This window comes from Niallia endozanthoxylica (genome assembly GCF_008710145.1).
Taxonomy (GTDB): Bacteria; Bacillota; Bacilli; order Bacillales; family Cytobacillaceae; genus Bacillus_BD; species Bacillus_BD endozanthoxylica.
Map to the genome: position 1 here is coordinate 749,728 of NZ_VYKL01000015.1, position 57,671 is coordinate 807,398.

Annotated in this window: 58 protein-coding genes and 1 other RNA gene (1 of these 59 running past the window's edge); 7 read left to right on the forward strand and 52 right to left on the reverse strand. The window is 37.9% G+C overall.

Going from position 1 to position 57,671, the window contains the following annotated elements:
• Window positions 1-3: 3 nt before the first annotated feature.
• The 10 genes from prmA to gpr form a co-directional block, all read right to left on the reverse strand.
• Window positions 4-942, reverse strand: a complete 939-nt coding sequence (gene prmA, locus F4V44_RS10870) for a 50S ribosomal protein L11 methyltransferase (protein WP_150440007.1) — start codon at window positions 940-942, stop codon at window positions 4-6.
• A gap of 18 nt (window positions 943-960) precedes the next feature.
• Window positions 961-2,085, reverse strand: coding sequence for a molecular chaperone DnaJ (dnaJ, locus tag F4V44_RS10875; RefSeq protein ID WP_150440008.1), 1,125 nt, complete (start codon window positions 2,083-2,085; stop codon window positions 961-963).
• Window positions 2,086-2,282: 197 nt separating this feature from the next.
• Complete coding sequence (gene dnaK / locus F4V44_RS10880) at window positions 2,283-4,112, reverse strand: molecular chaperone DnaK (protein WP_150440009.1); 1,830 nt, start codon at window positions 4,110-4,112, stop codon at window positions 2,283-2,285.
• A 28-nt stretch (window positions 4,113-4,140) separates the two neighbouring features.
• Window positions 4,141-4,752: a nucleotide exchange factor GrpE gene (gene grpE / locus F4V44_RS10885; protein ID WP_150440010.1), complete on the reverse strand. Its 612-nt coding sequence runs from the start codon at window positions 4,750-4,752 to the stop codon at window positions 4,141-4,143.
• A 264-nt stretch (window positions 4,753-5,016) separates the two neighbouring features.
• The gene (gene hrcA, locus F4V44_RS10890; RefSeq protein WP_150440011.1) at window positions 5,017-6,048 is read right to left on the reverse strand and encodes a heat-inducible transcriptional repressor HrcA; all 1,032 of its coding nucleotides are present in this window, start codon (window positions 6,046-6,048) and stop codon (window positions 5,017-5,019) included.
• Between the two features lie 152 nt (window positions 6,049-6,200).
• Window positions 6,201-7,337 carry a radical SAM family heme chaperone HemW gene (gene hemW / locus F4V44_RS10895; RefSeq protein WP_150440012.1) on the reverse strand — a complete coding sequence of 379 codons (1,137 nt, stop codon included), beginning with the start codon at window positions 7,335-7,337 and terminating at the stop codon, window positions 6,201-6,203.
• Between the two features lie 314 nt (window positions 7,338-7,651).
• A complete protein-coding gene (lepA, locus tag F4V44_RS10900; protein WP_150440013.1) occupies window positions 7,652-9,490 on the reverse strand; it encodes a translation elongation factor 4 in 1,839 nt (612 codons plus the stop codon).
• A gap of 107 nt (window positions 9,491-9,597) precedes the next feature.
• Window positions 9,598-9,945, reverse strand: a complete 348-nt coding sequence (locus F4V44_RS10905) for a YqxA family protein (protein WP_150440014.1) — start codon at window positions 9,943-9,945, stop codon at window positions 9,598-9,600.
• A gap of 17 nt (window positions 9,946-9,962) precedes the next feature.
• The gene (gene spoIIP / locus F4V44_RS10910) at window positions 9,963-11,165 is read right to left on the reverse strand and encodes a stage II sporulation protein P (protein ID WP_150440015.1); all 1,203 of its coding nucleotides are present in this window, start codon (window positions 11,163-11,165) and stop codon (window positions 9,963-9,965) included.
• 148 nt (window positions 11,166-11,313) lie between these two features.
• On the reverse strand, window positions 11,314-12,432 hold the full coding sequence (gpr, locus tag F4V44_RS10915) for a GPR endopeptidase (RefSeq protein WP_150440016.1): 1,119 nt from the start codon (window positions 12,430-12,432) through the stop codon (window positions 11,314-11,316).
• A gap of 380 nt (window positions 12,433-12,812) precedes the next feature.
• Between gpr and rpsT the strand changes: the two genes are divergently transcribed.
• Entirely contained in the window at window positions 12,813-13,079 is a 267-nt protein-coding gene (rpsT, locus tag F4V44_RS10920) for a 30S ribosomal protein S20 (RefSeq protein ID WP_150440017.1), read from the forward strand.
• A 37-nt stretch (window positions 13,080-13,116) separates the two neighbouring features.
• Here the strand turns inward: rpsT and holA are convergent, their stop codons facing one another.
• The gene (gene holA / locus F4V44_RS10925; protein WP_150440121.1) at window positions 13,117-14,130 is read right to left on the reverse strand and encodes a DNA polymerase III subunit delta; all 1,014 of its coding nucleotides are present in this window, start codon (window positions 14,128-14,130) and stop codon (window positions 13,117-13,119) included.
• A 490-nt stretch (window positions 14,131-14,620) separates the two neighbouring features.
• Between holA and F4V44_RS10930 the strand changes: the two genes are divergently transcribed.
• Window positions 14,621-14,755: a YqzM family protein gene (locus tag F4V44_RS10930; RefSeq protein ID WP_150440018.1), complete on the forward strand. Its 135-nt coding sequence runs from the start codon at window positions 14,621-14,623 to the stop codon at window positions 14,753-14,755.
• Between the two features lie 222 nt (window positions 14,756-14,977).
• Here F4V44_RS10930 and F4V44_RS10935 read toward each other — a convergent pair whose 3' ends face one another.
• From F4V44_RS10935 to F4V44_RS10950, 4 genes are all read right to left on the reverse strand, one after another.
• Window positions 14,978-17,302, reverse strand: coding sequence for a DNA internalization-related competence protein ComEC/Rec2 (locus F4V44_RS10935; protein WP_191090622.1), 2,325 nt, complete (start codon window positions 17,300-17,302; stop codon window positions 14,978-14,980).
• A 181-nt stretch (window positions 17,303-17,483) separates the two neighbouring features.
• Window positions 17,484-17,912: a deoxycytidylate deaminase gene (locus tag F4V44_RS10940; RefSeq protein WP_223881852.1), complete on the reverse strand. Its 429-nt coding sequence runs from the start codon at window positions 17,910-17,912 to the stop codon at window positions 17,484-17,486.
• Window positions 17,913-18,079: 167 nt separating this feature from the next.
• Window positions 18,080-19,234: an RNA-guided endonuclease InsQ/TnpB family protein gene (locus F4V44_RS10945; protein ID WP_150440020.1), complete on the reverse strand. Its 1,155-nt coding sequence runs from the start codon at window positions 19,232-19,234 to the stop codon at window positions 18,080-18,082.
• 292 nt (window positions 19,235-19,526) lie between these two features.
• Window positions 19,527-20,186: a helix-hairpin-helix domain-containing protein gene (locus tag F4V44_RS10950; RefSeq protein ID WP_223881853.1), complete on the reverse strand. Its 660-nt coding sequence runs from the start codon at window positions 20,184-20,186 to the stop codon at window positions 19,527-19,529.
• Window positions 20,187-20,287: 101 nt separating this feature from the next.
• On the opposite strand from F4V44_RS10950, the gene comER reads away from it, so the two are divergent.
• On the forward strand, window positions 20,288-21,112 hold the full coding sequence (gene comER / locus F4V44_RS10955; RefSeq protein WP_150440021.1) for a late competence protein ComER: 825 nt from the start codon (window positions 20,288-20,290) through the stop codon (window positions 21,110-21,112).
• A 293-nt stretch (window positions 21,113-21,405) separates the two neighbouring features.
• Here comER and F4V44_RS10960 read toward each other — a convergent pair whose 3' ends face one another.
• From F4V44_RS10960 to F4V44_RS10995, 8 genes are all read right to left on the reverse strand, one after another.
• Window positions 21,406-22,164, reverse strand: a complete 759-nt coding sequence (locus F4V44_RS10960) for a class I SAM-dependent DNA methyltransferase (protein WP_150440022.1) — start codon at window positions 22,162-22,164, stop codon at window positions 21,406-21,408.
• Entirely contained in the window at window positions 22,161-22,517 is a 357-nt protein-coding gene (rsfS, locus tag F4V44_RS10965) for a ribosome silencing factor (protein WP_150440023.1), read from the reverse strand. Before rsfS ends, F4V44_RS10960 begins: the two co-directional genes overlap by 4 nt.
• 4 nt (window positions 22,518-22,521) lie before the next feature.
• Window positions 22,522-23,085, reverse strand: a complete 564-nt coding sequence (yqeK, locus tag F4V44_RS10970; RefSeq protein WP_150440024.1) for a bis(5'-nucleosyl)-tetraphosphatase (symmetrical) YqeK — start codon at window positions 23,083-23,085, stop codon at window positions 22,522-22,524.
• On the reverse strand, window positions 23,075-23,641 hold the full coding sequence (locus tag F4V44_RS10975; RefSeq protein WP_150440025.1) for a nicotinate-nucleotide adenylyltransferase: 567 nt from the start codon (window positions 23,639-23,641) through the stop codon (window positions 23,075-23,077). Before F4V44_RS10975 ends, yqeK begins: the two co-directional genes overlap by 11 nt.
• 161 nt (window positions 23,642-23,802) lie before the next feature.
• The gene (gene yhbY, locus F4V44_RS10980) at window positions 23,803-24,093 is read right to left on the reverse strand and encodes a ribosome assembly RNA-binding protein YhbY (protein WP_150440026.1); all 291 of its coding nucleotides are present in this window, start codon (window positions 24,091-24,093) and stop codon (window positions 23,803-23,805) included.
• The gene (gene aroE, locus F4V44_RS10985) at window positions 24,087-24,926 is read right to left on the reverse strand and encodes a shikimate dehydrogenase (RefSeq protein WP_150440027.1); all 840 of its coding nucleotides are present in this window, start codon (window positions 24,924-24,926) and stop codon (window positions 24,087-24,089) included. Before aroE ends, yhbY begins: the two co-directional genes overlap by 7 nt.
• A gap of 35 nt (window positions 24,927-24,961) precedes the next feature.
• Window positions 24,962-26,065 (reverse strand): ribosome biogenesis GTPase YqeH, encoded by a 1,104-nt coding sequence (gene yqeH / locus F4V44_RS10990; RefSeq protein ID WP_223881854.1) that lies wholly within the window; start codon window positions 26,063-26,065, stop codon window positions 24,962-24,964.
• Window positions 26,066-26,070: 5 nt separating this feature from the next.
• Complete coding sequence (locus tag F4V44_RS10995; protein WP_150440029.1) at window positions 26,071-26,586, reverse strand: YqeG family HAD IIIA-type phosphatase; 516 nt, start codon at window positions 26,584-26,586, stop codon at window positions 26,071-26,073.
• Between the two features lie 488 nt (window positions 26,587-27,074).
• On the opposite strand from F4V44_RS10995, the gene sda reads away from it, so the two are divergent.
• Complete coding sequence (sda, locus tag F4V44_RS11000; protein WP_150440030.1) at window positions 27,075-27,215, forward strand: sporulation histidine kinase inhibitor Sda; 141 nt, start codon at window positions 27,075-27,077, stop codon at window positions 27,213-27,215.
• A 44-nt stretch (window positions 27,216-27,259) separates the two neighbouring features.
• Here the strand turns inward: sda and F4V44_RS11005 are convergent, their stop codons facing one another.
• Entirely contained in the window at window positions 27,260-28,054 is a 795-nt protein-coding gene (locus F4V44_RS11005; protein ID WP_150440031.1) for a phosphatidylserine decarboxylase, read from the reverse strand.
• Window positions 28,055-28,166: 112 nt separating this feature from the next.
• Between F4V44_RS11005 and pssA the strand changes: the two genes are divergently transcribed.
• Both pssA and sigK read left to right on the forward strand, forming a co-directional pair.
• Window positions 28,167-28,706: a CDP-diacylglycerol--serine O-phosphatidyltransferase gene (gene pssA, locus F4V44_RS11010; protein ID WP_150440032.1), complete on the forward strand. Its 540-nt coding sequence runs from the start codon at window positions 28,167-28,169 to the stop codon at window positions 28,704-28,706.
• Between the two features lie 183 nt (window positions 28,707-28,889).
• Window positions 28,890-29,609: an RNA polymerase sporulation sigma factor SigK gene (gene sigK / locus F4V44_RS11015; RefSeq protein WP_150440033.1), complete on the forward strand. Its 720-nt coding sequence runs from the start codon at window positions 28,890-28,892 to the stop codon at window positions 29,607-29,609.
• Between the two features lie 44 nt (window positions 29,610-29,653).
• Here the strand turns inward: sigK and F4V44_RS11020 are convergent, their stop codons facing one another.
• Window positions 29,654-29,908, reverse strand: a complete 255-nt coding sequence (locus F4V44_RS11020) for a YrhC family protein (protein ID WP_150440034.1) — start codon at window positions 29,906-29,908, stop codon at window positions 29,654-29,656.
• A gap of 245 nt (window positions 29,909-30,153) precedes the next feature.
• Window positions 30,154-30,855 carry a 5'-methylthioadenosine/S-adenosylhomocysteine nucleosidase gene (mtnN, locus tag F4V44_RS11025; protein ID WP_150440035.1) on the reverse strand — a complete coding sequence of 234 codons (702 nt, stop codon included), beginning with the start codon at window positions 30,853-30,855 and terminating at the stop codon, window positions 30,154-30,156.
• 202 nt (window positions 30,856-31,057) lie between these two features.
• Here mtnN and F4V44_RS11030 point away from each other — a divergent pair, with 202 nt between their 5' ends.
• The gene (locus F4V44_RS11030; RefSeq protein WP_150440036.1) at window positions 31,058-31,261 is read left to right on the forward strand and encodes a YrzA family protein; all 204 of its coding nucleotides are present in this window, start codon (window positions 31,058-31,060) and stop codon (window positions 31,259-31,261) included.
• A gap of 65 nt (window positions 31,262-31,326) precedes the next feature.
• On the opposite strand, the gene F4V44_RS11035 is transcribed toward F4V44_RS11030, so the two are convergent.
• From F4V44_RS11035 to aspS, 26 genes are all read right to left on the reverse strand, one after another.
• The gene (locus F4V44_RS11035; RefSeq protein ID WP_150440037.1) at window positions 31,327-32,058 is read right to left on the reverse strand and encodes a YrrS family protein; all 732 of its coding nucleotides are present in this window, start codon (window positions 32,056-32,058) and stop codon (window positions 31,327-31,329) included.
• Between the two features lie 137 nt (window positions 32,059-32,195).
• The gene (locus F4V44_RS11040) at window positions 32,196-33,959 is read right to left on the reverse strand and encodes a peptidoglycan D,D-transpeptidase FtsI family protein (protein ID WP_150440038.1); all 1,764 of its coding nucleotides are present in this window, start codon (window positions 33,957-33,959) and stop codon (window positions 32,196-32,198) included.
• A gap of 63 nt (window positions 33,960-34,022) precedes the next feature.
• A complete protein-coding gene (gene greA / locus F4V44_RS11045) occupies window positions 34,023-34,499 on the reverse strand; it encodes a transcription elongation factor GreA (protein WP_150440039.1) in 477 nt (158 codons plus the stop codon).
• Window positions 34,500-34,725: 226 nt separating this feature from the next.
• Window positions 34,726-35,994: a peptidase U32 family protein gene (locus F4V44_RS11050; RefSeq protein ID WP_150440040.1), complete on the reverse strand. Its 1,269-nt coding sequence runs from the start codon at window positions 35,992-35,994 to the stop codon at window positions 34,726-34,728.
• Window positions 35,995-36,176: 182 nt separating this feature from the next.
• Complete coding sequence (locus tag F4V44_RS11055; protein WP_150440041.1) at window positions 36,177-37,106, reverse strand: peptidase U32 family protein; 930 nt, start codon at window positions 37,104-37,106, stop codon at window positions 36,177-36,179.
• Window positions 37,107-37,111: 5 nt separating this feature from the next.
• The gene (locus F4V44_RS11060) at window positions 37,112-37,750 is read right to left on the reverse strand and encodes an O-methyltransferase (protein WP_150440042.1); all 639 of its coding nucleotides are present in this window, start codon (window positions 37,748-37,750) and stop codon (window positions 37,112-37,114) included.
• 221 nt (window positions 37,751-37,971) lie between these two features.
• Window positions 37,972-39,099 (reverse strand): endolytic transglycosylase MltG, encoded by a 1,128-nt coding sequence (mltG, locus tag F4V44_RS11065; RefSeq protein WP_150440043.1) that lies wholly within the window; start codon window positions 39,097-39,099, stop codon window positions 37,972-37,974.
• Between the two features lie 176 nt (window positions 39,100-39,275).
• Window positions 39,276-39,563 (reverse strand): DUF1292 domain-containing protein, encoded by a 288-nt coding sequence (locus F4V44_RS11070; RefSeq protein WP_150440044.1) that lies wholly within the window; start codon window positions 39,561-39,563, stop codon window positions 39,276-39,278.
• Between the two features lie 13 nt (window positions 39,564-39,576).
• Window positions 39,577-39,993 (reverse strand): Holliday junction resolvase RuvX, encoded by a 417-nt coding sequence (gene ruvX / locus F4V44_RS11075; protein ID WP_150440045.1) that lies wholly within the window; start codon window positions 39,991-39,993, stop codon window positions 39,577-39,579.
• A gap of 224 nt (window positions 39,994-40,217) precedes the next feature.
• Window positions 40,218-40,481 carry an IreB family regulatory phosphoprotein gene (locus F4V44_RS11080; protein WP_071395860.1) on the reverse strand — a complete coding sequence of 88 codons (264 nt, stop codon included), beginning with the start codon at window positions 40,479-40,481 and terminating at the stop codon, window positions 40,218-40,220.
• A 102-nt stretch (window positions 40,482-40,583) separates the two neighbouring features.
• A complete protein-coding gene (gene alaS / locus F4V44_RS11085; RefSeq protein WP_150440046.1) occupies window positions 40,584-43,217 on the reverse strand; it encodes an alanine--tRNA ligase in 2,634 nt (877 codons plus the stop codon).
• Window positions 43,218-43,616: 399 nt separating this feature from the next.
• Window positions 43,617-44,720: an AI-2E family transporter gene (locus F4V44_RS11090; RefSeq protein WP_150440047.1), complete on the reverse strand. Its 1,104-nt coding sequence runs from the start codon at window positions 44,718-44,720 to the stop codon at window positions 43,617-43,619.
• Between the two features lie 133 nt (window positions 44,721-44,853).
• Window positions 44,854-44,985 (reverse strand): YrzQ family protein, encoded by a 132-nt coding sequence (locus F4V44_RS11095; protein ID WP_150440048.1) that lies wholly within the window; start codon window positions 44,983-44,985, stop codon window positions 44,854-44,856.
• 20 nt (window positions 44,986-45,005) lie between these two features.
• Entirely contained in the window at window positions 45,006-45,197 is a 192-nt protein-coding gene (locus F4V44_RS11100; protein WP_150440049.1) for a hypothetical protein, read from the reverse strand.
• Between the two features lie 15 nt (window positions 45,198-45,212).
• Window positions 45,213-45,683, reverse strand: coding sequence for a PRC-barrel domain-containing protein (locus F4V44_RS11105; RefSeq protein ID WP_150440050.1), 471 nt, complete (start codon window positions 45,681-45,683; stop codon window positions 45,213-45,215).
• A gap of 127 nt (window positions 45,684-45,810) precedes the next feature.
• On the reverse strand, window positions 45,811-48,231 hold the full coding sequence (gene recD2, locus F4V44_RS11110) for an SF1B family DNA helicase RecD2 (protein ID WP_150440051.1): 2,421 nt from the start codon (window positions 48,229-48,231) through the stop codon (window positions 45,811-45,813).
• Between the two features lie 44 nt (window positions 48,232-48,275).
• Window positions 48,276-48,932, reverse strand: a complete 657-nt coding sequence (locus F4V44_RS11115; RefSeq protein ID WP_150440052.1) for a tetratricopeptide repeat protein — start codon at window positions 48,930-48,932, stop codon at window positions 48,276-48,278.
• A 140-nt stretch (window positions 48,933-49,072) separates the two neighbouring features.
• Window positions 49,073-50,188, reverse strand: a complete 1,116-nt coding sequence (gene mnmA, locus F4V44_RS11120; RefSeq protein ID WP_150440053.1) for a tRNA 2-thiouridine(34) synthase MnmA — start codon at window positions 50,186-50,188, stop codon at window positions 49,073-49,075.
• A gap of 16 nt (window positions 50,189-50,204) precedes the next feature.
• On the reverse strand, window positions 50,205-51,350 hold the full coding sequence (locus F4V44_RS11125) for a cysteine desulfurase family protein (protein ID WP_150440054.1): 1,146 nt from the start codon (window positions 51,348-51,350) through the stop codon (window positions 50,205-50,207).
• 175 nt (window positions 51,351-51,525) lie between these two features.
• The gene (cymR, locus tag F4V44_RS11130) at window positions 51,526-51,945 is read right to left on the reverse strand and encodes a cysteine metabolism transcriptional regulator CymR (RefSeq protein WP_150440055.1); all 420 of its coding nucleotides are present in this window, start codon (window positions 51,943-51,945) and stop codon (window positions 51,526-51,528) included.
• Between the two features lie 201 nt (window positions 51,946-52,146).
• The gene (locus tag F4V44_RS11135; RefSeq protein ID WP_150440056.1) at window positions 52,147-53,433 is read right to left on the reverse strand and encodes a replication-associated recombination protein A; all 1,287 of its coding nucleotides are present in this window, start codon (window positions 53,431-53,433) and stop codon (window positions 52,147-52,149) included.
• A gap of 183 nt (window positions 53,434-53,616) precedes the next feature.
• Complete coding sequence (locus F4V44_RS11140; protein ID WP_150440057.1) at window positions 53,617-54,576, reverse strand: ABC transporter permease; 960 nt, start codon at window positions 54,574-54,576, stop codon at window positions 53,617-53,619.
• Window positions 54,569-55,495 (reverse strand): ABC transporter ATP-binding protein, encoded by a 927-nt coding sequence (locus F4V44_RS11145; protein WP_150440058.1) that lies wholly within the window; start codon window positions 55,493-55,495, stop codon window positions 54,569-54,571. Before F4V44_RS11145 ends, F4V44_RS11140 begins: the two co-directional genes overlap by 8 nt.
• 71 nt (window positions 55,496-55,566) lie before the next feature.
• Window positions 55,567-56,331, reverse strand: coding sequence for a tRNA threonylcarbamoyladenosine dehydratase (locus tag F4V44_RS11150; RefSeq protein WP_150440059.1), 765 nt, complete (start codon window positions 56,329-56,331; stop codon window positions 55,567-55,569).
• Between the two features lie 157 nt (window positions 56,332-56,488).
• Window positions 56,489-56,699, reverse strand: a non-coding RNA gene (gene ssrS, locus F4V44_RS11155) — 6S RNA.
• A gap of 70 nt (window positions 56,700-56,769) precedes the next feature.
• On the reverse strand, window positions 56,770-57,671 hold the 3' portion of the coding sequence (gene aspS / locus F4V44_RS11160) for an aspartate--tRNA ligase (RefSeq protein WP_150440060.1). The gene runs 868 nt beyond the window's last position; the window shows 902 of its 1,770 coding nt (coding positions 869-1,770); the start codon falls outside the window, past its right edge — the gene reads right to left on this strand; the stop codon is at window positions 56,770-56,772.

Consider the following 57,671-nt stretch of genomic DNA (forward strand, 5'->3'; position numbering starts at 1 on the left):
GATTTATTTTCTTTTTGCAATAAAGGCTACCCAGTCCTCCATATTAAGCGTTTCTTCTATTTCAAAACCTGCCGCTTCAATGGAATCTCTCACCTGATCCTTCTTTTGTTTGATAATCCCGGCAGTAATGAAATAGCCGCCCTGTTTCACGCAATTTGCAGCATCTTCTGTAAAGCGCAAAATAACTTCTGCAAGAATATTGGCCACAACTACATCTGCTTTTGTGTCAATTCCTTCAAGTAAATTGTTTTGAAGAACCTCGACCGACTCGTGCACTTTATTCAGCTTTAAGTTAAGTCTGGCTGATTGAACCGCTACTTCATCTAAGTCTAAAGCAGTCACCTTATTTGCACCTAACATAGCTGCTGCAATGCTTAATACACCAGATCCAGTTCCTACATCAATGACCGTATCGCCTTTTTTTACAGTCCTCTCCAGCGCTTGTATGCTCATGACTGTCGTTGGGTGCGTCCCTGTACCAAACGCCATTCCCGGGTCTAATTCTATAATTAATTCATCGCTGTTTACCGGTGTGTATTCTTCCCAAGTCGGAACAATGGTAAAGCGCTGGGAAATTTTCACCGGATGATAATATTTTTTCCATGCAGTTGCCCATTCTTCTTCATGAACCTCTGTGAGAGAAACACTGTTTTTTCCAATATCAATATTGTGGATAATCAAGTTATTGATAGCCTCTTTGATTTCATCAACAGTTTCTCCTAAAAAGCTGTTAATCGGCAAATAAGCCTTAATAATAACGCCTTCTTCAGGGTAATCTTTCGGATTAAGTTGGTAGATTTCGCCGAAACGATCTTCCCTTTCTTTCACAAGTTCTACCGGGTCTTCTATGACCACACCGCTCGCCCCTGCTTCGTGCAGAATATTGGAAATCGGTTCAATTGCTTCATTTGTTGTGTGAATACTAATTTCTGACCATTTCAACGCTACCAGCTCCTAATCTTATTCACCCTTGAATGCTCTTCTTACTTTATCAAAAAAGCCTTCCTCATGTTCATCCTTTTGATCAGCTCCGCTGATTTCAGCAAATTCCTGTAGTAATTGCTTTTGTTTTTCCGTTAACTTCGTTGGCGTAATAACTTTTACAATAATATGCTGATCTCCAATACCGCGTCCGCGGACATTCGGAATTCCTTTTCCTCTTAAGCGGAATTTTGTACCTGTCTGTGTCCCGCTCGGCACCTTAAGCTTCACTTTTCCATGCAGGGTAGGGACTTCGATTTCATCGCCTAGAGCAGCCTGTGCAAAGGTAATCGGCATCTCACAGTATACATCATCACCGTCACGTTCAAAAAATTCATGTGAACGAATATGGAAGACAACATATAAATCTCCTGCCGGGCCGCCGTTAGTACCTGGTTCACCTTGCCCGGTTACCCGTAATTGCTGGCCATCGTCAATACCAGCAGGAATTTTGACCGCTATTTTCCGGCGTTTCTTTACTTTCCCAGTTCCGCCGCAAGTTGAACATTTATGCTTAATTTCTTTACCAGTACCATGACAATAATTACATACACGACGATTGACAATTCGGCCAAAAGGAGTATTTTGTTCAATGTTTAACTGACCGCTTCCATGACAATGTGAACATGTTTCAGGCTGCGTCCCTTTTTTAGCACCAGTCCCATCACATGTTTCACAGTTTTCCTCGCGTGGAATTTCAATTTCCGTTTCTTTTCCAAAAACTGCATCTTCGAAATTTAACGTCATTGTGTATTGTAAATCAGCGCCCTGCCTTGGTGCATTTGGGTCACGGCGTCTACCGCCGCCGCCGCCAAAGAAGGTGCTGAAAATATCCTCAAAACCGCCAAAGCCGCCGAAATCTCCACCGCCGCCAAAGCCTTGATTTGGATCGGTATGACCAAATTGATCATAGTGGGAGCGTTTTTGATCATCACTTAATACTTCATACGCTTCTTTCACTTCTTTAAACTTCTCATCTGCATCAGGCTCTTTATTAATGTCAGGATGGTATTTTTTTGAAAGCTTTCGATATGCCTTTTTAATTTCGTCCTTTGATGCACTTTTACTTACACCAAGTACCTCATAGTAATCCCTTTTATCCATTATTGCCACTCCCCGAGTTTTCACATAAAAATTATTGTAGCATTTCTATATAGGTTATCGCAATTCATTTTAGAGTAAAATAAAAGTCAAAGCCAAGTAAGACCTGACTTTGACTTTTATTTCATCATATTAGAAAAATATCTTTTTGTTATAAATTCTTTTTCCAACCACACAAAGCGGCTGAACTATTTTTCTAATTATTTATCGTCTTTTACTTCTTCGAATTCCGCATCTACTACATTATCGTCTTTAGGAGCACTTGCACCTTCAGCTCCCTGTGCAGCCTGCGCTTGTTTTGCAGCTTCTTCGTAAAGCTTCACAGAAAGGTTTTGCACCACTTCCTGCAGCGCATCCTTCTTCGCACGCATCTCATCAAGATCATTTTTCTCGATAGCAGCTTTAAGTTCATCTTTAGCTGTATTAGCTTTTTGAACTTCTGTCTCGTCTACTTTGCCTTCAAGATCTTTTAATGTTTTTTCCGTTTGGAAAACAAGCTGATCTGCTTCATTACGAAGTTCTACTTCCTCTTTACGCTTCTTATCCGCTTCAGCGTTCAATTCAGCTTCTTTAACCATTTTTTCGATTTCTTCATCTGATAAACCTGTAGAAGATTTAATTGTAATGGTTTGTTCCTTATTTGTTCCAAGATCCTTCGCACGTACATTAACAATTCCGTTTTTATCAATATCAAATGATACTTCGATTTGTGGAATTCCTCTTGGAGCCGGCGGAATATCACTTAATTGGAAGCGTCCAAGTGTTTTGTTATCTGAAGCCATTGGACGTTCACCCTGTAATACGTGGATATCAACAGCTGTTTGATTATCAGCAGCAGTAGAGAACACTTGAGATTTTGAAGTAGGAATCGTTGTATTACGATCAATCAGTTTTGTGAACACACCGCCCATTGTTTCAATACCAAGCGAAAGTGGTGTTACGTCTAAAAGAACAACATCTTTCACATCACCAGTGATAACACCGCCCTGAACAGCAGCACCCATTGCCACTACTTCATCAGGGTTTACACCTTTATGAGGTTCTTTCCCTGTTGCTTTCTTAATTGCTTCTTGAACAGCAGGGATACGAGTTGAGCCTCCGACAAGGATAACTTTGTCAATTTCTGACGTTGAAAGGCCTGCATCACTTAATGCCTGACGAGTTGGTCCCATTGTACGTTCTACCAGATTTGCAGAAAGCTCTTCAAATTTAGCACGAGTTAAAGTTACTTCTAAATGTAGCGGGCCAGCTTCACCAGCTGTAATGAATGGTAAGGAAATTTGTGTGCTTGTTACACCAGATAAATCTTTTTTCGCCTTTTCTGCAGCATCTTTCAAACGCTGTACAGCCATTTTATCTTTTGAAAGGTCAATTCCGTTTTCTTTACGGAATTGGTCAACTAAATAATCAATGATTACTTGGTCGAAATCATCTCCACCAAGACGATTGTCACCGGCAGTCGCTTTTACTTCGAATACGCCGTCACCTAGCTCAAGGATGGATACGTCAAACGTACCGCCGCCTAAGTCAAAAACAAGGATTGTTTGATCTTCATCTGTCTTATCTAGACCATAGGCTAGCGCTGCAGCAGTAGGCTCATTGATAATACGTTCAACTTCAAGACCGGCAATTTTACCAGCATCTTTCGTTGCTTGACGTTCCGCATCATTAAAATAAGCAGGAACAGTAATAACCGCTTTTGTTACTTCTTCACCAAGATAAGCTTCTGCTGTCGCTTTTAGATTTTGCAGGATAATAGCCGAAATTTCCTGTGGACTATACTCTTTGCCTTCCACTTCTTCTTTGTGGCTTGTTCCCATATGACGTTTAATTGAAATAATTGTATTTGGGTTTGTAATTGCCTGACGTTTGGCTACTTCCCCCACTTGGCGTTCGCCATTTTTAAATGCCACAACAGATGGCGTTGTCCGGTTTCCTTCTGGATTAGGAATAACTTTTGGTTCTCCACCCTCCATGACGGCAACACAGGAGTTTGTTGTTCCTAAGTCAATACCAATGATTTTGCTCATTTTCCTTTCCTCCCAATCAATATGTAGATTACTGATTTACTTTAACCATCGCAGGACGAATAACTCGATCCTTTAAAATATAGCCTTTTTGAAACTCTTCCACTACAACGTTTGAACCAAAATTTTCATCTTCTACTTGCATAATTGCTTGATGAATATGAGGGTCAAACTCTTTTCCAACAGCTTCAATTTGCTCTGCACCTGCATTTTTAAGTGCATCTAACAAACTTCTGTAAACCATTTCTACTCCTTGTAGTAATGATTTAGCTTGCTCATTATCTGCTTCCATAGCAAGAGCTCTTTCGAAATTATCAATAGCAGGCAATAAATCAGAGATCAAGCTTTGTGCTTTATATTTTTCACTCGCTTCAAGATCAAGTCTTGCACGACGTCGAGCATTTTCAAAGTCTGCTTGAACACGAAGAATACGATTCTCCGCTTCATCAAGTTTCGTTTGTAATTCAGCATTTTGCTTTTTTAACTCTTCTATTTCTGTTTGCAAAAGCTGCTCACTCTTTTCCTCTTCTTTTGGAGGTTCTTCAGCAAAGACCTCTTCAACCACTTCAACTTCTTCGGCTTCAGCTGTATTTTCAGCAGTCTTTACAGTTGATTTTTCTTCATTCAATTCTTTTTCTGACATTATTGTCACCTCCCTTAAATGAAATGCGGAGACGCCTTGCTCAGTCGCGACAAGCTTAAGATGGGACGGGGAGAAGGTTGTTCTTTAACCTTCTCATCGTCACAGCTTAAGACCTCGAGAGTCTAGCCGCTGCAGCTGGACAATCTGAAATGCGGAGATGCCTTGCTCAGTCGCGACAAGCGGCACTTATTTTAAGATTTATTTGCGAAAACATATTGAAAGGGATGGAAATGGTTTCTTCCACCCTTAACAATATTTCCACGTCTATTTCATTTGATACAACTTAGTTAAGACAGCAGATAAGTCATGGGATAATAATTGCATTAAACTAATAACCCTAGAATATTCCATCCTTGTGGGTCCAAGAATAGCTATGGAACCCAGCTGTTCGTTTCCAATTGAATAGGAAGCTGTAATAAAACTACAATCTTCCAAAGCGGAGTTTACATTTTCACGACCAATCTTCACATGAATTCCACTTGGATTTTTACGAATAATATCATAGAAATCTTTTTCCTGCTCAATTAAGTCAAGCAAATTACGGACTTTCTCAATATTATGAAACTCTGGCTGGTTTAACATATTTGTTTTTCCACTGAAAAATAGTTTGTCATTTGGAGAAACCTTGAGTGAATCACCAATGATATTTAGCATGATATCATAGTTTTCAATATGCTGCCGCAGTAATTCAGCGATTTCCATGAACAATTTATTATTTAAGCTGTCAAGCGGCACTCCTGACAAACGCTCATTTAAAATATTAACAAACTTTTCAAGATCACTTGCATTCATCGCTTCAGGCAAATGGAATATTTTGTTTTCCACATGTCCTGTATCTGTTACAATAATGGCCACAGCTGTTTCCTGATTCAATGGAACGATTTGAATTCTACGCAGTTTATTTTCCCTTACAGCCGGACCGAGTACAATAGCAGTGTAATTTGTTAGGTCAGATAAGATCTTTGCTGATTTTTGCACAATTTTTTCCATTTCATAAATGCGTTCAGCAAAAATTGACTTTACTTTATGGATATCTTGAAAATTAAGTTTCTGCGGTGAAAGTAAATGATCGACATAATATCGATATCCTTTTTCAGAAGGTATCCGACCGGAAGATGTATGTGTTTTTTCGATAAAACCCAATTCTTCTAAATCTGCCATTTCATTACGGATTGTGGCAGAACTGAACGATATCTCATCCTTTTTTGCCAAGCTTCTAGATCCAACCGGTTGGGCGTATTGGATGAAATCATCAACGATCACTTGCAGAATAAGCAGCTGTCGATCCGTTAACATATTCATCACCTCTGTTAGCACTCATTACTTGCGAGTGCTAAATCTAATATTAAAATATCAAATGTAATGGCAAAATGTCAATATAAATACAACTACTTCATTCGAAAAGCGAAAGCTCCTGCTATGCCTGTTGTTAGGATAGAGCTTCCTTCCTAATTTAATAAAAATGCTTGAAATACCTCATTTCCTAAAAATAAGCCTTTTTTTGTTAAGGAAATACATCCATCTCTTACATGAATTAAATCTTTATTAACCAATTGATTTATTACATCTTCAAAAATTACCAGCGGGCTATTTCCAAATTTCCCAATAAAATGATTAATGGAAACCCCTTTTATCTTTCTTAAGCCCAGAAACATTTCTTCTTCCCACATTTCCTTTTCACTTAATATAATCTCATCCATTATAGGTAGTTGATTGTTTTCAATTGGGGTCATATATTTTTTTAATGGTCCGTAGTTTGAACGGCGTACTCCATTTATATAACTATGAGCACCTGCACCAAAACCATAATAATAGTCATTATCCCAATAAGTTAAATTATGACGGCTTTCAAATCCTTTTTTTGAGAAATTACTGATTTCATATTGATGATACCCATGCTTTTCCATTTGATTCATCAGTGTTTCATACATGGCCGCTTCCTCATCCTCATCAGGCAGCTGCAACACCCCTTTATGGTGCAATTGATAAAAAATGGTTTTTGGTTCAATGATGAGCGAGTATCCTGAAAAGTGAGTGGTTCCCAATGAAAATGAAGTATCTAATGTTTGATTAAAATCCTCTAATGTTTGACCTGGTAAGCTATAGATTAAATCGATGCTAATATTATGAAAACCAACCTTTTTTGCAGCTTCTACTGAACGGAACACATCTTCAGCCTTATGAGTTCTACCTATTTTTTTTAGAAGCTCATCATTAAAAGACTGGACACCAAAGCTTAGGCGATTCACACCTGAATCAAAAAGAACCTTTAGCTTATCCGCTGTTAAATCACCCGGATTCGCTTCAAAAGTATATTCCAGACCATTATTAAATGGTAAATGGTCCTGAATGATTTTACATAACCTTTCTAGTTGCTTTACGCTCAAGGCTGTCGGCGTTCCCCCGCCAACAAAGATAGAGTTCAATCCTTTTGTCGGTGTTTTTGCCATTGTGATTTTCATTTCCGCTTCAAGCGCTGTGAGATATTCATCCACTGGCTGTCCTTTTAAAAATACCTTATTAAAATCACAATAATGACAGATATGCTCACAAAAAGGAATATGGATATAAGCTGCTTGTGTCATTATAATTCCTCCTTGTTATATGAAAAGCTTTGTTTTTTAACATTGTTGATTTTTGACTCATCTACAGTTGTATGGTTAGGAAGTGACAGGAGAAAATTCATTTTCTCCTGTCACTTCCTAACCATACAACTACCTTTCAGCACAGCTGAAAGGCGTGAGAAATGGACATTTCTCACGGATGAGTCAAAAATCTGATGAATCAACATAATTTGTTAGCAAGTCATATGAAAAAGAGGCTAAGCTGCTCTAATAGATAGAGAAGAACAGCTAACCTCTTTATGCGTATATGCTGTTTGGTTTTCCTTAATCAGCAATTATTTCTTTGAATTGTTGTTATCATCCATTTTTAGTACAGCCATAAAAGCTTCCTGCGGCACTTCAACAGATCCAACCTGCTTCATACGTTTTTTCCCTTCTTTTTGCTTTTCTAACAGCTTACGTTTCCGGGAAATGTCTCCGCCATAACATTTTGCTAAGACGTTTTTACCAATTGACTTTATGTTTGTTCTTGCAATAATTTTCTGTCCGACTGCTGCTTGGACAGGCACTTCAAACTGCTGTCGAGGAATTAATTCCTTCAGTTTCTCAACAATAACCTTTCCACGATCATACGCAAAATCTTTATGTACGATAAAGCTTAATGCATCGACCTTTTCACCATTTAGCAGGATATCCATTTTTACAAGTTTGGACGGCTTATAGCCTATTAATTCATAATCAAAGGAAGCATATCCCTTTGTACTTGATTTTAACTGATCAAAGAAATCATATACAATTTCAGAAAGAGGAATTTCATAAATGATACTTACACGGGATTCATCCATATATTCCATATTCATAAAATTACCGCGTTTACCTTGACAAAGTTCCATAATCGTACCAACATAATCATTTGGCGCCATCATCGTGGCTTTTACATAAGGCTCTTCAATGCGGTCAATTTTTTGCGGATCCGGCATTTCAGAAGGATTACTAACCTGAATCGTTGTGCCGTCAGTCATAATCACTTCATAAATAACACTTGGAGCAGTTGTAATTAAATCAATTTTAAATTCACGTTCAATCCGCTCTTGGATAATTTCCATATGAAGAAGGCCTAAAAATCCACAGCGGAAACCAAAGCCAAGTGCTTGAGATGTTTCCGGTTCAAATTGAAGCGATGAATCATTTAATTGAAGCTTTTCCAATGCTTCGCGCAAATCATTAAAACGCGCGTTATCAATAGGATATAAACCACAATATACCATTGGGTTTAGTTTTCTGTACCCAGGCAATGACTCACTTGCCCCATTTTTGGCATTGGTAATCGTATCACCAACACGAGTGTCGCCCACATTCTTAATTGAGGCTGCCAAATAACCAACATCTCCCACAGTTAATTCATTAACCGCACATGCTCTTGGATTGTATACTCCAACCTCTGTTACCTCAAACTCTTTGTTTGTTGCCATCATTCTGATTTTATCGCCAACTTTTACAGTACCGTCAACCACACGAATATAAACAACTACACCACGATACGCATCATATAAGGAATCAAAAATAAGTGCCTTTAGGGGAGCCTCTGGATCACCGCTAGGTGCAGGTACTTTTTCCACTATTTGTTCAAGTATTTCTTCAATACCAATACCTGCCTTTGCAGACGCAAGCACAGCTTCTGAAGCATCCAAACCGATTACATCCTCAACTTCCTGTCTGACCCTCTCTGGATCAGCACTAGGTAAATCAATTTTATTTATGACAGGGACAATCTCTAAATCATTATCTAGTGCTAAATAAACGTTTGCTAATGTCTGTGCTTCAATTCCCTGGGCTGCATCAACTACAAGAATAGCTCCTTCACATGCTGCAAGACTGCGGGACACTTCATAAGTGAAGTCTACGTGTCCAGGAGTATCAATTAAATGGAAGGTATATGTTTCTCCATCCTTTGCAGTATATTTTAACTGGACGGAATTGAGTTTAATTGTAATCCCTCTTTCTCTTTCCAAATCCATTGAATCGAGAAGCTGGTCTTTCATTTCACGTTGTGTTAATGCATTCGTTTTTTCTAAAATCCGATCAGCTAATGTCGATTTTCCATGGTCGATATGAGCGATGATGGAGAAATTACGAATTTTTTTTTGTCTATTGAGTCTTTCTTCTGTGTTCATATCGTTCACTCCTACTAAACTTCCACTTTTACACTATTTTTGATTATAACAGCAGGATAACGAAGATTCAATCATGGTCTTTCACTGTTAACTATGACTTGTGTTAATTAGCTTTCACCTTTAATAAGACCGGTTATTAATTGTATTATTTTTTCCGTTACATGCGAAACTGCATTTGCCAGGTTTTTCCCTAATGAGGAGAAGAAATTAAAAGCCTTCATTTCTTCCAGTTCCTTTTTTTTCTGCTCAAGGTCATGGCTAGAGACATCATTACCAAGAATAGATGCCTCTAATTGCCCTTCACCGCTTTCCTGAAGTGTAAAAGCTCCTTTGAACTGGTCCTCAGAATAACCCTTCATTTTTTGGATTCCATTATTAGCCTGTTCCATTCCAAATAAAACAGAAACAAACATCAGAGCTGCTATCAGCATTGATTTAAGCATAAACATCTTCATAACCGGTCACTCTCTTTCTAGCTTTCGTTTGCTGGACTCGGATGCGTTCCATCCACTTTTTCTGCCTGCCAGTAATATTCACTAATGACATCAGCCAAAACCACAGCTGAATTGTTTAATTCCTCGAAGGTATTATCCACACCGCCAAATTCTACGAGAATAGCCTTTTCAGATAGATCTTGGTTAAATTTACCGTTTGTTCCTGCGCCTTTTTTAGTAAATACACCCCTGCTAAAACCTTTATATTTTTGATCGAGCATGCCTTGAAGTTCATTAGCAAAAGCTAGATTCTTTTCATAATTAGCATGTTCTCCTCCGACAATGAAAGCTAGTTTCGCATAAGGCTTTCCATTCATTTCTATTGTCGTATCCTTTTTTCTGCGGGAATCACGGTGAATATCAATTAAATAAGTTAAATCACGATTTCCTGAAACAGCTGCCTCCACAACGTTCCTAGATTCCTGATAAGACTGTGCATAGGTTAATCCTTTACTAGATAAGTTTGCCTGAACATCTGTTTTATCAACAACGGTTCCAATTCCTCTTGCCTCCAGTTCTTCTTTAAGCTTGTCCCCGATATTCGTCACATTTAATTGAGAATGGAAAGCCAAATTCGGATCCGTCACCCCTTTTAAATGCGGCAAAAAGGATTCACGATTATGCGTAAAATACACATAGACTACTTTTCGCTCTCCGGTTGTATTAGGCGGTGTATCCTTTTCAACATCATCTTGTTCGCCAATTCCTTCTGTATTCTGCAAAGCAGCTTCCTTCTCTGCTTGTAATACTTCAAGTGGCGGTGCTGATTCAATCGGCATATTAGTATAGTTGGTCCCTTCCCCGGCAACTAATATTTCCGTATCAAACAGAGAATAAGCTGGAAGTTCTCTTCCTAATAAACTGCGCGGGTCATCCAGGCTTACATTGGTTGAGAGCCTGAATAAGTATTGAGTCAGCTCAGGCGTCGGACTTGACTCCGGTAATCCTTGCAAAAAGTAATGGTTTTCCCATCCTAGTAAATGATAGAGCATCTCTCCAGTTATATTCGTTGTAGCCGAATGAACGGATGATGATGCCGGCCGGTATTCTGGCTTTAAAACCGTTAACAATCCGCTAATTAAAAAAATCAATAGAAGAAAGCCTGCAAAGCCTATAATTACTTTAAGTAAACTAGACCCTTTAACAGCAACAATCATCTGGTCCGATTTAACAAATTTCACTTGTTCCACCTCTTCCAAGCAAGTCTACTAAATTTATATGTACTTGCTAGAAAAGGTAGAACAACTTAATTGTATAGGTCTGCAGCTTACCGACTAAAAACCGCCACATTTTGCGGCGGTTAATTCATACAGCTAACTGAAAATCCTTTTATCTAGTATAGAAGCCGGCGTTTTCCTGGTCGATTGAGCTGTGTAAACTAGCATTCAGTCCATTTGCTAATAAATTAGCCATATCCTCTATAAACACATCCACTTCTTTTGGTGTCACCATTAGATTATGACCCAACGGTGCTAGTACTTCATATATCAGCTTCCGCTTTTCTTCATCTTCTAATGTACCAACCATCCCTAAAAAGGTTTTCCGATGATGCTCCTCAGGCAAATCCTCTTCTGTCAGCTTTTTACGTTTTCCAAACGTCATTCCTGCCGGTATTAAAGAACGTGATGGCCTGTCTCCTTCACGAAGCTCTTTCCCGAAATGCTTGAGTATAAAATCGATTGTATCGCTTGTAATGGAAACAGCGTCGACTACAGTCGGAACGCCAATGGCAAAAGTCGGAATCCCTAACGTTTCTTTGCTAAGCTCCTTGCGTTTATTCCCCACCCCTGAACCGGGATGGATACCTGTATCTGAAATCTGAATAGTAGAATTAACTCTTTCAATAGACCTTGATGCTAATGCATCAATCGCAATGACAAAATCAGGCTTCGTTTTTTCCACTACACCAAAAATAATATCGCTTGTTTCAATACCAGTTAGCCCCATAACTCCTGGTGCAAGTGCACTAACAGGGCGAAATCCCTCTTCCACACTTTCTGGTTGAAGCTGATAAAGATGTCTTGTTACTAGAATATTTTCACATACCTGCGGACCTAAAGCGTCTGGTGTCACATTCCAGTTCCCAAGCCCAACAACTAAACAGGAGGCATCCTCCTTAATACCGCTTTGTTTTAAAAAATGAGAGAATTCTCTAGCAAAAACTTCTTCTACCTTTTTTTGCAGCTCTGTATCACTTTGTCGAATCCCAACCACTTCAATAGTTAAATACTTTCCTTCTTTTTTACCAATTACCTTCTCTCCTTCCTTTGTTACTTCGACAAAAGAAATTTTTATATCATTTTCTTCCTTTTCTTTGATAATGACGCCTTCTATGTGTGAAAGATTTTCCTGTTCATTTATATTTTTTTCACTAAGGACCATCTCCTTAGCTTCAATGGCAAGATCTGTGCGAACAGAATATTGACTTAAATCAATGGATTCATTCAAAACAATCCCCCCTAATTATTTATTCATTATCTTTGCCGAAAAAATGGAAATCATTCAGATACATCGTACTTTTGAATAAATAGGCTTTATTAATTAGCATTGTTAATTTTTTACTTATCTAAAGCTGCATGGCTAAGAAGTGAGAAATGTCCATTTCTCATGGATAAGTCAAAAATCAGCCATATCATTGTCCGCTAGTCAAGATTAAGTATAAAGATGGTGGATAACATTATTTAGCAGGAAAGAATCTGTCTTAAAATACATTAGGAGTATTGCAATCTTGACCTGTATTTGATAAAATATCTTTTGTTGCAATTGGGTTATTGAATGTAAAATCGAGTTCATATAATCTCGATGCTTTTCTGTAGGAGGTGAACCAAATGCCAAATATTAAATCTGCAATTAAACGTGTTAAAACAACTGAAAAAAGAAATGCGCAAAACTCTATGATTAAATCTGATATGCGTACTGCTGTGAAAAAAGTTGAAGCAGCAGTTGTGAATAACGATTCTACTGCAGCAACAAGCACTTATGCAGAAGCTGCACGTAAGTTAGACAAAGCAGCTGCAAAAGGTCTTATCCATAAAAATGCTGCTGCGAGAAAGAAATCTCGTCTAATGAAAAAAATGAATTCTTTAAATGCATAATTAAAATAAAAAGGCTGTTCCTTAGGGAACAGCCTTTTTATTTTAATTTAAGCAAGAACAATTCTATCAATAATACTTTATTCATTTTTCCTGTTTTCATTTGGTAATCGGCCTCAGCTAATTGCTTCATGATATGGGTCAGTTCTTCTTCAGTAAATTTCTGCGCCTGTCCTGCTGCCAATTTCACACGAAAGGGATGAATTTTTATATGTGTGGCAATCTGTTTTTGCCCGTAACCGCGTTTTGCCAGTTCCTTCACTTGATAGATTAAGCGAAACTGATTCGTTATGACAGCTAAAACTTTGATTGGTTCTTCATTTAGTTTTAATAGATCATAATAAATCCTTAAAGCATCTTCAATTTTTCGTGAAACGATTTTATCAACCAATGTAAAGATATTCTGCTCTAACGAACGTGAAACAAGATGGTCAACTGTCTTTGTATCAATGGTTAACCCTTTCCCAATGTATAATGCAATCTTATCCACTTCACTTGTAAGCATAAATAAATTTGGCCCTACTAGTGTTAACATCAATTCTACTGCTTCTGGCTCAATTGTCACTCCATTGTATTCAGCTCTAGAGCGGATCCAATTTTTTAATTCAGCCTCAGATAGTTTATTGGCTTCAAAGGTAATCGCACTCTTCTTTAATGCTTTCGTCAGCTTCTTTCTTTCATCCAATTTTTCATAAGGAGCCACAAATACAAGCGTTGAATAGGGAGCAGGCTCTTTTATATAGGCCTCCAGTCTTGCTAAATTATGGTCAACCTTCTCCTTTGTTTTCTCAGCTGTTAAAAAATGCGGATTATGTAAAAAAAGCAGCTTTCGTTCACCCATAAAGGGAAATGTTTCAGCATCTTCAAGCGCTAACTCAATCGGCGTTTCACTAAGGTCATAGGTAGATAAATTAAACTCAACCTCATCGTCATGAAGCACTTGGCTAATAAGCAGTTGCTTTGTTTCATTTATGAGAAATGACTCTTTTCCATATAATAAATAAACAAGAGCAAACTCTTTTCTTTTTATTGACTTCCATAATTCAAAAATCATCATCCTCGCTCCGATCCATTGCATCTATCTAATCAAATTCGCCCGCCGAATTTGCGTCCGGATTTTTATCGAGCTCGGTCGATAAATTACCCTAAAAAATCGCAAGACTCGCCGGAGGCTTAACTTCATTCAGCAGGGCTTTGAACCCCACTAAATCAAATAACCTTTTGCATTCATCCCCCACTTATGAAAGTGGAGAACTTCTGCTGAATGAAGTTAATTCTATGGTAAAGAAGCAAAGGAGATTTGACAAGCAATCAAAAGGAATTGGTACCCTTGACAGCACCAATTCCTAATCTATATTGAACGCCACCCATTTTAGTCCTAGGAAACAAAAATGTTTGACGGTATCACGATATCTATATTTTGACCTAATGAATTTCATATATTAATGACAACTGTTGTCAGTTGAGGAAGTGCATGTTCTGAGGAGTAGATTTTTTCTTTTTAATCGCTTATACTATTATCAGAATATTAGGGGGGGAAAATTGTGAACGAATTTGAACAAAATGTACAAAGTAAACGTAATGATGCAATTGATTCCGGGGTAGGTTTTATTGTTTCGTTTGGATTTTTCGCAACATTGTTTATTATCGCAACTGTCGTTCAATTTATTGGATCCTAATATTACATAGCTTCCAATTATGAGACTACATCAAGTAGTCTCTTTTCAATTAAGTAAGAAAGTGTATCTTTTTAAACTTTGATAGTGGTCTAGCTCCAGCGCCTAGCCCCTCGAGGTCATAAGCCACTCCTGAATTGAAGGCAAAGAACGCCTTCTATTCAGGAGCGACTTATGCTTGTCGGGGCTGAGCAAGGCGCTTGCGCTTTTCATATTTGTTATATCCTATGGGTGATGAACTGAAAAGGTGCCTGACTCTTTATTAAATGTGAATGTAATGGCCCCAGTTATATCTGTTCTTAGAATATTTATTTTCTTTCTTTCTAATCGTTCAATTACCTCAGGATGCGGATGCCCAAAGGAGTTATTTTTACCTGCAGAAATAACAGCCATTTTAGGTGCGATTTGTTCAAGGAATAGCTCTGTTGTTGATGAATGACTTCCATGGTGACCAACCTTTAAAACATCTGCAGATAGTTGAGGATATTTTTGCATCAGAACTAACTCCCCCTCCTTCTCTAAATCTCCCGTAAAGAGCCAGGAAGTCTTCCCTAGAACTGTGTACAGAACAATAGATGCATTATTGCTTGTTAACGTACTATTCTCTTTAGGAGACAATATATAAAAACGATTTTCATCAACCTGCCAGCTTTCACCTTCATGAACATACCTGATTGCCGTTTGTTTTTGCTGCCCCAATTGAATCAATTCAGCTTCTAAACTGCTTCTATTCTTTATATCCGGTAATACGATTTCACGAACCTTTAACTCTCTCATAACAGCTTTTGCACCGCCCACATGGTCTGCATCCCCATGTGTCAGTATCAGCTTATCAATCGTAGTGACTCCCTTACTTTTTAAAAATGGAACGACCGTATCCTCTCCTACTTCATATCCATCATTTACTTGTTGCCAGGGCTTTTTTTCAAATGAGATAGTTCCGCCTGTATCAATTAAATAATGCCCCTTACCATAGGGAAGTCTTATATAAATACTATCACCCTGTCCAACATCCAAAAAGGTAACTTCTCCTTGAGAGGAAAAGTTTGTCACAGCCCATTGTCCAATACAGAGAGTACATGGCAGCAAAAAAAGCAGAAGTTTCCTTACTCCAGATACGCCCTTCTCCCACAAAACAAAAAATAAAAAAATCCCCCAACAGTATAAGAAAACTAGCGGCAGTGACGGCCTGCCTAGGATTACCGTATTCCATGGCAGCATGGAGATTTTCTCCGTTACTTGATTTGTGAAAATAATTAGTAAATCTAAAGGTTTTAGCAAAGGATTTACGATGCTTCCAAATAATAAATGAAACAGAAAACCAAATAATACATATGGAAGTAAAATAACATTAAAGAGTGGAATATAAAGCAGATTGACAAGGAGAGAAATAATAGAGAACTCAAAAAAGAAATATAAAAGCAGCGGAGCCGTAATAATCATAGATAGGAATGAAGTTACCAGCAAAAGCGAAATGGGATGTTCGTTCCTCTTTAAAATATAAAATGATGAAATAAGCAAGGCGAAGGTTACTAAAAAGGATAACTGAAAACCAATATTGAATATGGCTAATGGTGACACGAACAAGTAAAGAAGAAACGTCAAGCTAATAGCATCAAGAGGCGTAAGCTTACCATTCTTCCCCCATCTTTTCCCAATAAGCAAAAGCATCGTCATTAATACAGAACGATTAACCGAAGGAGAGGCACCAGTTAATATGCAGTAAACCGGCAAACAAACAATAAGCATCACAAAGCTTTTTTCCCTCGTTATTCCCATACGCAGAAGAAGAAAATTTACTATCGCTACAATAATTGCAATGTGAAGACCGGAAATGGCTAATAAATGAACAAGGCCAAGATTTCGATAATCATCCATTGTATCAGATGAAAGTAAATCACTTGTACCGAAAAGCAATGCGGCAGCTAATGGTACGGTTTCCTTTGGGAAATATGCTTGTAAATAATGAATACCATCAGCACGAATTTTTCTTAATATCGTTAAAAAACTAGGCTTTGGCCTGCATGTATCCATGTCCAATTGTTCAGGTTTAAGTATCCAATAGATGTGATTTTGTTGGAGATATTTTTTATAATCGAAGGCATTTTCATTAGTGGATGAGGAAGGCTCTTCAAGCTTTCCTTTTACGCGGCAGACTATCCCAGGGGAAAGTTTTTTCTGAAGTATTTGTTTCTCTTTTGCTGAACGAATTCGATATCTTACTATGAGAGTCTCTGATGTTACCCGATCAAAGGCCTTTATCGTAAGCCGATCTCCTTCTATTTTTCCAATTTCATTAAAATGGAGTTCAAACCATTGTTCATTTCCTGTCAAATGTGTTTTGTTATTAGCAATCTCAACTTCAGATCTTACAAAAAAGACAACGAAAAAAAGGATAGTAGCTATTACCTGAATTAACCGATACTTCTTATTTTTTATTAGAAAGATGAGATATAAACAAAAGATAATAAAATGTACTATGAAATTTTGAAATGAAGCCATTATCCCTAGAAAGGCAGCAGCTGCATAAAATACGCCCATATTATTCATATATTTCTTCTCCTCTGACATATGGAATGCTTTAGGAGTTGTCCCATAAGGTGTCTGGCATTTACTATTTATCTATGTCCAGTGCGATTTTACGCAACGTGATACCCGAATACTTTATGGTGGTGCCTGACACCTTTGCTTTTGGGACATTCCCTTTTCTCCCTGCATAACAAAGAAAAACCTACGATTCCTTGCTAGGCAGATGAACCACTTCAATATCTTTTAAAAAGAAATCATTCCATTTGTTTGGATAAGCATCCCGATAAACAATTCTAGCAATTCCAGACTGAGCAAGAGTTTTGGCACACTTCTCACATGGTTCATGTGTTACATAAGCTGTAGCACCTTTTAACAGACCTCGATCAGCATGAAGGACAGCATTCTCTTCAGCGTGAAGAGTTCGGATACACCGGCCTTGCTCGTTAATTAAACACCCAACATCTTCACAATGATCATGACCATGAATAGAGCCATTATAACCTGTTGATGCAATGTGTTTATCCTTCACAATAACACATCCTACATGTAGTCTTGGACAGGTAGAACGTGTCCCAACCTCTTCTGCAATGTCTAAAAAATAATCATCCCAGCTTTTTCTTGTCATTGTCATGATTATTCTCTGCTACTAAAAACATAGACAAAAGTATTTATTCATCTACGCTAGACAAATTCCTGCTTCTACGTGTCCCGTCCCGCCGCTTGCCCGCTACTACGGTTGATATAACACTCCACAGGCGTCAATTCCGATCTAGCCGACCGTACATATACACAGATTAGTTAAGTTAAAACTGTGTATTCTTTTGCGTACTTCAGATTTAAAGAGGCATTAAAATCTCGATCCAATTCAGTATCACAAGTATCACATGTAAAATTTCGTTCAGATAAGCTTAACTTCACTTTCTTATGCTCACAATAAGAACAAAGCTTAGAAGATGGATAGAATCGGTCGACTTGTCTAAGCTCAATTCCGTACTGCTTACATTTAGAAGTAAGCCATTCTTTAAAATAGTAGAAGCGTTGCCCCGCGACCGCTTTGGATACATGTCGATTTTTCATCAGGCCTTTCACATTTAAATCCTCAATCGTGATATAAGCCGGCTTGGTTTTCACCAGCTGATTGACCACCAATCGAACATATTCTTTTCGAATATTGGCTAGTCTAGCGTGCAGTTTTTGAACTTTTATCAGTTGCTGTTGCCTGTTTTTAGCGCAGAATTCACCTCTCTTTCGATTTTTATTTAGTTCATAACTACGACTCATTTTCCTTTGCTGCCTTTTTAAATTCTTTTCCAGTTTCTTGACCTTCTGTGTTTGATTGATATTCTTAAACGTCTGATGATGACTGCATATAGCAAAATCCGTAATCCCTAAATCAACCCCGATTCCATCATGAACCGGAATCTGACTCTCTTGTTTTTGTTCCACCTCACACAAAACAGAGAGATAGTACCGATTGGCCTTTTGTGACACAGTACAACTGGAAACCTTTGCGTTAGAAGGAATATAACCATATTCCTTTAATTGAACCCATCCAAGTGTAGGAATCTTGATGCGATGACGCTCCACTAACAAATCGGTCGGATTATTCTTTGGAAAATAGGTTTTCACCTCTTGATGTTTCTTTTTCTTTACCTTAGGCAACTGAGCTATTCCTTTGAAAAAGTTTTTAAAGGCTTGATCTCCATTCATAATGGACTTCTTCACCGCTTTACTGGATACGTCTTTAATCCAAAAATCCGTTTGTTTCGTGTGAACGTGATTCAACCACTTGGAAAAATCATAGCCTGACAAGTGCTTACCTGTGTCTTTATAATGTTTTTGCGCAGTAGTAAGATAGAGATTGTAAACATACCGACAAACACCGATGGTTTGATGGACTTTTTGCTGCTGTTTTTCATTTAAAAGAATTTCTGTCCTATAGGCTTTTTTCATGATTATCCCCCCTTTATGCTTACCTATTTTATAGTTCTATTTTACTATAAAATACAAGAGAGATGATGGAATATTTATCATAAAAGGACCTAAATAGAAAGGTTATATGGATGGATTCCTAAACGATAAAGCAGGATTATAAATGAAAGAAAGAATCAAACAAATTATTATAAAGTATATTTGATTACTTTTATATCTATTTGTATACATTTTTAACTACTGTTTCACAACTTCTTCTATTCCTAAACAATTTCTCCCGATATTGTATCATGACTATTCTACTTGTACTATCCTAGTTCACGCTGATATGCTCCTTTAGTTTCTCAAATGTCTTCTCTCCAATCCCGCTAATCTCCATTAACTCTTCAATGTTTTGAAAACGGCCATTCGTTTCACGATACTCCATAATAGCAGCTGCCTTTGATGGTCCTACTCCAGGCAATGTTTCTAATTCTGATTCAGAAGCTGTATTAAGATTGACCAGAGCCTTCCCCTGAACTGCATCAGCCGCTGGAATACTTCCCTGACCCCCCGCTGTCACTTGACTATCTTCTCCTATCATTGGAATATACAAAACCATTTCATCAACAACCTTCATTGCAAAATTAATTTTTTGTTGATCGGCTGTTTCGAGCAGTCCCCCTGCTTGATTAATAAGATTCTGAACACGATCTCCAGATAAGGCCTCATATACCCCAGGAGCCGCAACGGCTCCTTTCACATCAATCAATATCCTTTCCTTCTCTTCCGTTATCCCTTCTATTTCCGTTTCTTCCTGTTCATCCTCAAGAAGCCCTTTATCTTCAATTTCCATCCAATCACTATTAACTGCCTTATTAGAAAGATTTTTCTCTGAAGGAACAAGAAAATAAATGACAATCGTTAAAACAACCAAAGTTGCAATCAATAGGTACATTTTATTGCCTTTTAGCCAATCTATCACATCAAACATTCCTTTCCACTTAAAATATAGGGTTCTTTTGAATAAGCATAAATCCAAAAATTTTCACATAGCATGTTATGAGAGTGGGTCTGTAAAGGAGGGATGGAACAATGGATGTCGGGATCATCGGAACAGGGAATATGGGGAGAATCTTAACAGAAGCATTAGTGGATGGAAAGGCCGTTTCCCCTTCCTCCATGATGATTACAAATAGAACCATTTCAAAGGCTTTTTCCATTAAACAACAATATCCGGAAATACAGCTAACGAAGAACATAGAGAAAATTGGTAAAATTTGTGATTTGATTTTTATTTGCGTAAAGCCACATGATGTGTATCCAGTAACGAAGAAGCTTCAACCTTATTTAACAAAAGAAAAATGTGTTATTTCCATTACGAGCCCAATTAACGTAGATCAGTTGGAATCTGTACTCCCTTGTTCAGTTGCAAGAGTGATTCCAAGTATTACAAACAGGGCTCTCGCTGGGGTAACATTAGTTTCATTCGGGCAAAAATGTTCACAATTGTGGAAGGATTCGGTTGTTAACCTTTTTAATCATATTTCCACACCAGTTGAAATTTCCGAAGATATTACAAGGGTTGCTTCTGATATTGTTAGCTGTGGGCCAGCTTTTTTCAGCTATTTAACACAGCGTTTTATTCAGGCAGCCGTAAATGAAACAAAAATTGACCAAGAAAAAGCAACTATTTTAGCAAGTGAGATGTTAATCGGTTTAGGAGAGTTACTTCGGCAGGGGCATTACACACTGCCTACACTGCAAGAAAAGGTTTGCGTAAAAGGAGGCATTACAGGAGAAGGAATTAAAGTCTTAGAAAATGAACTAGGGGATGTGTTTGAACACGTTTTTCAGGCAACACATTTGAAATTTGAAGATGATTTGGCAGAATTAAGGAGTCAGTATACCATTAAATAATTCGCTAGAGAAAGCGCAATTCCTTCTAATCTTATCATTTTAGTTGTTAGAAATTTTTAATCATTATTAAGGCACCTGCGAGATATGTTAACGAATAATATTGCTAGGTCGGATTTTTGACTCATCCGTGAGAAATGGATATTTCTCACGCCTTTCAGCTGTGCTGAAAGGTTGCTGTATGGTTAGGAAGCGACAAGGGAAAATGCATTTTCTCCAGTCACTTCCTAACCATACAGCTTTAGATGAGTCAAAAATAAACCCCGTAAATAAACAAAGCTATTTAAAAAAACTAATTATACTGTTTTATTCTGTTTCCGGGCTGTAAAGAAAATTCTTTCCGACTTTTCATTTGGCTTTGAACCTAGAAAATCTGCTGAAACATCGAGAAGTTCAAAACCTGTTTCCCACAGCCATTGTTCATATTGCCGGGCAGAGAAAGTTCGTTGCAGATGAAGCTCATCATAACGATGATATTGATTTGTCTGATTGTCAAGCTGAAAAAAAGTCAATTCATGTTCAACACTATTCGGGTGCTCACCTTCAAAGCATTGCCAAATATAGCTTACATCCTCACCATTATATGCGTACGTTTGGTCAATAAATAAAGTATTTATTTTGTTAATCGAATGAACATCAAACAGGAATAATCCTTCCGGCTTTATATGTTGACATACTCTTTCAAACGTTTGGACAACTTCTCTTTCTGTTTGCAAATAATTAAGGGAATCGCAGAAAATGCCTATAATATCAAATTGATCCAATCCTTCAAGCTCTGACATATCTTGCTCAACAAAAAACAGAGAATATCCTTTTTTTTCGGCCTTTTCTTTTGCTACTGCCAGCATATCTGCAGAAAGGTCAACACCAGTCACATGATACCCTTCTTCAGCTAATTGAATGGATAATTCACCTGTCCCGCAAGCTAAATCTAATAAGTTCTTTCCTGTAACTCCATAAGAAGAAGCTTGTCTATTAATAAATCGAAGCCATTCTTGATAAGGCACATCCCTCATTAATTCATCATAAAGATAAGCGAACCTGCCATATGTCATTGATTAAGCTCACTTTGGATGTTTTCAATCGGAGCATCTCCCCATAGACGTTCAAGGTTATAATAGCTTCTCTCATCCTTATGAAAAACATGTGCAACCACATCACCAAGGTCAACAAGAATCCATTTCGCTTCGTCGAAACCTTCCATACGTTTAATGGAAAACCCATTCTCTTCTACTTTTTCCTTCATTTCTCTGGCGATTGCCTGAACTTGCTTGTCAGAATTCCCATGACAGATAACAAAATAATCAGCCACAAGTGAAATACCTTTCATATTTAAAACTACAATTTCCTCTGCTCTTTTATCATCCGCTGCTTTCACAGCTACCTCTAATAATTGCCGTTCATTCATGTAATCAATCCTCCTTTTTGACTAAATCATTATACGTAAGAAATGTGAGAGGAAAAATACGCTGATTTTTCTTCAGCAAGAAAACAATAGTATTTTTAACTGCTTGTATTAGCGCTTGATTTAAATCATGATTAGCCATTTCCCTGACTTCCTCTACGCCTGGAAAATGTCTTCCCGGTTCAATGTAATCAGCTAGATAAATAATTTTTTCTAGTATTGTCATATTTGGCCGGCCTGATGTATGGTAGCGAATGGCATCAAGTACTTCAGAGTCTGTGATACCCGCCTCTTTTTCCGTCAAAAAGGCACCAACTGGCGCATGCCAAAGCTCACCATTATACTCAAGCAATTCTTTATCCATTTTTTGTTCGATGATGATTGATTTCATTTCTGTTTTATCGCGGAACTTTGCATAATCATGAAAGATTGCTGCAAGCTCTGCCCTTTTTTCATCTGCTCCATATTTTCTAGCTAAAGTGACCGCTGTCTCCATTACTCCCAAGGTGTGTTGATATCGATGCTCTGTGAGCTGTTTTTTAACTATCTCAAGTGCTTCTTCACGTTTCATATAATCGATTCTCCTCAATATATTCCCTAACCGATTCCGGAACAAGGTAAAAGATACTTTTCCCTTCTTTTAAGCGATCTCTAATCATTAAAGAGGAGATTTCAACATTTGGTACATCGACATAAGTGATTGGATAATCTGATTCTTTGTTATATTCAGGTCTATTGACACCGACAAACGTTACAACTTTCACCAATTCATCAATTTTATACCAATTCGGCAAATACTCAATCATATCCGCACCAATAATGAAATAAAAGCGATAATTATACTTCTTCGTTAAAAGCATCATCGTATCATATGTATAGGACCTGCCCGGACGTTCAAGCTCAATTGATTGCAGCTTAAACTTTGGATTACTGGCAATGGCCCTCTGAACCATCTCTGACCGATGATGACCGCTCACCCCGTTTAACGTCTCCTTATGAGGCGGTTCCTGATTCGGCATAAACCATATTTCATCGAAATTCAATTTTACTTGCACTTCATTAGCAATAATTAGATGTCCTATATGAGGCGGGTTAAATGTCCCCCCTAAAATACCAATTCTTTTCAGAGAAAATCATCTCCTATCCAAAAAAGCGTAAGGCACCTGCTTAAGTAGCATGCAGAGTACAATCACCGCTTCCTATGACAGCATCTGCATGACCGCATCCTGCGGAACTTAAGCAAAGACCGTTGATGGCGCCCGAAGCTCGGACATCACTGGAATGGTCCTTACGGCAATACGAGCTGCTTATTTTCACTGGATTCTTTGTATAATACAATCGTATTTCCAATGATTTGAACGAGTTCAGCTTCTGCTCCTTTTGCTATGGCTTCAGCTACCTCATCTCTATCTTCATCACAATTTTGCAGAACACTTACTTTTAGCAGCTCACGAGCTTCTAAAGCCTCACGAATCTGCTTAGTCATATTCTCATTCACGCCTCCCTTTCCTACTTGAAAGATAGGGTTTAAATGATGAGCTTTAGATCGCAAAAATCTTTTCTGTTTACCTGTTAACATGATTTTCCTCCCAGTTGTTTCAATACAATCGACTGCATTTTCTCCGTATCCGGCAGTATTCCAGTCCATTTTTGAAATGCCAGCGCACCTTGATAGACAAACATCGAAACTCCATTTTGCGTTTGAGCTCCATTTTGTTTTGCCTGCTGCAAAAACTTCGTTTCAAGCGGTGTATAGATAATATCACTGACAAAGGCATCTTTTTTTAATCGATCAAGGCGAATAGGTGAACGGTCAACATCTGGATGCATGCCAATAGATGTTGTCTGTACAATAAAATCATATTTGGACAAATTTTCTTCTGCATCTTCTATCCCTAATACTGTAGAATTTACAGGATAAGGACAATTTTGTACGAGATAGTCTGCTTTATCCAGTGTCCGATTCGCAATATCGATAGACTGAATACCCGCATGTGCCATTGTAAAATAAATAGCCCGCGCTGCTCCGCCAGCACCGATTAACAGCATATTTTTGTTTTTAAAAGATGGAATCTCTTTCTTAAGGCCTTCTAAAAAACCACTTCCATCTGTATTATATCCAATAAATCTACCTTCATCGTTCACAACCGTATTGACCGCACCAATGGCTTGTGCAAGAGGATCAATTTCATCTAAAAACGGCATAATCGCTGTTTTATGCGGCACTGTTACATTAAAGCCAGCTAAATTAATCGCCTTAAACCCCTTGACCGCATCTTGCAAAAATTCATTCTTTATATGAAAAGCAAAGTACTCTGCATCGATATCATAGCGCTGAAATGAATCATTAAGCATAATTGGTGACATCGAGTGCGCAATCGGATCACCAATGACCCCAAATATTTTTTTCACAAAAACCTCTCCCTGTCCCTAAACAATTTCTATTTCTATATTAAAGCTTTTCTTATGAGCGCATGAACCCCTTTTGGAACGTATGCTGCGACAACAGCTCCCGGTTCGTGAACGGTAACCCAGCCAAGACCGGAAAACACAATATCTGTCTTCCCTTCCTTTACCGTGAACTCATGTCTAACTAACTCAGGAAATGTCTCCAATTCATCCATTTTCGGCGGTGTTAACAATTCCCCTGCTTGCCTATTGTATAAATCATCAGCATTTTCCAGCTTTGTCCGATGAATCATTAATTCATTTGAAAAATGACAGGAAAATGATTTACGCCCGCCTTTAATATAATCGAATCGGCCCAGCCCGCCAAAAAATAGCGTTTGACCTTCATTTAACTGGTATACTCTCGGTTTTATCTCTTTTTTAGGTGTTATTACTTTTAAATCACTTTTATCCACATAGTGGGCCATTTGATGATGGTTGATAATTCCAGGTGTGTCAACTAAAGCTTGTCCATCTGAAAGCGGAATCTCGATAATATCAAGGGTTGTTCCAGGGAAATGCGAAGTCGTAATGACGTCACCCTCACCTGTCACTTCTTTAATAATCCGATTAATGAAGGTGGATTTGCCAACATTTGTACATCCGACAATATAGACATCCTTGCCTTCTCTATATTCATCAATAGCTGCAGCAACCTCTTTCATAAAAAGTCCTTTTGCAGCACTTACAAGAAACACCTCTGCCGGCTTTAAACCGAGCTGTTTTGCTTCTTGTTTCATCCAATTAATTAATTTATTAGGCTTCACTGACTTTGGAATCAAATCCACTTTATTTCCAATCAGCAACACTTTATTTTTGCCTGTAAAACGATGAAGCCCTGGCAGCCAGCTGCCGTTAAAATCAAAAATATCAACAATTTTTACAATCAAGGCATCACTTTTGCCTATTTCATTTAAAATCCGTAAAAAATCATCATCCGTCAAACTTACATCCTGTATTTCGTTATAATGCTTTAATCGAAAGCATCGTTGACATATAATTGGTTCCTTTTCTAAAGCAGATGCCGGAGTATAACCTAATTCCACAGGATTTTCTGTTTGAATTTGCACTCCGCATCCAACACATGAATACTGTTCACTCAAATGATTTATTCCTCCCATTGCAGCATGCCTTTTTTTCTAAACCAGTTCAAGATTTGTCTTTCCACTAATCGATTAAATTTCGTTGCTAATCCATCTGTTTGAGCAACAGGTATTACTAAGATGGTATGAAAACCACCCCTATTCCCTCCTAGAACATCTGTTAAAAGCTGATCACCTATCACAACAGTCTCTTCCTTTTTTACATTCATTGATTCTGCAGCTTTATGAAAGGCTTTTGCCAGAGGCTTTTTGGCGCGGAAAATAAACTTTACATTAAGCGGGTCTGAAAACGCCTTAACCCGTGATTCATTATTATTCGAAACAATGGTTACTTTAATCTCATGCCTCTTCATATCTTCAAACCATTTAATAACGTGCGGCGTCGCCTGCGGCCGATCCCATTCAACAAGAGTGTTGTCAAGGTCGGTAATAATTGCTTTTATTCCTCGAGCTTTTAAGTCTTCCGGACGAATATCCAGAATACTTTTTACATGCTGATTAGGCAAGAATTGCTTTAACACGAATTTACACCCCATTATCAATAACCCGTTAACGATCATTCTTTATATATTATTTGTATTAATGCTGTCTTTTTTCCACTTTTTCACCGTAACCATCATAACCAATTTTAAACATTTGTTCAAAATAAAATCTCTAAATCTTTTTCATGTAATGAATAGTTATGCGAAGAATCGTTCGACACCTTTCAACAGCACGTGATTATGTGGATAACTTTATGCACACTTCTAACAGTATCTAAGATTATACTTTTACTATTTATTAACAAATTAATAACAAGTTATCCACCGCTTCATGTGGATAAGAGAACGATTGTTCTTGATGTAAAATTCTGTTAGAGTATGTATACAAGCTATTTAACTTATATTATATGACTTATAAAGGAGCAAATAGAATTACTTCATTTAATTAATGATTTATTACTATCCTGAAATTCTTGCCGATTCGGATTATTTTTTTCTTTTGCAAGAAAATGGAGGTGAATTCTGACATGTTTAAATTATCAAATGAGCTGCTGCTTGAATCCTACCGTAAAGCCATAGAATTAAACTTAAGTCCAGATTTTATCCGCTTAATTGAAGCGGAAATTCACCGACGCTCCCTCAACTACAAAACTAAGATAACTTCGTAAGTTATATCCGCCCCTTTTTTAGGGGTTTTATTTTTTTAACCGGCTTATACATGATTTGATGTTTCCTTAAGATAACCAATACATTCACCTACATGGATTGTACATGGCAGACTTTTCAAAGCTGTTGTAAAAGTACCTGGCTCAAATAACAGAACCACTGTTGAGCCAAAGGAAAAATAGGCAACTTCTGACCCTTTCTCTACTTCATCATGACTGTGTAATATTTCAATCGAATTGATAAACATAGCTCCCACTTTAACCATTGCCATCGATACACCATTATAATACATTTCGGTAATGATTCGATAATTTTTCGAAAGCGGTCTTTTTCCGTATTTTATACCATACTTATTAACAGGATAAGATTTTGTTCCAATCGTTTTTTGCCCGATTACTTTTCCTGAAATAGGGCTGTGTATGCGATGATAATTACTAGGACTTAAATAAAAAATAATATATGTGCCATTAATATATTTCTGCGCTTCAGCCTCGCCGCCCAGCATCTCTGATACTGAATATTTTTTCCCTTTCACAGAGATACTGTGATCTAATGATATTTCACCTAAATCCTCAATTGTTGCATCAACAGGGCTAATAACAGACAATGGATTTTGGCTAATCTTCCGCGCATCCGGTTTTAATTTTCTTGTAAAAAACTCATGTAGTGATTGATATTGATGAATCGATTTTTCCATCTCCAGTTGATTAATTTTATAAACTCTTGAAAAGGAAGGAATTAAAAACTTACTCATTTTCGACCGTGAAAATTTAGCCAATAAAAGAGATGTAGTCTTACGATTCGTTAATTCAATAAATAAGCGATAAATCATTTGAATCAATATCTTTACCTCCAAAAGGGACACATTTGCCTTTACTAACAGACATAAACAAATTACAATTATATAATAGACTTAAGGAGTTATTCCCATTCTAATGAAAGGAGTGAGGAGAATGTTCTTATCACACGTCTTTGATCAGACGATAAAAAAACTAAAAGCCCAAACAGCCAATATTTTAACATTGGGCAATTTAACACTGGGCGGTTTCGCCATTATTTCTACTATAAGAGGCGAATTACATCTAAGTCTTCTGTTAATTTTTATCGCTGCCCTTTTGGACCGTTTTGATGGAATGACAGCCAGAAAATTAAATATTGAGTCGGAGCTGGGTGAACAGTTAGATTCTATGAGTGATATTATATCATTTGGCGTTGCTCCCGCACTACTTTTGTATCAAGGCATATTATATGAATTCGGTGCACCTGGAACTTTCTTTACTGTATTCTATATTGCCTGTGGTGCATTCAGGCTTGCTCGTTTCAACATATCCCATAATCACAGCTACTTTACCGGATTGCCGATTACTGCTGCAGGATGCTTGGCAACATTTAGCTTTTTAGCCCTCCCATATTTACCACCACAATTTTTTCTATTTTTAATTATTGTTCTTTCATTTCTGATGGTTAGTACTTTTCGCTTAAGAAAGATATAACCGTCAATACTCCAATTATAAAATAAGATAAAATGTGCAATAATCAATAGGCTCGTACTTAAACGTATGAGCTTATTTTTATAATCTAAAAATATTTTAGCTGGACAGACAAATTAATCTTCTCATTCACATAAGTATTGGTTACAGGCATCAGTCTCATACTTTAAAAGCGGAGGTGGCGCCATGTCTGGGATTATGTCGGCAATTGCTTACTTAATAAAGGAAATTGTCTTTCTCGTCTCTTATGTTAAAAATAACGCCTTTCCTCAACCACTGTCTGCGGCTGATGAAAGAAAATATCTGCAATTAATGGCAGAAGGCGATTCAAATGCCCGCAATATCCTAATAGAACATAACCTGCGATTAGTTGCCCATATAGTCAAGAAATTTGAAAATACAGGTGAAGATGCTGAAGATTTAATTTCAATCGGTACAATTGGTTTAATCAAAGCCATTGAAAGCTATTCAGATGGGAAAGGCACAAAGCTTGCGACCTATGCTGCAAGATGTATTGAAAATGAAATTCTTATGCATCTACGGGCGTTAAAGAAAACAAAAAAAGATGTCTCTCTCCATGATCCTATTGGACAGGATAAGGAAGGGAATGAAATTTCCCTAATTGATGTTCTGAAATCAGAGTCTGAAGATGTGATAGATACCATTCAATTAAATATGGAGCTTGAAAAAGTAAAAGAATATATTGATGTGTTAGATGAGCGTGAAAAGGAAGTCATTGTCGGCCGCTTTGGCCTTGATTTACAAAAGGAAAAAACCCAGCGGGAAATTGCTAAAGAACTTGGTATATCGCGAAGCTATGTTTCTCGAATTGAAAAAAGAGCTCTCATGAAAATGTTCCACGAATTTTACCGTGCAGAAAAGGAAAAGCGTAAAAAAATGGAATAGGCGTTAACCCTGTTTGGTTAATGCCTATTCCATTTAATCCCCACTCACTTTAGCAGATAGTCCTGCCCTTCTTCTGTTTCCAATAGCTTTTTATAATAGTTTTTAGAACGCATTAAGAAAACGACAGCCCCAACAAGAAAAACAGTTGTTAAAACCATCATTACGACTAAGTCCAATTGACTTTTTTCAACTGTTGGGATTAATACACCTATATACAAGAAAGCACTGATTGCAAGCAAAACCCTAGCGTACTGCTTAAAATCAACCATTTTTTCATAATATTCTTTAGCCTTATTCATATTATCACATCACCTGCTATGTCAGCTTAATTAGAATGAAACCTATCATTCTTGTTGTCTACTAATTTACTGTAACATATCTTGATGAATAACAGATGATGTAAATATTAGAAATAACAAAGGAGACTTCCACAGATGCAGTCTCCTTTTTCAATACGCTATGTTAACGAATCATGTTAATAAGTCAAATTTTTGACTCATCCGTGAGAAATGGACATTTCTCACGCCTTTCAGTAAATAAAAAATTAACGATTTTTCAATAAATTTACCATCTTTATTACGAGACTGGCCGAATTCAATGCAGCCTTTTCTAAGAATTGATCAAAGGAAATATTCGATTCCTTTCCAGCAATATCAGAAAGAGAACGGATAATGACAAAAGGTACTCCAAATTGATAGGATACTTGCGCAATAGCTGCTGCTTCCATTTCGACTGCCTTTAAATCATTGAACTTTCCCCGAACAAACTCTACCCGTACAGGATCATTCATAAAGGAATCACCGGTTGCAATAAGGCCCTGAACTGTTTGAATACCGCTGATTTCCATAGCTCCTTCCTGCGCTGCTTTAATTAATTCTTTATCTGCTTCAAAAGCAGATGGCAGACGCGGAACTTGACCGTATTCATAGCCGAATACGGTGACATCGACATCATGATGACGCACCTCTGTCGAGATAACAATATCCCCAATATTTAAATTAGGATCATAACCTCCTGCAGAGCCTGTATTGATGACATAATCCGGTGAGAATTTTTCAAGCAAAATAGTCGTTGACATGGCAGCATTTACTTTTCCTATCCCTGAACGAAGCAAAACGACATCAACCCCGTCCATGACACCAAAAGTAAATTCTGATCCTGCAATGATTTCCACCTTTTGATTTTCCATTCTATCTCTCAGGATTGTTACTTCTTCTTCCATTGCTCCAATGATAGCTATTTTCATACAATAAAAACCTCTTTCATATCTTATTATTCTCATATCATCACGCTGTGACAAATGGTAACATTCTAAAAAAGTATACATGAAAAATATTTTTTTTCAAAACATCCACCAATTCCTCATACTAATCATGACTTAAGTATAGTATAATTTTATATTTGATTAGTACATACAATAAACACTATCAAAGAAAGGAAGTACCTATATGAATTTTCAACTGGATTTTATTGAAGACAAAGTAGAATTTTATGAAGCCCATGATATTAAAACGCTTGAAAACAAAATTAATAAGCAAATTGAAATAAATAAAGCTATTTTATTAAAAGTACATTCTGTTACTCATCAAATGCATGTGGATGAAAATGGCAGAACCTTATACTCCGCCGTTGTTCATTTTAAAGCCAAATAGGAATAAACAAAAGCAAAAAGTAGAGGGAGACATTTTTCGCCTCCCTCTACTTTATATTTGCCATGTTATCCATTTAGTTCTTGCACCAGCGTCGGCTGCCATCCCGCACCTTCAACCCAGTCAATATAAACACGGTATTTTTGTTTTGTATCCTTTTGAAGTATTGTTCCTACTGATTTATTAGGGCCATTATTGCCAAGGAAAAGAATAGTCATATTGCTTTCATCAATTCCAGTTGCATACGTAATTGCTTGAACCATTTCATTCCAATTTTGTCCGCCGTATTCATTTGGATTTGGTTCAGCCTGTGACGTCTCTACAGGCTCCCAGGCAGGATTTTCAATCGTTTTCGATACTCCGGGATCGCTTCCTCCTTCTGTAACGACCTCCTGATCTTCAATATCCTTTTTATCTTTATCTTTATCTTTATCTTTATCTTTATCTTTATCTTTATCTTTATCTTTCTCATCCTCAGATGCTTTTTCATCCTGCTCTTCATCATTATCGGCATTTAATTTTTCTCGATCGTGTTCATTCTTTTTCACGTCATTCTCTTCTGCTGATTGAGTAGATGATTTAACTGCTTCTGAATCTGCGATGATGCTGCTGTCTGCTCCTGCAAGAGTTTTTTTCTCCCGGGCAGTTTCATCATTACCAAAGAAAATATTAACTGAAACAAATATAATTAATAATAAAACGATGACAATTAGGCTATTTAATATAATATTAGTTTTTCGTCTTTTCGATCGAATCAGCGAACGAGATTTTTCATTCATGGGCTGTTTGTCGTCTCTCATTGTTTTATTCTCCTCTCCCAAAAAAACATTTCTCTTATCATTCCTAATAATAGTGACCAGCGCCAAAAGGTATTTATTTAAAAACAGATTCAACTATATCACAGGATTAGACTGAAAAAAAGGTCCAAAATTCACTCTTATTGGGTTTGATCGTACTCATAAATTGATTTTACCATATCTGAGTAAAGAAGGTTCACACCACCTTCATTTTCTAGCACATCAAGATTGACCACTACCAGTGCATATCTAGGATTTTGATAGGGAAAGTATCCAGCAAACCACTTGTTATGCAGCTGCACCCCTCCCATAAATTTTCCTGTTTCACCGGTACCAGATTTACCAGCTACTTCATAGGGTAAATTCTCAAACCATCTGCCTGTTCCTTCATCATGTGTCACCACATGGCGCAAAAGCCTTTGCAGCTTTGTTGCTGTATAGGATGAAATTTTTTCTCCAGCCTGATTCTTTTCTTTAAAAGTTAGTAAAGATGTCCCATTTTTATATTCGATAGCTGATGCTGCTCTGACTAATTCTTTCTTTCCACCTCTGGCAATTGTCGCCATCATATTGGCTACAGCAAGCGGTGTTGCTCGAACTTCGTGCTGTCCAATCCCGGTTAGCCCCACAAAATTTCTATCTGTTCTTGCTTCATCCGATAAAAATACCCTTCCATTGTCTTCTTCAGGTAGTTGTTTAAAATTCTCATAATGATAAATATCCCCTTCCCACCCTGACGGACCAACAAACGATAATTTTTTTGCAAACTCCTCTAGGATATTTGGATTCTTTGTCTGTAATTCTTTTGCTAACGTAGCAAATGTATTGTTGCAGCTCTTAGCAAAGCTATCCATCATGTTTAATTGACCATATTGATAATGTGAATCGATGTCACCATTGATTTTCCTGCTGCAATCAAACAGCCTTGCTGTATCATCTATTTGATTCTCAATAGCAGCAGCTGCTACAACTGTTTTAAACACAGAGCCTGTTATTTGCTGTTTTAACATTAAATTTTGCGTTCCGCTAGTTTTTTCATTAAACGGATCATTTTTATTAATTTTTGGACGGGACACCATGGAAAGAACCGTATTTGTTTCAATATCCAAAAGCACAAGACCGCCTTTTTTAATTCCGTGTTTATCCACTAATTCTTCCGCTGTGTGCTGTAAGCTGGAATCAATCGTTGTTCTAATATTAATTGGATAAAAGGGATTAGCAGGTTCTACATATTTTACATTAATCCCAAATAGCGGTCCGCCGCTCGCATCCACGTGATAAACAAGCTTTGCTTCCCCTTCAGGTAATAAAAATTCGTCAAAGCTTTTTTCCAGGCCGGTTAAACCAATTGAGGTTTTTGGAGAGACCTTTTTATCAGGATAGCGTTTTTTCAATAATGTCTCATTTTCTCCTGTAATACCAATCACATGCTCAGCAGGATTGGTATCAATATCAAACTTCTTCTCAACTGCAAATACGCCAGGAATTTTCTGTTGATTAATTTCTTCCATTTGCTTTTTCGTTAATTGCAAAGGTTCTGGACCTCCGAACGCGAAAGGCACCTTTGCTTCTTCTACTTCGTTTATTAATTCTTTGGATGAAACACCGATAATTGAAGCAACCTTCTGAACATCCCAGTCTGTTTTTTTTAGGAAAGGAAAAAGAATGAGCACTGGAATATTTTGATGCGTCAAAGCCTTTCCGTTTTTATCTAGAAAGCCCCCTCTGCCACTATCTATTACAATAGCCTGTGACCTTTGAGACACACTTTCCTCTAACAAGTTGATGCCATGCTTGGAAAAATGCTCGGTCTCAAAAAGCTGTAGTTGCATTAATCTGCCTATTAATAAAGCAAAGCATACTAGACAGAAGCCAATCATAATGATTGCTCTTGTTCTCCACATAATAAACAACACCTCGTCAAAAGTGTTGACGAGGTGCATTCAATATAAACAATTTTATCAGAATTATTTAATTGTAACAATTTTTACATTCATTTCTCCACCTGGAGTCTGAACTGCTACTTGATCCCCAACTTTACGGCCAAGCAAGCTTTTCGCAATTGGAGAGTCATTTGAGATTTTCCCTTCAAATGGGTCAGCTTCTGCGCTTCCTACAATTGTATAGGTTTCTTCATCTCCATCCGGAAGTTCAATAAATGTAACTGAGCTTCCTAATTGAACCGTATCACTGTTCAATTCGTCTTCTCCAATTATTTTGGCATTACGAATCATATTTTCAATTGTAGTAATACGTCCTTCAACAAACGCTTGTTCTTCTTTCGCTGAATCATATTCAGAGTTCTCAGATAAGTCACCGAAGCTGCGGGCAATTTTAATCCTTTCAACAACTTCTTTACGTTTAACCGTTTTCAAATGTTCTAACTCTTGCTCAAGCTTTTCTTTACCAGCTTGTGTCATTGGAAATACTTTTTCTACTGCCAAAACCTTTCACTCCTTCTAGTGTTCACAACCCCCATTAGATTGTGTAAATACCTCTTATTTGATTAAAATATATACATGCGCGTCCTTAATAGAACGCGCATTTTTGTTTGATAATAAAAGGTAATAATTATTTATGCTATTGTTGCATAAAAATGATTATTATGCAATAATACTTGACCTTTTTAGATCAATTTCTTGAAAAAAGCTTCTTAATCCTATGATTTGTTTACAGCTCTTTACGCATCATATTATTTGGATAAACAGGCTTAGTGACCTTAAATTGGACGATTTGCAGTGGATGTCGGGCAGCATCAAGCTCATTGCCATCTTCATCCCATATCTTCTCAACCACCTGAGTAAAATTCTCAATTTCAGGTCCAAAGAATTCTACCTCTTGACCTGGTTTAAAATGATTGCGCTGTTGTAATGTCACCATACTTGTTTCTGGGTTATAGTCTAAAACTAGTCCGGCAAAATCAAAGCTTGTCTTTTTGCTATGATTTCCAAACATCTGCTCTTTATACCCTGGAACTCCTTCAAAAAATGCAGGAGCCGTTTCCCGGTTTGCACATTTTTCCAATTCTTTAAGCCATTCCGGTTGAATGACAAAATGATCTGGATCTGCGCAGTAAGAATCAATCACTTTGCGATAAACACTCACCACTGTTGCAATATAGTGAATAGATTTCATCCGTCCTTCAACTTTCAAGCTGTCAATGCCCAATTCAATCATAGTTGGAATCGATTGAATTAAATTTAAATCCTTTGGACTCATAGCAAACGGTGCATCATCTTGACTAAATAAGGCAACCTCTTCATCATTATTCAGCTGATATAAATCATAGTCCCAACGGCATGATTGACAGCATCCGCCCCTATTGGAATCACGTGCTGTCATATGATTACTTAATGTACAGCGGCCTGAATAAGCAATACACATGGCGCCATGGACAAAGGTCTCAATTTCAATATCAACCTTTTCTTTCATTTCACGAATTTCTTCAGCACTTGTTTCACGGGCAAGTACTACACGCTGAAGACCTTCTTCCTTCCAAAATTGGACTGCTTTCCAATTTGATAAAGATTGCTGTGTACTTAAGTGTACTTCTATTTCTGGGGCTAATCGCTGACAGGTTTCAATAATTAATGGATCCGCAACAATAATTCCATGTATTCCTGCTTCCTTTAAACCAAGTAAATAGTCTTCTAATCCATCAATATTTTCGTTATGGGCGATAATATTAGTTGTTACATATATCTTCGCACCGTATTTTTTCGCAAATTCTACGCCTTCCTTCATTTCTTCAAAGGTGAAGTTATCAGCGTTTGAGCGAAGACCATATTCCTGGCCCCCTATAAATACCGCATCCGCACCATAATGCACAGCAATTTTTAATTTCTCAAGATTACCAGCAGGTGCTAATAGTTCCGGTTTTTTAACAATTACACGTTTACCGTTCACTATTTGTGAAATAGGTTCTTTCGTAATAGACATTATAATCCCCTTTCTAATTTTCTGCTGACAGATTCTTTTGATTAGCTCCGTTTTTCGCTGTCTAGCTCCGCCTCCTAGGGACTCGGGTCTTAAGCTGTCTCGTTCTGAAGGTTAAAAGAACAACCTTCAGAACGAGACAGCTTAAGCCGGTCGTCCCTGGGCAAGGCGGCTCCGCTTTTCGATTAATAGACTGTTTCTTTAAAGAAGAAACCTGTATCAAGCGGACGGTGTTCAGGTTGAATTTCTTCTATTTTCTCGAGTAATTCGGTCTTTATATCCTCGTATGCATCAGGATCCGCAAAACAAGTATCGATTGCCTGACGGTACAGCTTTGTTACTTCTATTACATATGCCGGGTCCTGAAGAATACCGTCGATTTTAAACGAATCTACTCCTGCTTCAATCATATCCTGCAATTCATCAATCACACACATATCATTTGGGCTCATAATATGGGTCCCGTTTTCATCTTCAAAGATAGGATATTTATTTTCACGTTCTTTGTCATGCAAAAACATATTTTTTTCCTGTTTACGATTTTCAACTTCCATCGTTTTTCCTTGATACTCAAAATAGTGACCAAGGAGTGATCGTTTTGATTGGAACATATTGATCATGCCATGAACCTGAACCTCAATTTCAATCTCGGCCTCTTCTTTCATTTCAAGAATCGCATCCAGATTAATTTCTGGGGCAAGAACGGCACGTTTTGCTCCTTTTCGACCCCAATAATTACATGTGTACCAATTCGTCCCTAACTTTTCTGTACTCCAGTGAAGCTTTAAATCAGGAGCAGCTTCTCTTGCCGCCATTAATACAGCTGGATCTCCAAAGATGACAGCGTCTGCCCCCGCCTTTTGTAAGAACTGAAGATAGCCGGCAAGTTCAGGTACTTTATCATTATGAAATAGAGCATTCATTGCCACATATACTTTTTTACCATTTTCATGAGCTATTCTAATCGTTTTTTCCACTTGCTCACGGGAAAATTCTCCTGCTAAACGCAGTCCATATCTTTGTTCACCAATAACAAATGCATCTGCGCCTGCCTCCATTAATGGAAGAATCTGATTAACATCTGCTGGTGTTACGAGTAATTCTGGTTTTTTCACGCTCTTCACCTCTTCTTACTTATTGCTACACCGTCTCCAACGGGTAAAATTACTGTATGAAAATCAGTATGAGTCATCAGCCATTCATTAAACTGATGAATTTTTTTTACCAGATTAGCTGTCCGTTTGCTTTCAATCGTTTCTTCAGCAACTAATCCCTTAAACAGTACATTATCTGTAACAATGATACCCTGCTCTGTTAAATAGCCTGAATACAGCTCGAAAAACCGCTTGTACTGACCCTTTGCGGCATCAATAAAAATCACATCATAGGGTGCAGATGAAGCAACATCTTCTTCAACCTCAAGAGCATCGCCAAGAATTATACGAATTTGCGCACTCTTACCTAACTGCTCAATATATTGTTGTGCTAACGCTGCACGCTCATTATCCCTTTCAATTGTAGTTATCTTTGCATTTGGAAGTGCATGAGCCATTCGTAACGCTGAATATCCAATAGCTGTACCAACTTCAAGAATTTTTTTCGGTTGGGCAATACGAAGCAATTGTATCATGGCCTCCATTCCAGCTAATTCCATGATAGGGATATGATTTTCAGCAGCGTAAGTCTCCATGTTTACGAAAAATTCCGGACGTTCCGGAATTAAATTTTCAATATAAGCATGTACCTTATCGTTTTTCACCTTATAACCACCTCATTCTGTGAAACATGAAAAAAATAGCGTTTCACAGAAAGACGTTAATCGAGAAACTCGATTATAACGATTGCAGGAGTCTCCTGCATAACTGTGTTTACGCTACTCGAAAATGATTTAAGAACACTTGAACCATTTTAACATAAAAGAACGGGAAATGCCAATAATAGTTACTCCCCGTTCCTATTCCTTACTAGTATTTTCTTCCCTTATTGGATATGTTCTGCTTTCTTCTCATTATGCTCAGCAAGTGTTTTAGAGAATAAGACTTCACCCTCAGGCGTTGCCAGGAAATATAGAAAATCCGTTTCGGCCGGTTCTAACGCTGCCTCGATTGAGGATAAACCTGCATTAGCTATTGGGCCTGGAGTTAGTCCAGGATTCATATACGTATTATAAGGGTCCTCTATTTCTAAGTCCTTATAATACACCTTTTCCTTATGCTCCCCTTTGGCATACAGAACGGTCGGGTCCGTCTGCAGGGGCATTCCAGCATCAATCCGATTATAAAAAACACTTGAAATCTGATTTCTATCTACCTTTTCCGTGGCTTCTTCTTCAATTAAAGAAGCCATTGTTAATAACTGGTGAACCGTCATTTGCTTTTCTTCAATTTGAATACGATATTCATCGACTACTGACTTTGTCTTATTCAGCATGACTTTGGCAATGTCTTCAATTGAAGGATCTTCCTTGTAGAATGGATAAGTAGCCGGATATAAATATCCTTCAAGCGGATATTTAACTAGTGGATTCAAGACTTCATTCGTTAGTAATTCCGGATATTGAGATATGAGTGATTCAATAAATGTTTGATCATTTAATGCTGTCAATATCTCTTCTGGCTTATGGTTCGTACTTTTGGCAATAATCTCTGCGATTTCTGTCAACTTTTTCCCTTCAGGAATGGTTATCTTAAAAACAGCTTTCTGCATGACCTTTCCTGTTTTTAAGCTATTCACAATTTGTGGCAGAGTCATTGTTGGATTCATGACATATTCGCCAGCCATAAAGCCCGATTCGTTTTTAAACTTCACATAATATTTAAATACACGGGCATCTTTAATAATCCCATTATCCTCTAATATTTGTGAAATAGTTGAAACGCCTGAACCAATAGGAATTTCAATCTTTTTTTCTATTTTACTGTCAGGGTCTACAGGTTTTAAGGCAGAATTAATGTAAAGAAACCCTCCGCCGAATACAATAATGGCAATTAATAATATAGAAACGGTTATAATAGCAACTACCTTACGTACTACCTTTGCTTCATTTTGACGTTCTTTTAATTCTTCCATTAGACCTGAATGTTCGTCCTTTTTCTCTTTTTTCCCCATTCATTCCCCTCCATTCATCAGGGTATTGCATATCCCGAATCATTATACTATATTTTTATATCTGCGTAAAAAAGAATAGAATTGGGAGCCTAATCCGTTTTAAGGAAGAGATAAGTGGCTCTTGAACTAAAAATTATAAAAAAACAGACCGACAACAATAGTCGATCTGTTTCTATTTATTCTTCTTCGTCCTGTTCATCCATAAACGTATTGAGCATTTCTTCGATTAAATCCCATTCTTCATCTGTTTCAATTGGCATCAATTCGCCGTCTTCATTATTTTCACTCGGAGAGAAAGAAGAGGCATGAATTTCAATTTCCTCTTCATCATCGTCTGCACCAATTGGATAATAAAGAACATATGATTTGCCAAATTCTTCAGAGTCGAATGTGAACAGCACTTCACATAATTGTTCGTTTCCTTCTTCATCAACTACAGTAATATTATTTTCACCGTGGTTCATATTTATCACCTCATTAATTTTTACTATCTAAATATCCTTGAAGGATCATAGCAGCTGCCATTTTATCAATTACCTTTTTCCTCTTCTTGCGGCTGATATCTGCTTCTAACAGCAGCTTCTCTGCTGCAACGGTTGTCAGCCTTTCATCCCAAAGAACGACTGGAATGCCAAATTGTTTATTCAGCTCATCGGCATAAAATTGACTCGCTTCACCTCGCGGGCCAATTGTTCCATTCATATTTTTAGGCAATCCAACTACAATCGTGCTAACCTCATATTCTTTTAATATCTTTTCCACTTCACTGAAGCCATATTCTCCTTCAGCCTCATTAATTGCTATTGTTGTTAATCCTTGTGCAGTCCAGCCAAAAGCATCACTTAATGCAACGCCAACCGTTTTGGAACCAACATCTAAGCCCATCATTCGCATTCTTGAGATCCCTCACCATTTTGATGCTTTCATCTTTCGTAAAGAAATAAATGAATACCATTTTCCTATACAAAAAGTTTAACCATTTCTATTTATATTTTTTCATAAAACAAGGCACCTTTATCCTTCCAAAAGTGCCTTGTCATTTTCTACATAAAACATACGATACGTTAGAAAGTGATTTTGCCGCCTTGTACTGCCTGTTTCCCTTCCTGGTGCCTGTCCTATGCTTTGTTTTCCTTCAAATAGGATTTCATTAATTCTTCAATGATTTCATCCCGTTCAAGTTTACGTATCATATTCCGCGCATCCCGGTGTCTAGGGATATAGGCTGGATCACCCGATAATAGATACCCAACAATTTGGTTAATCGGATTATATCCTTTCTCCTGTAAAGCTTCATACACTTGGAGAAGCACTTCCTTGACATTATGCTCAAAAGGTTCTTCAGGAAAATTGAATCTCATTGTTTGATCAAATGAGCTCATCATTTACACCTCACTTTTTGTAGAGGAAAAAACAAACGTAATTATCTTCAAATACCGATTAAGATAGTAGTTGTATTTATTTTACACTACTTTATGACAATATCAAATGGATTTCACCCATTCTTCAACATATTCTAGGGCTGCATCTAGTTTTTCCGGATCTTTCCCTCCTGCTTGGGCCATATCTGGACGGCCGCCCCCGCCTCCGCCGCATCTTGCTGCTACTTCCTTAATTAGTTTACCAGCATGGAAGCCTTTTTCCATCAAATCCTTTGTTACTGCAGCAATTAAATTCACTTTTCCTTCAACAGGGCTGCCTAGAACAACAATTCCTGATCCGAGTTTTTGCTTCAAATCATCCGCCATATTACGGAGATTATTCATGTCTGTTCCTTGAACCTTCGCCGCTAACACAGGAACCCCATTAATATCCTTCACATTCGATACTAGACTACCCGCTTCAATATTGCCCAATTTTGTTGCTAAAGATTCATTTTCGCGCTGCAGTTGCTTCATTTCATTCTGTAGGATTTCAATTCTAGCTGGTACTTCTTTCGGATTTGTTTTTAATTTTGCAGCTGCTTCCTTTAAAATATTGATTTGATTATTCATCAAGCTATATGCACCCTCGCCTGTTACAGCTTCGATACGGCGGATTCCGGCACCAATTCCGCTTTCAGAAACAATCTTAAATAACCCGATAACAGAAGTATTTGGAACATGACAGCCTCCGCAAAGCTCAAGACTGAAATCGCCTACTTTTACAACCCGAACAATATCACCATATTTTTCTCCAAATAGGGCCATTGCTCCCATCGCTTTTGCCTCATTAATCCCTTTGTAGCTAATATCAACCATAATGCTCTTCCAAATTTGTTCATTAACGATTTCTTCGATTCTTTCCAATTCATCACCATGAACCTGGCCAAAATGCGAAAAGTCAAAGCGTAGACGGTCTGGCTCTACTAAGGAACCTGCTTGATTCACATGTGTTCCAAGTACATCCTTTAGTGCTTGATGTAAAAGGTGTGTTGCGGTATGGTTTTTGATTATCTTTGCCCGATTCTCCTCATTAACATAAGCCTGTACCTTTGTATTAACCTTAAGAGTTCCTTCTGTTACGACAGCACGATGAAGATTCTGTCCATTCGGTGCCTTCTGTACGTCTAGAACGTCGACCTTTACTCCTGCGGCTTCGAGGTATCCTCTATCAGCAATTTGGCCGCCGCTCTCTGCATAGAAAGGTGTTTGATCAAGTATAAATTGGAATTCTTCACCTGACTGGACTTCCTCTGTTAGTTGACCATCCTTTAACACGACAATAACATTTGCTTCTAATTGTAGCTGGTCATAGCCTTCAAAATTACTTTCATGCTTAATTTCACTTAGAACACCGCTTTGAACCTGCATAGAATCAACATCCTGACGAGCGGAGCGTGCACGCTCACGCTGCTGTTCCATTTCTAGTTCAAAACCTTCGTGATCAACGGTCATACCTTCTTCTTCAGCATATTCTTCTGTCAGCTCAACTGGGAAACCGTACGTGTCATACAGACGGAAAACATCGGCACCAGAAATCTTCGTACTGCCCTTGTCTTTTTCCTTTTTGATCACTTCAGATAAAATCGTTAAGCCTTCATGAAGTGTTTCGTGGAACCGTTCTTCCTCATTTTTCACAACCTTTTCAATAAAAGCACGTTTCTCTTTCACCTCAGGATAGAAATCTACCATTATTTCTCCCACAACTGCCACAAGTTCAAACATAAATGGTCGATTGATTCCAATTTGTTTTGCATAACGTACCGCTCTTCTTAATAAACGTCTTAATACATAGCCGCGTCCTTCATTTGACGGAATGGCTCCATCACCAATCGCAAAAGCAACCGTTCTGATGTGGTCTGCAATGACTTTAAAGGCAACATCCGTTTCTTTCTCTTTTCCATATTTAGCTCCCGATATTTCTTCTGTTGCACGAATAATTGGGATAAATAAATCCGTATCAAAGTTTGTTTCTACATTTTGTACGACAGACGTGATACGTTCAAGTCCCATTCCTGTATCAATATTTTTCTTTGGCAGCGGTGTATACGTGCCATCCGGATTATGATTGAATTCAGAAAACACAAGATTCCATACTTCTAAATAACGGTCATTTTCACCGCCAGGATACAATTCAGGGTCTTTAGGATCGTTTCCGAATTCGGGTCCGCGGTCATAGAATATCTCTGTATTCGGGCCACTCGGACCTTCCCCAATATCCCAAAAGTTTCCTTCCAAACGGATAATCCGCTCTTGTGGAACGCCTATTTTACGATTCCAAAGTTCAAATGCTTCCTCATCTTCAGGATGAATCGTCACAGAAAGCTTTTCCTTTTCAAAGCCAATCCATTTCTCATCCGTTAGAAATTCCCAAGCCCAATCGATGGCTTCTTCTTTAAAATAATCACCAATTGAAAAATTACCCAGCATTTCAAAGAATGTGTGGTGACGGGCCGTTTTACCTACATTTTCAATATCATTTGTCCGAATGGACTTTTGCGCATTTGTTATACGAGGATTCTCAGGAACAACACGGCCATCAAAGTATTTTTTCAGTGTTGCTACACCGCTGTTAATCCATAATAATGAAGGATCTTCATGAGGAACAAGCGATGCACTTGGTTCCACCGCATGACCTTTTTCTTTAAAGAAATCTAAAAACATCTGACGAATTTCTGAACCTGTAAGTTTTTTCAATTTATTAACCTCCTATTATTTTCACAAAGTTGAACAAATAAAGTGCTAGAGCTAGTATTTATTTTATTGCACAAAAAAAGCCCTCTCCCTGGACAGGGACGAGAAGCTTCACTCGCGGTACCACCCTGATTATGAATACAAGAACTCGCATTCATCTCTCAATATCACCTTAACGCGGCATTACGGCAGTGATTAGCTGCACTCAGGATTAGCCTTCTGTTATTCTTCATCTAGAGCTTCTCTCAGCCATGAAAGCTCCTCTCTTTCGTGATTACTCACATTTAGATGGGCTATAACATACTCGTTCCTTCTTCATGTTTAATTATGTAAGTATGATTATATTACGCATTATGCGATATTCTCAAAAGCTTGTCAATATTTGACCGTATGAAATACTGGTTATATCTCTTCTCTTGTTTCGTTTTGTTTGAACGGATTGACTGTATTCTTTTTACCAAAATACTTTATTGTGTGAAGTAAGCCTACCTTCAAAATAGCGAAAAGCGGAACCGACAAAATCATGCCTGGTATTCCGCCAATTTCTTCACCGGCAAAAAGGGCAAGAATAATAATAAGCGGATGCATATGGAGACTTTTTCCAACGATAAGCGGTGACAATATATTGCCTTCTAGAAATTGCATTGAAAAAATAATACCTGCCGTTATCATTACCATTTTTACTGAAATAGTCGAAGCAATGATCACTGCGGGAATAGCACCGATAACCGGTCCAAAATAAGGGATCACATTCGTTATGCCAATGATAATCCCGAGTAGTAAAGGGTATTTCATGTGAAATAACCAAAACAAAAGTGCAGTTAATGTCCCTATTACAACACAGACAAGTGTCTGTCCTCTAATATAGCTTCCTAAAGATTTATCAATATCTCTTAAGAGTAATAATCCCCCCTGCCGCCATTTTCTTGGTGTTAAATACCAAACTGTTTTTTTTATAAGCGCATAGTCCTTCAACATATAAAACGAAATAAAGGGAATAATGGCAATCGTAAATAGAGAGCCTACGAGCTCAAGAATTGAATTAATGACATTTGAAAGAATGGCAGCCAAGCGTTGTTCAATAGAAACAATGCCTTCATTTACTCTCTCTTGAATCCCATCAGGCCATGCAGCTGTTTTATTTTGTATATAGTCAACAAAAATCATATACTGATTGGTAAGTTCGGGTACACTCTCCGCTAAATCCTTCAACTGTTTGATGAACTCAGGCAACCCCTTATAAAAGGCATATCCAACACCGCCAAAAAAAAGAAAATAAATGATAAAAACAGCAAGACCTCTATGTAATCCTCCTTCATGAATCCTTTCAATAAGCGGATGAAGAAGATAGGTAATAAATGCAGCTGCAATAAACGGGAACAAAATCTTAAACATTACCTTTAGGATAGGAAGCCAAATAGGCTGCAATTTAATAAAGATAAACAATACAATCATAAAAAGGAGCAGAAACCCTAAACGGTAATACCATTTTAAAGAGATATTCAACGCTTACCGCCTCCTTATTCTTATTGTGAAGGCAAATACATTTTTTATACCTATTAACTGATTATTCCATACGAAAATAATATGAATAAGGGATAACCTCAAAACAGGTTATCCCTTTTCTAATTAAATTTGCCTAAAATAAAGCTTTCATGCCTTTTTTCATTTTTCGCATTTGCCGGTTCGAAATGAGGTTATTTTTCTGCACATAATTATAAGCGGCCACTCCAGCACTTACAGCAAGCATGGAAGTTATCACTTTATTCATAAGATTCACCTCAAAGCTTTTTATAGGATAAACCGACGTTCATCTTCATCAAACAAATCATCAAGTGAGCTTAAAGATCCATCTTCTTCAACCTGATGGGTAAGAATCAGACCGTTTGAAGTTGTTAGTTCTATAAAACAATTCCAACAGTAATATTGATTGATACCAATTTTACCGATATCCTTACTCTGACAATTAGGGCAATTAAACACAAGAACACCTCACAGTTATTTTACCTTCACTATGATGGCATCCTTCCCAATCGCAGGCGGTTTATCAGCTTTCACCACACGTTTTCCTTCCATGATGTCTGAAAAGAAGCCATCCGATAATTCATACCCTATAATCGTTCCCGCTTCTTCCAGAAAATATACATCCTCTAAGAAACCAAGGCGCTCTCCTTCACTAGTCATCATCATTCTCCCGAGAAGCCGTCCTTGGTTCTCAAACGTGTATTCTTTCGGGTCTGTTAATGGTTCTAGAACTTCCCGGTCTTCAATCATAACCCCATCAAAGCCAAAAGAAGATACATCCTTCACATTGATTTTATATGTTTTTTTTAAGAAAACGCCTTTTTTAATTAATAACCCTCTAACCATTCCATCATTAGATATATTTAAGTCACATATCTCACCTATTTTTGAACCTGTTTTCAGTTCAAACACAGGCAGCCCCTTTAATAATGAAAATGTCCGCAAAAGTAATCCCACCCTTCCGAACAATATTATTATGTGCTGATGTCCATAAAACATAAGAAGAAACGTTTTCCATTAGAAAAGGAAATTTGTGAATAATAAAGAGCATCCATACAGATACTCTTTTAACCTACATATATTCATAAGGCGTCACATTTTCCATTCCAATCATTGGATCAACATTCATCATCATTTCTTCATAGGTTATTTCCCCCGTTTGAAGAGTTTCATCCATTAGTCCCTTTGTTGGCAATGGTTCCCTCATTGCTTCATTCAGTTCTATTTGAAGTTTTTCAGCTAAAGTGGTTTGCCGGGATTGTTCATCTGATCGCTCAACACCAAGTCTTAACGCCTCTTCTTCACCACAAAGGATTAAGAATTGTTTACTCCTTGTAATAGCGGTATAAATCAAATTCCTCTGCAGCATTCTATAATAGCTTTTCACAATCGGCAAGATGACAATTGGAAATTCGCTTCCCTGTGATTTATGAACCGAGCAGCAGTAAGCAAGCGTGATTTGATTTAAATCCTGCCTCGTATAAGTAATTTCGATCCCTTCAAAGGAAACCACAACCATATCCTGCTTTTCTGTATTTTCTTTTGCATAAAATACAGACACGATTTCACCCATATCACCATTAAAAACATGCTTATCAGGCTGATTAACAAGCTGAAGTACCTTATCACCGACCCGATACTTTATATTCCCAAAAGCGAGCTCTTTTCGCGAACCATCCTTATTTCCATTTAGTATCTCCTGAAGCATTTCATTTAGGCGGTCAATTCCTGCCGGTCCTTTATACATGGGTGCTAAAACTTGAATATCCCTTGGTGTGTACCCTTTTTTCTTAGCATTTAAGACTACCTTTTCAATGACATTGGCTATTTGCCCGGTTTGACAACGAAAAAAGGATCGATCGGCTTGCTGCACACTGACATCTTTCGGTAACTTCCCTTTTTTAATTTCATGAGCCAGTTCAATAATCGAAGAACCTTCTGCTTGGCGGTAGATATCTGTTAATCGAATCGTCGGAATCACATTGGATTGAAGCAAATCCCTTAATACCTGCCCTGGGCCGACAGATGGAAGCTGATCCTCGTCCCCCACAAGAATAACCTGAATGTGATCAGGTAAGGCTTTAAATAGCCGGTTTGCTAGCCAAATATCGACCATAGATGTTTCATCCACTATCAGGATTTTCCCTTCTAATGGATTGTCTTCATGATGATCGAAGCCCTCACTTCCATTCCATCCCAGCAATCGATGAATCGTCACGGCCGGAAGTCCAGTCGATTCAGTCATACGTTTTGCTGCACGGCCGGTGGGGGCAGCTAGTAAAAATGGAAATGGTTCATCTTTTTTATAGTCCTTAGGATCAAGCGAGCAGCCGTGAAGCTCTGCATATAATTCTACAATTCCTTTTATAACAGTCGTTTTTCCCGTACCCGGACCTCCTGTTAATAATAACAGCGGAGACATCAAGGCTGTTTGAATGGCATCCTTTTGCGTTGGTGCATATTGAACACCAATACGTTCTTCTAATTGGCCAAGCGCCAGCAAGAACTCCGATTCAGGAAATTGGTCGGCATACTCGGTTTGCTTAAGAAGTTTTTTAATACTTGTTACAAGCCCCTTCTCGGAAAAATAAAGATACGGCAGGTAAAACCTTTTTTCTTCAACAATAATTTTTCTTTCTTCTTCAAGCCTTGATAACTCATTTGTGATATCAGCAAATTCAATTTGGTCGCGCTTATTTTCTTCAAGCAGCTTTTGCACACTGACCAGCAGGTACTCAGCATCGACAAACACATGACCATTTTGCATGCATTCCTGCTCCAAAATATACAGACAGCCTGCTTTTATCCGGTCTGGATGACTGCCGGTAATTCCTTGCTGGTGTCCGAGTTCATCTGCACGAGCAAAGCCAATTCCCTCTACATCCTCAACTAGCTTATAAGGGTTCGTTTGAATGACATCTATCGTTAATTCTTTATAGACCTGATAAATTTTCATCGATAACTGTGGACCAAAGCCATATTGATTTAACGCAATCATCGCCTGCTCAAGACCTTGATGCTCCATCAGGGTATCATATAAATCCTTTGCTTTATCAGGCGGCAATTTGGGGACTTGTTCGAGCAGGGAAGGCTGATTTAAAATCCTTGTAATGGCATTTTCACCGAGCGTATCAACAATTTTCTCGGCGGTTTTCCTACCAATTCCCTTAAAGAGCTCACTTGAAAGGTAGGTAACAACGCCTTGCTTTGTTTGCGGCATATCTTTACGAAAATGTGTAGCATGAAATTGCAGGCCAAATTTTTGATGCTCTTTCATTTCACCATAAAAAATATACACTTCCTGCTCATGGATTCTCGGGAAATAACCTGTAATAACCGCTTCTTTATCATCATAATTTTCATTTGTTTCATCCACTCTAATTCTTAAAACGGTATATAAATTTTGTTCATTATGAAAAATCGTTACAATCGGTTTTCCTTTGATAAATTTTCCCTGTTCACCATATAAATCAAGTGAATCCTGCTTTTCCACTCTTCTTTCCCCTCCTTGCCGTTTATGACTTTATTCTTATCCTGTTATTGACCTGCCTCTTCAATCAAACGTTTTCCGTGACCTGCTAATAGATGATCCGGTTGAATTTCAAGTGCTTTTTCAAACATTTCTAATGCCTTTTCACCGTTTTCCTGAAAACCATATGCCACACCTAAATTATAAAAAGCATCTGCATGCTGTTGGTCAATCTCGATACATTTCTCAAATTGCTTAATCGCTTCATCAATATATTGCTGATTCGCTAAACAAAGTCCGTATTGGAAAAAACCTTCTGCATCCTGTTCATTCAATTCCGTACATCTTTGAAAATAGGGAAGAGCTTTTAAAGGCTGTTCCAATGCCGCAAGGGACATACCCAGCATAAAAAAGTTATCTGAAGAATCTAGTCCTTTTTTCATCGCCGTTTCAAACATGGTTTTCGCCTGATCGAATTGCTCATTCTCATAATAGACATTCCCTGCACTATAATAGGCGGCAGCTGCCTTTTCGTCTAACTCAATTGCCTTTTGGAAAAATTGAAGCGCTCTTTCTGTTTCACCAACAGCAGCCAGAAGATTGCCAAAGTTTATGTACGAAACAGGTTCATTTGGAGTCTCTTCAATCGCCTCCATAAAAACCTTTGCTGCATCCTCCCACTTACCTTCCTGCATATATTGAATTCCTAGCTGATTTTTATCCAAAGTTCTTCACTCCGTTCGTATTGTTCAATAAAAAAGTATAGCATACTTCACCTCTTGATAAGAACTAGAACCATAAAAAAAGCGCCAAGCATCACAGTTACACTGCGGATTCCTGGCACCTTTTAAAACAACCTTTCGTATTACCCTACATACGTTAGTTGTTCATCATTTTTAAATACTTTATCAATTGTTCCGCCGCCGAGACATTCATCACCATTGTAAAAAACAACTGCTTGTCCTGGAGTGACAGCGCGAATTGGTTCTTTGAACACTACTTTTACCTTTTGGTTATCCATTACTTCAACTGTCACTTGATTATCCGGCTGACGATATCTGAATTTCGCCGTGCATTCAAAGTTTGACGGTTTTTCTATGTTGGACACCCAACTTACATTTGTTGCGATAATGGATGTAGAGTATAACTTTTCGTTATGAAAGCTTTGTCCAACATAAAGAATATTGCGTTTTAAATCCTTACCGATGGCGAACCAAGGTTCACCGGCTCCGCCAATCCCAAGTCCATGGCGCTGACCAATCGTGTAATACATGAGACCATCATGCTTACCAACTACTTCGCCATCGAAGGTCTCCATATTGCCCGGCTGTGCAGGTAAATATTGACTTAGGAAGGTTTTAAAGTTCCGTTCTCCAATGAAGCAAATTCCTGTACTGTCCTTTTTCGTTGCTGTTGCTAATCCTGCTTCTTTAGCAATTTCCCGAACTCGCATCTTTTCAATGCCTCCGATTGGGAACATGACCTTTGAAAGCTGTTCCTGCGATAATTGATTAAGAAAATATGTTTGATCCTTATTTTCATCAATCCCTCGGAGCATCTTATATTCCCCGTCACGATATTCTACCCGCGCATAATGTCCGGTTGCTAAATAATCCGCCCCTAAGTTCATTGCGTGCTCTAAAAAGGCTTTAAACTTTATTTCCTTGTTACACATGACATCTGGATTGGGCGTTCTTCCCGCCTTATATTCATCAAGAAAATACGTAAATACTTTATCCCAGTACTGCTTCTCAAAATTGACGGCATAATATGGGATTCCAATTTGATTGCAGACACGTATGACATCTTCATAATCCTCTGTCGCTGTACATACGCCAAACTCATCCGTATCATCCCAGTTTTTCATAAAAATGCCAATGACATCATACCCTTGCTGTTTTAACAGAAGAGCCGCAACAGAAGAATCTACGCCGCCAGACATGCCTACTACAACACGTGTGTCTTTTGGTTCCTTCACCAAAGCTTCCTCCTTTCACCTATTTATTCGTTAATCTTTGTACAATTTTAGTCATTTCGTCTCCGACCTTTTTCATTTGCTCAACTGAATTCGATATGCCAAAGCTAAATCGAATCGAGTTCGTCAACTTATCAGATTTTTTTCCAAACATGCTGACAAGGACATGCGAAGGCTCAACTGCGCCAGCTGTGCAGGCAGACCCGCTTGATGCAGCAATCCCAGCTAAATCAAGATTAACTAAGAGCGCCTCCACATTGGTTCCAGGGAAACTGAGATTCAATACATGCGGTAATGAAGACTCAAGAGTTCCATTAATCGTACACACAATCTGATTAGTCTTTAGTGTGTCTATTATTGTCTCTTTATACAGCTTATACTGCTCCCTGCGTTTCTCTCTATCCTCTTCCATCAGCTTCACTGCTTCAAAGAAACCAATGATTGCCGGAACATTTTCTGTACCGGCGCGTCTTTTTCTTTCCTGGTCTCCCCCAAATGATTGCGGAGCCAGCTTCATTCCATTTTTTATATAGAGAAAACCAATCCCCTTAGGCCCGTTTATTTTATGTGCAGATACGCTCAACAAATCCACTTTTAATTCATGAACATCTATCTTCTCCATCCCGTATGCCTGTACCGCATCCGTATGAAAAAGGGCTTGATGTCCAGTTAGTATCTGGCCAATTTCCGCAATTGGCTGGATGGTTCCTACTTCATTGTTCCCATACATAATGGTAACAAGGATTGTATCATCTCTTAGTGATTTTTGAAAGTCTGTTATAGAAATGATTCCTGTTTCATCAACAGGTAAATAAGTAACCTCGTACCCTCTTTTTTCTAATTCTTCACAGGCATGCAAGACAGCGTGATGTTCAATTCTTGTTGTAATAATATGTTTTCCTTTATCCTTATTTGCTTCAGCAGCACCAAAAATAGCATAATTATCAGCTTCCGTTCCGCCGCTCGTAAAGATTATTTCTGTTTCTGCGGCACCAATGCTTCGAGCAATACCAAACCGGGCTTCATCAACAATTTTCCTTACTTCACGCCCATAGGAATGAATACTTGAAGGATTACCGAAATGTGCTGCCATTGTACCTGCCATTTTTTCAATAACTGCCGGGTGCATGGGCGTTGTCGCCGCATGATCGACATAAATCCGTTCCAAATCTTTCACCTTCTTACTAAATTCCTTTTACATAAGCTTTGTTAGCGAACCATGTTAATAAGCCTGACTTTTGACTCATCCGTGAGAAATATCCATTTCTCACACCTTTCAGCGCAGCTGAAAGGTTGCTTATCATTATGAAGTGAAAAATCAACGATGTTAATAAACAAAGCCTTTAAATATAAAACATGTAGGAATCAATTTCACCTTCATCTTTATGATTTGCTAAATCTTGGATTGTTGTATTATCAAGGACGTCTTTCACTGCATCCCTTATTCTAATCCATAATGCCCGTTTCACCGGCTCTTCATCCTCGATTCCTTCGACAGGTGTAATTGGACCTTCTAGAACACGAATGATATCACCTGTTGTAATATTGGATGGATCATCAGCTAAAATATAGCCTCCATATGCTCCGCGAACACTCCTCACTAATCCTGCATTCCTTAGAGGAGCAATTAACTGTTCTAAATAATGCTCTGATAAATCATTTGCTTGGGCAATAGATTTTAATGAAACCGGTCCATCACCATATTTTTTTGCTAATTCAATCATAATAGTCAAGCCATAGCGTCCCTTTGTTGAAATTTTCATTTCCTAACACCTCTCTCAATATATTTCAATCAAATAACAGATAAGTATATGGATAAATGTCTTTATATGAAAACATAAATGAATAGTACAAGATAAAAACATACTATTTAGATAAACTTTATCTATTATATCATATTATCCAATACCCTTGCACTTGCAGGCTTTCGCTTGATGTATGTTAGGATATGGCATCTCTAGCAGCTATTTCCCCTTTTTAAATTGTTCTAGTCTTTCATAAATCGCAGAAAATCTCTTTTCATCGCCGGCTTCAACCGGATGGTAATATTTTGTTCCTTTTAAATTGGATGGTAAATACTCTTGATTTACCCAGCCGCCAAAAGTTCCAATGGGATAATCGTGAGGATATTGATAGCCAACATGACCAAGTGCCTTTGCACCTGAATAATGAGCATCTCGCAGATGTTTAGGAATCTCACCTACTTTTCCCGATCGAATCCCCTCTATCGCTGCATCTAATGCTTTATAGGCAGAATTTGATTTAGAGGATAAGCACATTTCTACCACTGCTGCGGCTAGCGGGATTCTTGCTTCAGGAAGACCGAGACGTTCTGAGGCTGTTACGGCAGCCAGTACTCGCCCGCCAACATCGGGATTAGCAAGTCCGATATCTTCATAAGCAATCACGAGAAGTCTTCTATTAACCGATACTAAATCACCACTTTCCAATAAATGTGCCAAATAATAAAGGGCTGCGTTCACATCACTGCCCCTGATGCTTTTTTGCAGACTAGATAGTAGGTTATAGTAGTGAGAGCCCTTTTTATCTCCATACACCCCTGCTTTTTTTATCATTCTATCAATTGTATCATTATGAATCTTATATGTATTCTCAGAGATATCAGAGGAATAGACGATGGATTCAAGCATGGTAAGTGATTTTCGAGCATCTCCTGCTGCACCTTCAGCAATAACCTCAATTTGCTGTTCTGTAATGTCAATCGATAGGCTGCCAAGTCCCTTTTTCTCATCCTTTAATGCTCTTATAATTAGCTCTTTTATATCTTCCTTTGAAAGCCTTGTTAATTGCAGTATCTGCCCGCAGCGGCTGCGGATTGCGGGATTTACATCATGGAAGGGATTTTCTGTTGTTGCTCCTATTAAGACAATGCTGCCATTTTCTACATGGGGGAGCAGATAATCCTGCTGCGCTTTATTAAACCGATGAATTTCATCTAAAAAGAGAATCAGTTTTCCTGTTAATCTTGCTTCTTGGACTACCTCTTCAACATCCTTTTTCCCAGAAGTGGTTGCATTCAAAGCGACAAAGGGCAGTTTGGTCGTACCTGCAATCGCAAAGGCAAGCGAGGTCTTTCCGATTCCAGGCTCCCCATATAGCAGCATAGAAGGTACATAGCCTTTTTTAACCATTTTATATAAACTTGTATCTTTCCCAATAATTTCCTTTTGTCCGATGATTTCCTCGATTGTAGTCGGACGCATTCGAAAAGCAAGCGGTTCTCCGTTCAATCCTAAAACCCCCATTACATTTCTGCCTTCATTATAGACCAAAGTGTAGTGTCAGGCACTTATAATACACATTTCAGTCTAATTTGTACTTGGATGTATATTTTTAATGATTAGGCTATGTTAACGAATCCTGTTGATAAGCTAAATTTTGACTCATACGTGAGAAATAGATAAAGCTAATGATTAAGAGGCTACATCCCTTTTCCCGAAAACAGTATAAGCTAAAGAAAGAAATAGAATAAAATAAATCAGCAGCACGAATAATGAAAATGGGAGAGTCATACCCTCTACCATTGGTATTCCTGTGAAATACTGCATTAAATCCGTATTAGCAAATAATAGATATTTTGCCCATGAAAATTTCAGCGCAATCAATTGTGTCACTTGTCCTCCTGTAAACATCAGAAAAAGGGATAATCCTATTGCAAGTGAATTATTTCGAAAGACTGCAGAAATCATAAAAGCCATCGTTGCAAGCATAAACATATTAAGTGATTCCAAACCATAAAAAATGAATAAATGTAAAGGCATGCTTTGTTCTGTAATGGAGCCTTGATAATAACTTAAATAGGGAGTCGGATTTTCGGGAAACCCGAACAGAACAGCACCTAGTATTGCTGAATAGCCAAATAAAATAAAAAGCATCAAGAAACCAAATACCAGTACCGTCATAAATTTAGTTCCCAATATTTTCGAGCGATTTATCGGTCTAATCAATAAGAGCTTGATGGTTCCCCAGTTAAATTCGCTTGCAACAATGCCAGCAGCAATGATGATTGTAAATAAACCAGCAAAATCAATCATGAATGAAGTATCTTTTACAAAGCTCCAAACCGAATATTCTTCATTCGGTGATATACGATGCTCCATTCTATATTCGTTGAGAGCAATTTGTCTTTCATAATACTGAACGGTGTTTTTGGATACCTTATCACCTGATTCTTCCATCTGCTTCCTTAGACTTTCATTCTCCAATAAGAGTCCCTGCTCCCAATTTTCATTATCTGGTACAGAACCGCCTTGTTCTTGGTATTTAATAAATGCGCCTGTTATCGTAACCATGAAGAGCAGAAGTCCAATCATGACATAAGTTCCCGGCCGTCGAAAGATTTTCATCCACTCATTTTTAATCAAATTAAGCATGAATATGCCCCTCCTTTCCCCTAGTTATTTCTAAAAAGCGATCCTCTAATGTTTTTGTCACTTCCTGAACACTATAGATGTCGATTCGGTTATTAACTAATCCTGTAACAATTCCCGGCACCTGCTTTTTTGAAATCGTAAGAAGGATTCTACCATCCATTTGTTTTATTTCTATATCCGGATGGGCAGCTGTTATAACCTGTATGGCCCCTGCAGCATCATCTACTTCGAAAGCAACCGTATGCTCTGAACCTTCCATAAAGTGTTGAACAGGCTGGACATTGACGAGCTTTCCATCTTGAATAATAGCAATCCGGTCACACATCATTTCCATTTCAGCTAATAAATGACTGGAGACGATGACAGCCATATTATTTTCTTTAGCAAGAAATCGAAGATGATCACGAATCTCTCTTATTCCAGCTGGGTCTAGGCCATTTGTCGGTTCATCAAGAATTAATACATCTGGTTCATGCAGAAGGCTCTGAGCGAGTCCCAATCGCTGCCTCATTCCCAATGAATAAGTTTTTACTTTTTCATGAATCCGCTCAGTTAAACCTACTAACTTGACAACCTCATCAATTTTCTCCTTCGAGATAACGTTTGACATTCGGGCATAATGGATTAAATTCTGATAGCCACTAAGAAATTTATACATTTCTGGATTCTCAACAATTGCTCCAATATGACGAATGGCTCGCTCAAAATCCTTTTTGATACTTTTACCCGCAATTTCAATATCACCTTCTGTTATTCCAATCAGACCAACCATCATGCGAATGGTCGTTGTCTTTCCTGCTCCATTTGGGCCTAAAAAACCAAAAACTTCTCCTTTATGTACCTCAAAGCTGATAGAGTCAATAATCTTCCTGCCCTTTATGACCTTTGTTACATCGTTAAGTTTAACTATCTCTGTCATTTTTATATAAAACTCCTTTCACTGTATAAGGATGTTCATTTATTACAGCATGAAAAAAGACGCCAATAAACTTAAGCGTCTTTTACAGTAGTGATTTTAATATCACCCAGCAGCTGTCTTACCGTGTAACTTGCCATAATAAGACCGGCAACGGACGGTACGAATGCATTGGAGGACGGAGGCATTTTGGCCTTGCGGATTTCTGCATCGTCTTTTCCAACTACTTTTCGAACGTCTTCCCTAATGACAATTGGACTTTCATCAGAAAAGACAACTGGAATCCCTTTTCTAATCCCTTCTTTTCTTAATCTCGTCCGAATTACTTTTGCTATTGGGTCTGTATGTGTTTTTGAAATATCAGCAATTTGAAAACGGGTTGGGTCCATCTTATTCGCGGCACCCATACTTGAGATAATCGGAATTTTCCTGTGCAGACATTCTTTCATTAAATGAATTTTATAAGAAATAGTATCTGACGCATCGATGACAAAATCAAGATTGTGAGCAAAAATTTCTTCATACGTTTCTTCTGTATAAAACATTTTCATGTCAATTACTTCACAGTCAGGATTAATATCCGCAATTCTTTCCTTCATTAATTCTGCTTTAGGTCTTCCAACTGTAGAAAGTAATGCGATAACTTGACGATTCACATTTGTTATATCGACAACATCTTTATCTATGAGAACAAGCTTCCCTACACCGGAGCGGGCAAGCGCTTCGGCAGAAAATGAGCCGACGCCTCCAATCCCAAGAACGGCCACAGTACTGTTCTTCAGCTTTTCTAAACCTTCTTTGCCAATTGCTAATTCATTTCGAGAAAATTGATGTAACATTAAACCATCTCCATTTGCGTCTTCGGTTACCATTAGATTTCCTGTTTAAGACTATAACATACAATAATTTTAAAACAAGAATTATTGCATAATTATCCTATAACAGCATCAAAAAAACCACGTCAGTAGACATGGTTTCTGATTCTCTATGTATGAGAAGAGTCCCAATTATGCCGTCGCTTGTTTTCCTTTGTTTGAACCCGCACGAAGCAGGTGGGTGTTCTATTCCAATTTTTATAAATCCCTAGTAAGTGCTTTACGAATGTAAACTCTTAGGTAAGGCCTGTACGCAAATTAGAAACTCCGAACTCCCAAAGGTAAAATGTTCGGTCAAACGATAGGTAATACTACGAACACATCAGGACTCTTTTCTTAATATTTATAATAGCATAATGCCTTCAAGCGTTCAATCGCTGTAAAATGACTGTTTTTGTCACATTACTTAATGACTGTTGAGGCAAGATTGAGCTCGAGCAATTGTGCCTGACTTACTTCCCCAGGTGCATCTGTCAGCAGGTCACTCGCACTGGCTGTTTTAGGGAAAGCGATTGTATCACGTAAATTAGTTCTGCCCGTTAACAGCATCACAAAACGATCCAGCCCTAGTGCAATACCGCCATGCGGTGGTGTTCCATAGTCAAACGCATCCAGTAAGAAGCCAAATTGTTCGTTTGCTTCTTCTTCTGTAAAGCCTAATGCTTTGAACATTTTATTCTGAACATCTCTTTCAAAAATACGTAAAGAACCGCCGCCAAGCTCATATCCATTTAACACAATATCATAGGCTTGGGCACGTACCTTGCCTGGTTCACTGTCGAGCAGTTCAATATCTTCTCTAACAGGCATTGTAAACGGATGGTGTGCAGCAGAATAACGACCAGTCTCTTCATCATACTCAAGCAATGGCCAATCTGTCACCCAAAGGAAGTTAAATTTACTTTCATCAATTAAATTAAGGTCTTTGGCAATTTTTAAACGCAGCGCACCTAATGCATCTGCAACTACCTTTTTCTTATCAGCAACAAATAAAATTAAATCATCTTTTTCAACAGCGAGGATTCGATTAACAGCAGCTAATTCTTCTTCACTAAAGAACTTAACAATCGGTCCTTTTAGACCGTCATCTTCTGCTTTAAGCCACGCAAGTCCTTTTGCTCCATAGCGTGCTGCATATTCAGTAAGAGCATCAATATCTTTTCTAGAATAGCTTGTTGCACCCTTTTTAACATTAATCGCTTTTACTTGTCCGCCTGTTGAAGCGGCTGCAGCAAACACTTTAAAATTAGAGCTTTGGAAAACCTCAGATAAATCTGTCAGCTTAAGTTCAAATCTTGTATCTG

What these genes read in the sequence shown, in the direction of transcription:
- dnaJ (WP_150440008.1), bottom strand. Translation starts at nt 2,085, where the DNA reads ATGGATAAAAGGGATTACTATGAGGTACTTGGTGTAAGTAAAAGTGCA.
- dnaK (WP_150440009.1), bottom strand. Translation starts at nt 4,112, where the DNA reads ATGAGCAAAATCATTGGTATTGACTTAGGAACAACAAACTCCTGTGTT.
- grpE (WP_150440010.1), bottom strand. Translation starts at nt 4,752, where the DNA reads ATGTCAGAAAAAGAATTGAATGAAGAAAAATCAACTGTAAAGACTGCT.
- hrcA (WP_150440011.1), bottom strand. Translation starts at nt 6,048, where the DNA reads ATGTTAACGGATCGACAGCTGCTTATTCTGCAAGTGATCGTTGATGAT.
- hemW (WP_150440012.1), bottom strand. Translation starts at nt 7,337, where the DNA reads ATGACACAAGCAGCTTATATCCATATTCCTTTTTGTGAGCATATCTGT.
- lepA (WP_150440013.1), bottom strand. Translation starts at nt 9,490, where the DNA reads ATGAACACAGAAGAAAGACTCAATAGACAAAAAAAAATTCGTAATTTC.
- F4V44_RS10905 (WP_150440014.1), bottom strand. Translation starts at nt 9,945, where the DNA reads ATGAAGATGTTTATGCTTAAATCAATGCTGATAGCAGCTCTGATGTTT.
- rpsT (WP_150440017.1), top strand. Translation starts at nt 12,813, where the DNA reads ATGCCAAATATTAAATCTGCAATTAAACGTGTTAAAACAACTGAAAAA.
- holA (WP_150440121.1), bottom strand. Translation starts at nt 14,130, where the DNA reads ATGATTTTTGAATTATGGAAGTCAATAAAAAGAAAAGAGTTTGCTCTT.
- F4V44_RS10935 (WP_191090622.1), bottom strand. Translation starts at nt 17,302, where the DNA reads ATGAATAATATGGGCGTATTTTATGCAGCTGCTGCCTTTCTAGGGATA.
- F4V44_RS10940 (WP_223881852.1), bottom strand. Translation starts at nt 17,912, where the DNA reads ATGACAATGACAAGAAAAAGCTGGGATGATTATTTTTTAGACATTGCA.
- F4V44_RS10945 (WP_150440020.1), bottom strand. Translation starts at nt 19,234, where the DNA reads ATGAAAAAAGCCTATAGGACAGAAATTCTTTTAAATGAAAAACAGCAG.
- F4V44_RS10950 (WP_223881853.1), bottom strand. Translation starts at nt 20,186, where the DNA reads ATGTTTGATGTGATAGATTGGCTAAAAGGCAATAAAATGTACCTATTG.
- comER (WP_150440021.1), top strand. Translation starts at nt 20,288, where the DNA reads ATGGATGTCGGGATCATCGGAACAGGGAATATGGGGAGAATCTTAACA.
- F4V44_RS10960 (WP_150440022.1), bottom strand. Translation starts at nt 22,164, where the DNA reads ATGACATATGGCAGGTTCGCTTATCTTTATGATGAATTAATGAGGGAT.
- rsfS (WP_150440023.1), bottom strand. Translation starts at nt 22,517, where the DNA reads ATGAATGAACGGCAATTATTAGAGGTAGCTGTGAAAGCAGCGGATGAT.
- yqeK (WP_150440024.1), bottom strand. Translation starts at nt 23,085, where the DNA reads ATGAAACGTGAAGAAGCACTTGAGATAGTTAAAAAACAGCTCACAGAG.
- yhbY (WP_150440026.1), bottom strand. Translation starts at nt 24,093, where the DNA reads ATGTTAACAGGTAAACAGAAAAGATTTTTGCGATCTAAAGCTCATCAT.
- sda (WP_150440030.1), top strand. Translation starts at nt 27,075, where the DNA reads ATGTTTAAATTATCAAATGAGCTGCTGCTTGAATCCTACCGTAAAGCC.
- pssA (WP_150440032.1), top strand. Translation starts at nt 28,167, where the DNA reads ATGTTCTTATCACACGTCTTTGATCAGACGATAAAAAAACTAAAAGCC.
- sigK (WP_150440033.1), top strand. Translation starts at nt 28,890, where the DNA reads ATGTCTGGGATTATGTCGGCAATTGCTTACTTAATAAAGGAAATTGTC.
- F4V44_RS11020 (WP_150440034.1), bottom strand. Translation starts at nt 29,908, where the DNA reads ATGAATAAGGCTAAAGAATATTATGAAAAAATGGTTGATTTTAAGCAG.
- mtnN (WP_150440035.1), bottom strand. Translation starts at nt 30,855, where the DNA reads ATGAAAATAGCTATCATTGGAGCAATGGAAGAAGAAGTAACAATCCTG.
- F4V44_RS11030 (WP_150440036.1), top strand. Translation starts at nt 31,058, where the DNA reads ATGAATTTTCAACTGGATTTTATTGAAGACAAAGTAGAATTTTATGAA.
- F4V44_RS11035 (WP_150440037.1), bottom strand. Translation starts at nt 32,058, where the DNA reads ATGAGAGACGACAAACAGCCCATGAATGAAAAATCTCGTTCGCTGATT.
- F4V44_RS11040 (WP_150440038.1), bottom strand. Translation starts at nt 33,959, where the DNA reads ATGTGGAGAACAAGAGCAATCATTATGATTGGCTTCTGTCTAGTATGC.
- F4V44_RS11050 (WP_150440040.1), bottom strand. Translation starts at nt 35,994, where the DNA reads ATGTCTATTACGAAAGAACCTATTTCACAAATAGTGAACGGTAAACGT.
- mltG (WP_150440043.1), bottom strand. Translation starts at nt 39,099, where the DNA reads ATGGGGAAAAAAGAGAAAAAGGACGAACATTCAGGTCTAATGGAAGAA.
- F4V44_RS11070 (WP_150440044.1), bottom strand. Translation starts at nt 39,563, where the DNA reads ATGAACCACGGTGAAAATAATATTACTGTAGTTGATGAAGAAGGAAAC.
- ruvX (WP_150440045.1), bottom strand. Translation starts at nt 39,993, where the DNA reads ATGCGAATGATGGGCTTAGATGTTGGTTCCAAAACGGTTGGCGTTGCA.
- F4V44_RS11080 (WP_071395860.1), bottom strand. Translation starts at nt 40,481, where the DNA reads ATGAGCTCATTTGATCAAACAATGAGATTCAATTTTCCTGAAGAACCT.
- F4V44_RS11095 (WP_150440048.1), bottom strand. Translation starts at nt 44,985, where the DNA reads ATGAATAAAGTGATAACTTCCATGCTTGCTGTAAGTGCTGGAGTGGCC.
- cymR (WP_150440055.1), bottom strand. Translation starts at nt 51,945, where the DNA reads ATGAAAATTTCAACAAAGGGACGCTATGGCTTGACTATTATGATTGAA.
- F4V44_RS11140 (WP_150440057.1), bottom strand. Translation starts at nt 54,576, where the DNA reads ATGCTTAATTTGATTAAAAATGAGTGGATGAAAATCTTTCGACGGCCG.
- F4V44_RS11145 (WP_150440058.1), bottom strand. Translation starts at nt 55,495, where the DNA reads ATGACAGAGATAGTTAAACTTAACGATGTAACAAAGGTCATAAAGGGC.
- F4V44_RS11150 (WP_150440059.1), bottom strand. Translation starts at nt 56,331, where the DNA reads ATGTTACATCAATTTTCTCGAAATGAATTAGCAATTGGCAAAGAAGGT.